Below are 55,407 nucleotides of genomic sequence, written 5' to 3' on the forward strand. Positions count from 1 at the left end.
GCCCGCGAACCGCCGCAGGAAGAGCGCCGCGGTGATCGACCCGGCAAAGCCCCCCTTGGGCGCATTGTCGAGATCGGCAATGCCGGGCTCGATCATCGCCTCATAGGGCTGATGAAAAGGCAGCCGCCAGACCGGATCGGCCATCGCACCTTGCAACTCTGCGAGGATCATCTGCCCCGAGACCCGCTGGTATTCCTGAAATTCAGCAGCCGACAATTGCCATTCGCCGACGCTGCGTTTAGGCGGGCCAATGGTAATCCCAAGCCGCCGCACTTCCGACATGACCGCTTCGTTGCGCGCAGTCCGTTGGAACAGCGGTGAGATCGCGTCGGGACCGAAAGCGCCTTCGTTGCGCAATTCCCGCCCCAGCACGTCATGACGGGCCGGGAGGGATTGCGAGAGGCCGGGGATTGCCGAACGGATCGTGTTGGCCATGCGCCCACCCAATATCGTCCCATCGCCCCGCGTTTCGCGCCGAACCGGATCGACCATAGAGCTATTCAGCTGGCGGACGATGGCGGGAACAGTAACCGAACTGGCCTGCCTTGAAACCCAATACGGCATGTTGCGCTCAGGATCGCGAAGCGTGCCGATGAAATCCGATAGGCCGCTGGTCCACGTTTGGTTCGTCAGGTTCTCCGCAACGCCGAGGATGGCATGCGGCACCATCTCCGCCCATTGTTCATCCGAATAGCTTTCCTGATTCTCGACAATGCTCGCTATCGAGCCTGCCGTGATTGCGAACGGATCGAGGCCCGAATAGGTGGTGTTGGTGTCGCCGACGCGGACGGAATTGCGCTGCCAGCCCGTCGCTTCGAGATCGGCCCGTTCGCGCCAGTCTTGCGGCCCGGCACCTGTCAGCAATCCTTCGCGCGCCATATGGAATAGCAGTGCCGTTACGCCCGTGCCTGCCGTCACACGGGCAATCGCCAGATCGCGGCGAGCGCCACCGGCCCGGAAATCAGCAATGTTGCGGCTGCTCGCCAGACCAAGCGGCGTTCGGCGTGCAGCGGTGCGCAGGAGATTGACCGGCGTGCGAATGAACGGGACGATGAACCGGAGGCCGGAGCGCGCCGCCATGGTGCCGATTGAATCGTCCGGGCGGATCGTCCGGGCGCGCTGGATGGATTCGGTGATGCCTTGCAGCGACTCCTGGAAGGTGAGTTCGCGCGCATAGTCGCCAGCCGCTTCCAGCATGTCCGTGGTCGGATTATCGACCAGCGCCGCCGCGCGTTCGGCCAGCGCCTCGCCAGTCAAGCCTTCATTGGCTGCGATACGAAACGCCTGCCCCCGAATTTCCGAAAGTCGGGCAATCGACTTGAACCACTCATCTTCAGCCAGCAGCGCCCGGCTTGGCGCTTCCAGAACATAGCTGGCCGGGCCTCGGAATGATGTGGTTTGATTGAGTTCGAGCTTCGAGGTGTAATCCGAAGCCTCGCCTGTCCTGAAGGCCCGAGCGCCATAGCCAACGCCGTCAATCACGCCCTGCATCGCGCCGTAAAGCCGCGCGGCGAGTTCGCCCGAGCTGATGCGATCGGTCGAACCTGTCACAAGGTTTCGCGCCTTCCCGATGCCGGTCGCAAGGCCATGCTCGGAGAAGTTCACCAGCATGTTGACCGAATTGCCGAGTATGTTTCGGAGGTGGGTGTATGGCCCCGACAAAATCGCATTATACCAAAGCGACCAGACCTTATCGCCGATGCTCGGATTGACGGCATCGCGAGAGAAACGGTTGAGCGCGGCAGGCCCGCGTTCCTCGTAGAGATCGAGAATATATTGCGCCGTGGCCTCTACCCGGTCGCGGCCGCCCCCGCCTTCGAGAATGGGATCGACGGCCCGTGCTCCACCTGGCAGACGACGCGGCGAACCATCAGGCCCGAGGCGTGGCAATCGAGCGTCAGCCCCTTCGGCGAGGATACGGAATTGTTGCAAGGCGCGCCCGGCCTCTGCTGTCATCCCTGTGACCTGCTCCTGAATGGCAGCGTGCCGGATGAGCGAGCGCCGGAAGGTCGTTAGCGCCTCTTCGCTACCCCCGGCAGCAGCCCGCGCCTTGTTTACGAGATCGTTGGCCGACGCAGCGAGAATGCGCCTTGCCCCCAAGGCTTGTTCGGCATTGAGCGCCTGCCCCGGCGTGCGCTTCAGGAGATCGTCAACCGTCAGACCGAGATCGTCAGCAAGCGCTCCCGTTTCGGCGTGACTAATCCGGCCCCGGCGTGCCGCATCGAATCCGCCCATTGCCTGTTCGGTTTGGCGGATTGCCTGCGTAATTTCCTGCGGCGTCCTAAGCCGCGAAACGTCGATATTGCCGACGCGCCCGGACGCCTCTGCCAGATCCTCGTATGCCGTGACAGGTGCCGCGTTGGCATCCAAATCGGCCATCGTCGCAGGTTGACCAATCTCCTCGAAAATCGGCCGGCCTTCGCTTGCCGCGTCTTCCATCGCATAGCGGGTAGTGCGCGCAGCCTCGAAACGTCCGACCTGTTCGTAATCTTCCGGGCGGAAAAGCCTGTTCGTCCCGCTGTAGGTATCGACGAGCGCTTCCAGAAATTCGCGGGGCGTCGGGCGCTCGTCGAAAAAGCCAGCTTCCCATGCAGCCTCCCCGGCCTCGTCTATCGTCATGCCCTCTTCATTGACGAGACGGCCAAGGAAATTCTCGTTCCGGGCAAAGTCGAGATCGCGGGGAGCGTTGCCGATACCGGCGTGCGACAGCTCCCCGGCTTCCTCCCTGACACCGCCCGAGGTTCGCAACCACGTCACAAGATCGAGCGGGCCGCGCCGACCTACCTCCATGGTCAATTCTGCCATCTCGTCAGGGATCGGGGCGGGACGTGAGAGGGGCGGGTTTGCCATCTCCCATTCGCCAAGATCGGTAATCCGATTGGCGGGACGTGGCAGGAAATCACCCGGCGCAGCTCCTTCCGCCATGTCGGCAATCTCGGAGGCGGAGGGCCGCGAGATCATCTGGCCTTCAAGCTGGAAGCCCTCGGGCAGCGTCGCGGACAATTGCGGATCGGGAATGTTGGCATCCATCGCCCTGGTGGCGGGAACCGAGACGGTCGGGACCGGCGTTTCATCGGCCATCGCCGCAATCGTTCCGCGTGTCGGAGTATCGAGGCGAGGCGCAATCAACGTGCCGCCAGCTTCAAGCTCGAAACCCGGTGGGAGATCGGTGGAAGCAGAGGGAGAACGAGGGGCGGAAAACTGTTCTCCCCCTGCCTCGGATCGCCTACGGGGCGAACGGTATGCCGGGACACCGGCAGCAAATCCGCCAAGCACAGCGCCGCCGGTTTCAGCAAGCGTCTGCACAAGCGGATTGTCGGGAAAATATCGGCGCGCAGTCTCACCCATGACGCCTTGGCCGAGAGACGCGCCAGCTTCCGTTGCGAGCGCGACACCGGGACGGCGGCCTGCTTCAGTCAGGAGCCTTGTTCCTGCCTCTCTTGTGGCCCCCATGGGCGCTAGGGCGCTGTTTCCCGTCCGAAGGGCCGTGGAGGTGCGCAGCGCGTTGAGCGATGCCAGAGCGCGGTTTGCGAGGCGTGAGCCTTGCCCGATGATACCGAGCGCGGGGACAGACGTTTGGCCACCGGCACGGGCAATCGAATGGATATAGCTTTCCAGCACCGAGCGCGGGGCCATGTCGGGCGTCTCTTGCGCCAGCCCCAAGGCATTAGCACCCTGTTGCAGACTGCGCGAGCCGCCAACAGGATTGTCGATATTGATACCGGGGATGAGGTTAAGCCCGGCGCTCATAAGATCGACCGGCGCGCCGATGCCTTCCGTCAGTCCAACGTTGAAAGCGTTGAGCGTTCGATTGGTCGCGTCGATGCCGGGGCCGAAACCTGCCTGCGTCGCTCGCGCATATTCGCCTTCGCGCTGCGCCAATTCCGTGAGAACGTCCGGGCCTAGTTCATCCTCGACAAACTGCCGCGCCTCGTTCTCGGGCAAACCGCGTTGCATGGCCAGTTCCAGCAGTCTGCCGCGGTCGCCGTTGGCTTGCTCGACGATGCCGCCGAGTAACACGGCCTCAAGCTGCACATTGCCGTCAGGAGCCGCTTGCGGTGCTTCTGTGGGGCCTTCCAGTTCAAACCCTTGGGGAAGGGCCGTGACGGGGTTTTCAACGCCGTAGGAGACGGCACCGCCAAGCGGGGGCGCGCTTTCATAGCCCGGAAACGCAACGTGCACGTGATCGAGATGGCCGGGGTCGCCATAGAGCACCCGCGCATCGGGATAGCGTTCACGCAGGTGCGAAGCCGCTTGCCCCAATGACATACCGGGGACGCTCCCAATGTCGAACGCGCCGCCAGTCAGGTGGTCGGAGTTGCGGGCAGGGTTATAGCCCCGGCGTCGCATGTCCGCCTGATAGTCGCGCGTCCGATAGCCGGAGGTGAAATTGGCACCGGGCAAAAGCTCCCCTACCTCGCCGAACATGTCGCGGGCGGAATAGGGCAGATCGTCCTCTAGCTCGAAACCGGCGGGAAGCATCTAGTTGATCGGCACCCAGCGGCCACCCGTAAACCGAATGCGCTGACCCGTTGTCGGATTGCGTGCGGTCTGGCCTTCACGCGGCTGTCCGCCCGTCCGCCTGCCACCAGACCCGCCATTGCGGGTGCGGCGCTCCTGCGATTGATTGGTGGCTCTATTGCGCTGGTTTGCTCCGGCGATGGTCGCCGCGTTGCGGTTGTTCGCCCCCGCGATTGTGGCGGACGTGCGCTCCATGGCCGCTGCGTCGCGCTGGCCTTGTATTGCCGAGCGATTGCCGGTCGCGGTCGGCCCCCAGGAAGGCAACTGGTGATCCTGCACGGCTTGATTGAATTCGGGTGTGCCGGGCAGGAAGCCCTGAGCCTGCGCATACCATTCTGCATCCGTCTGGCCTTCATGCACCATCTGCGCCCCGCCGTTCTGGCGGTCGAAAAGCATCTGGTTCGGGCCATCGGTGAAGGTTTCGGGGGCCATGTAGGATGTGCCGCCGCGCTGCGGACCACCGTCGAGAATATAGCTATCTCCCGCATCGACTTCGGTCGGGCGGAAGCGCTGGCTGAAATTCTCGAAGAAAGAATCAGGGTCGTTTTCGAGGGCAAACCGCTGTTCCTGCGACATGCCCATTTTTTCCGCTTGGCCGAGCATGTTGGTTCGGCGATTGGCCGCTTGCTCTGCCTCGCGCCGCTGTCGATACAGGCCGAGCATTTGCAAGGGCGACGGCCCGTTGTTCCCTCTCGCTTGACCAAGACCGGCAAGAACGAGTCCGATCACTTCGCGAGCGCTGAGGCCATTGCCGTCCGTTTCCTTTCGCTGATCGGTGCTCCCGGCCTGCCCCATAGCTTGTTCCTGTGGAGCCTGATTGGCGCGGGCCATGGCAAGCGCACGCGCCGCGTCCATCGGGGGCTGCGGACTCACCATCGGCGGAGCGGCCATGGCCAACATTCGCCGTTCCCACTCCATTCCCGGCTGGTAGCCACCGCGCCCGACACCAAACATTTATCGTCTCCTAATGAACAGTGACCGGCAGCATCATTTCGGGATGCGTGCCGAACAATCTTTGCGAAACCCAATCGCACAGCGCGATCCAGCCGCGCGGCGAGCCAAGATAATCCTCGACAAGTCGGGGCTGCTCTTCGTGCAGCAGCGTCAGTTCGACGATGACAGTATTGAAATCGAGATCGAGAAAGTCGGCTGTGGCCCGAAGAAAGCTGGCCGTGGAATAGCCCATTGCCAGTTCATCGGCGGTCGGATCACGCAGCCATTTGAGCTCGCCTGCCGCGAGCCGTTCCGCATCAACGAGCGGTGCGTAATCGTCCAGATTCTGTGAAACTCCGCCCATACTTGCCGCCTCGAAATAGGACAGCATTACTGCCATAAATGGGCGGTAATTGTCAAGCAGACAGACCTGGCAGCCACCCCATATGCGGACTGCAAAAAAGCGAATTCCTGCGGGCTTGCAAGTTGGCGGACTGCGCGGGATTATGCGTGCGATATATGCTAGATGCGAAGGGATATTTAAATTGGCTGACCAGCACGACGACGGGTTGGATGCCAAGCCTTCAGATCGCGCGATCAGTTTGGCGAAGCAGGTGGCTGGCGTTCTTCCTGGAATTGGACCGGCCCTGACTGAAATTCTGCTAGATGACATTCCCGGCCAAAGAATGGACCGATTTGCCGAATTTGCCCGTCAACTCGACAGGCGCATCACAGGACTCGAACTGGCCGAGGCAGCCAAAGACCCCAGGAATTTGGACCTTCTCGAGGAGGGGGCCTTCCAAAGTGCACGGGCGCTTTCAAACGAGCGTCTGGAGTACATCGCAAAGATTGTTGCTGACGGACTTGGCGATGACGAGGCGGCGCGCTTGGAATCCAAACGGCTGTTGAATTTGCTCGACCAAATAGACGATGACCAGATCATCATTATGACATCTCAGCTAAGACGTCATTGGCAAGACGACTTTCGCGAGAAACACGCCAACATTTTAACGCCGCCGCGTGCTCATATGGGCAGCAGCAGAGAAGACCACGACAAGGCTGAGGTATTTCAGCTGGCGCGCGACAATCTAATCCAACTGGGCTTATTGCGACCAAGGTTCGCTCAACCGAAGAAGGATGCGCTACCCGAGTTCGACAGCAAAACTGGCATGATCAAAGCGCAAGGTTTCGAATTGAGCCCCCGAGGGAGACTCCTGTTACGCAGGATCGGTCTTGCTGAGGATGACGAGTTTTGACGCGGCGGGACAGTGCCGTTTGCTTGTTCATGTCCCTCGTTGCTGCGTGTGGTAGCGAACTCAACCCCGGCCCCTATCTGTGTGGCTCGGATTGCACTGACTTTGAAGAGGGATGGAATTGGGCAGCGGATGCGGACAAATTCGATGCTCAGGATTGCGACCGCCTAACCGGCGATATGTTGGCAGGCTGCATCGCCTTCACGATAGAGGCCGATCCTAGTCGCGAATAGGTTCCGAAGTGTGGCGAAACACCACCGCCCCTGCCAGCTTCCCCTTATCGACGAAGCGCACGCCAGCAGCTTCCATAGCCTTGCGAATCTTGGCGACACTTTCGCCTTGCACGGGTTCACCCAATTCGAAACGGGCGACCGTAGCCCGACCAACGCTCGCGCATGTCGCCAGATCAGAGATTGTCCACTTTAGCGCAGCGCGGCCCATTCGTGACTGTGTCGCATTCATCCTGATAACAATATTATCATTTGAGGGTTGACGCAAGCCAATTGTGAGTGATAATGATGTTATCACTTAGCCGACGATGCTAAGCGGCCCGACCGGAAGTTGCACCTTCCGAACCGGGCCTGACCACAAACCGTCTTTTGGGAGACGAAACATGGCTACAGCCGATATATCACAGCCAGCGCAGAAATGTCAGCGCAGGCCTTCACTTCGCGAGCTTCGGGCAAACCGCCCGGAGAACGTTACGATCCTGCCGACCGCGCAGGCCCGACAGGAGCAGCGCAACTATCGTTTCCGCGAAGCCCGGATTGCAGGGAGAAAGCTCCGCAAGCAGCACGCCGCCTATTTCGACTATTCGGCCCCCTTCGAGCGCAAGCACGACAAGACGGCTGCCACGCTGTTGAGCATTGAGCCGACACCGGCTTTCGCTCTTGCCCGTGCCATCATCGCAGCGTTGACAGACGAGCAGCGGCAGTCCGTGCGAGACATTCTGGAGCGCGGTAGCGGAGAAACGAACAGACAAGCCCTGACGACGCTCGACACGGTCAAGCTATCCATCGGCGACGCGACGGCTCTTGAGGCGGCTCTAAAGCGCGGTGCGGACAAATGAGCGCCGTGCTACGCCAGCAGGAGCCGGGAGCCACCATACCCCCGGCCATCAGTGCCATCATCGCGATTGCGTCGCGCAGCGTCCTTGAGGCGGCCATAGAGCGCATGATCGATCGCCTCGACGCTATCGACGGCGACGCAGACCTTGAGGCATTTTGCGAGGACGATTTCGCCCATGCGACCGGCCACGGCCCCGGCTGTCCGATCAGCGATCCGGGCGGCGGCAATTGCGAGGACGAAGGCGAGCAGGTCAGCGAGGACGGGCTAAGCTGGCACGATCCAGACGACCAGCGCACCGTTCACAACGAATACCGATAGCTGCGCAAAACCTAGCCAAACTAGCCCCGCTTCGGCGGGGTCTTTTTTTGCCTCGCCATATGGACTGCAAAAAAGCCGATTCCTGCGGCTTTGCATCATCGACCACGCGCGCTCGCATTGCTCCGAGAATGGTCCTAGTAGGGCCTGACAAAATTCAGTCAGCGCACATCGGGATAGCCCCGGCGCGATGTCACCCAGCGCCGTAGCGACTTGGCCGTGCGCAACCGCCGGTTGAGCGTCGCCAGTTCCTTCCGGCTCAGCCCCTTCGCTTTTTTCTCCTGTTCTATGCTCGCGATGCAGTCCGTCAGATTGTCGGCCATCTCACCCAGCGAGCGAGGCTCCTTTCGCGGCTCGGATGACGACGCTGGCGAACCTTCGTGCTGCGATTGCTTCATTCGTCCATTCTCCGCTGACGTAGTTTCCATTCGCTTCACCCTTCGGCGCGCCCGTGTTTTTCCCGCCGTGCATCCGGCATCGCTGCCGCCCCTTCATCGCCGGGGATTGGCAGGCCGTCCCCTTGCGCGTTTTCGCTCCGCACCGAGGCGAGGCGTGGGCCGCTTCCATCGAGTTTTGGCATGCGCTCTTCGCTTCGTTGTGCATGGCTTTGACCTCCAAAATCTTGACCCTCCCCCTCAATGTGGACGTGCTGATGGTGGTGGACGTGCTTTTCCTGAACGACCTTGATCGTCTGTTTCGACTTTCGGCCCTTGCTCCGCATCTTCCGCAGCGTGTCCATCTGGATCGCATAGGTTTTGGAAAGGCGCGCGAGGGTTGCAGCATTGCGTTCTGCGCCCCTTATTGCCCACTCTGCGTTAGGGATCGTGGCGAAGTGGACGGCTACCATCTGCGCCGCCAATGCGGCCTCCATCGGATTGCGGGGCTTGATGGACTGAATAAAGGTGATCGCGAAAGAAAGCTGGTCGCTGTTCGGAACAAGCTTGCCCTCTTCCTCGTCCCAAAATTCCCGACAAAGCGCCTGCAATTGATCGAGGAAAACGTGCGCGGTCTGGCTGCTGTTCGTCCCGAACGCATCGGCGAGCATTGCCCACCATGTATCGTCATCGCTGTAAGGCGAACGCACGGCATGGCGCGAAGTGCTGCTGCTCCGTTCCATAATCGCGTCAAGCACAACCGGGCGCTTGCGATGGCGGCGCACAGCCTCCGCGATCTTCGGTCCGTCGCGCTCGTCAAATTCGCGGCCTTCGGGCGGCATCGACTTAAATTCGGGCTTTTCGGCCATTAGCCAACCATCCTCGTCCAGTGTGTCGGCGTGAAATTGAGCGGGTTTCCGCCGAGCGTGCGCCATTCACCATCCGTGAATTTCGCCGGGCGGTATTTGTCTGCCCGGTAATCATCCCCGGCATCGAGCACAGCCAACTCGCCTTCCTCTGGCACGACTGAGATCGGTTGCCGGTGAAACTTCATCCCAAGGGCTTCGGTGTGAACCAGTGGAATCCTCATTGTCCCAACTCCCACAGCAGGACCGCGCCAGCAGGGGGGCGGACGTTGAACACGCGGCGGATATCGCCCTGGGGAGCAAGCGCAGCGTCATCGAGAAGCACGAGCTTGCGGGAGCCATTGAGCCACACGGCGAGGCCGGGGCGCGCGTCCGACATGGGATCATCAACCGCGCCGAACAAATGCAGCGGCTTCCACCCCAGCGCCAAGGCTTGCGCGGCATAGCCCGAACCGGCGAGCCAGAGAGCATCGGCGACGACTTGCCGCCAGAGGCCGCCCCATCCCATCGCGGCACGCGGGGCGCTCATCTTTTCGAGACTGCGCAACCCTAGAACGAGATCGGGCGGAAGCGGGTCATTAGGGGCAATAGGGTCATTAGGGGGGCTATCTACCCTAACGACCCTATCGTCCCCGGCGTCGTCGAACGCCCTTGCCCTGTCGAGCCACTTACCCATCGGAATCCTCCAGCAGTTGCGCGCAGACCGTGAAATCCTTGGATTGCCGCCCCGAAGTGTCGCCAGATCGTTCCCCGTCGGAGAAGAAGATTCCGTTTTCGACGAGGTATGCGGCTGCGTCGTCCATGGCAGTTCCGGATCGCATCGGGGCCAAATGCGTCTTGTGCGGCGAGCGCTTCAATTCACGAAGGTTGACCCGCGAGCTCCCAAGGCTCCTGACATATTTTGCCAGCATGGCCGCGTTGCGTTCGACTTCGGGCAGAGCAGCGGCACCGAACACGCGCAGGGCGGACGGCTTTGCATAATCCTCTACAAAGTCGATTGCGGCCCCGACCGTTTCGCGTGAGATCGCTTGCGGCTCATCGCCACCACGGCTTGCCCATGCGAGATATTCGCTAACGAGAGCGAGCCGAGGGATCAGGCCGCGACACTTGCCGACAAACCCCTTGTAAAGCCCGTGCGCGGCGCGAGCGGCGCGCTGATTCTGTTTTCCCCAATCCTCGAAAAGATCGGCCCCGGCGTCGTCGAACGGGATCGTTCGCGGAGCAATCTCACCTTCACGGCCCATTCCCCATGGCATTTCGATAAGCGCGCGGTAGATCGAACCAACGCGCTCTAATCCATAGACAGGCCGCGACCGGGCGAAGTCTATTTCCGCAGGCCACGCATAGAGAAATCGCGCCGCCATCCCATCATCACTCGATTGCAATACTGTGTCGCGGAACTTGTCAGGCTGGATTGAGCCAAGCACCGATACGCCGTTGAAAGGAACGTGCGTCGTGCCGCCGCCCTTCCTGTCTGCCGTGTATTGCCCACCCCGGAAGGCTTCTAGCCAGAAGGGCTTGCCGCCAGAATTGTAGCGGTCGAACGATTCGAGCCAGCCGGTCAGCTCGTCCCGGTGGCACAGCACGCCATTGCGATTGCCTTGGAGAACGCCAACCAACGCCTCCACAGTGGTATCTTTGACCACGCACCGACGCCGAGCAGGCTCTTGTGGTTCGTCCGCCGTTTCGGGCTTTGCGGGCGTCTCCTTGCCTTCCTTCACAGCAGCCTTCACCGCCGCCTGCCAGTTGTCATATTCCGCCCTGGCTACGTCGCGCTCTACCTCGAACTTGCGCCGAATGTCGCCATGTTCTTTCGCAAAATCCGCTTCAATGTCGGAAAGAGGATCAACCATCGCGTCGATAGCGGGGCTTTTGTTGGAGGACGGATCGCCGACGCACGCGGCCCACAACACGGAAGGCTCAGACCAGTCCCCCCAAGGTGACACGCGGCGCTTTCCTCCGATGGCGGACGCCGCAGCCGCCAAGAACGCAAGGGCCGCGTTGTCGGGCGCCGAACCCTTCGCCTTCGCAATGTCGCAGATAAGGGGCCAGAGATCTCCGAACATTTCGCCCGGCATGACGGGGGAGGCTCCGCGCCCCTCGTCGAGAATTGCCATGTCAGGACCGAGCGACACCACTTCGGCCGTCGCCCGGATTTGTTCTGCCACCATATTCATGCCGCCACCCTCTGATTGTTGGTTAAATGTTGGTTCCAGTCTTTCGCGCCATCGGGAGGCCAGTAGATCGAGACGGCCCGCCCCTGATCCTTGAATGCTTCCGCCGCACCTTTTCTCGGCTTGGGCTTTTCCGCGCCCAGCACTGCCATGCGGCCCGCATCATCGTTGTCGGCTGCAATGCCGATCGAACGCACGCCGTCCGGCAGGATGAGCCGCGACATCATCGCTTCGCCGGTCACAGCAAGCGCCGGAGGGCCGAGCAGTTGGGACAGGCTCAACCCATCCTCGATACCGCCCGACACCAGCATTTCAGATTGCACGGGGCCGAGACGTACCGCGCCGCCTATGATCGAGCCGAGGCCGAGCTTGGGCTTCGGGACATTGGCTTTCTTCATGCCGGCGACGCTTTCGCCTTCGCCGAATTCGTCCAGAAACGTTCGTTGTATCCCAGTCGGATTGCCGTCCGCATCCTGCACCAGTGCTATCATGCATGGCAGGACTGGCAGCGGATCGGGAACCGCCCAGCCCGCCTCGACATATTGCGCACGCGGGTATGCAAGGCGCGAGAAGCGCAACGACGACGGAAGGGGTATGGTGATGGCCCGGCCCTTCAGATACGCCTCCACGGGACTCCCTGCGGCCTCCACGGCGTTGCGCCAGATGCGTTCGGCGGACGATATCGTCGCTTTTGGTCTTGTGGGTGGCAGCGCGTCGATATCGCGACATTTGGGTATCAGCCCGGCATCCAACCGCTCCGCCGCTTCCCGATAGCCGACACCCTCAGCGAGACGGACGTAATCGACGACATCGCCAGTCGCGCCGCACCCGTGACAGTAAAATCTCAGCCCGCCCGCGAAGATGGTGAAGGACGGCGTTTTTTCCCGGTGGAAGGGGCAGAGCGCCTTATATTCATTCCCGGCGCGTATGAGTTCCACTGACCGCCCGACGACGGCCGGGAGCGGGTTGGCTTCCCGGATCGCGTCGAAATCGATTGTGCCGGTCATTGCGCCACCACCCTGCCCGTGCAGAGAAGCATCACTGTCGGTCGGTTCGCCTGGGCGAGATATTCGCGTCCGGCGTCTTCTGCCTCGTCACGGTTCGACCAGTGCGACAATTGCTCGAAAGGACGCGACCAGCTGCCATCATGCCGGAGCAGCTTCAGGTTCCAGCCCGGACCCTGAGCAGGCAATGCCGTCACAACGTCAATGCCGAGCCGACGATAGATCGAGGGGCCTTTAGACATCGCGCGTCTCCCCGAACCACAGGCGGGCAAATTCACGAGACTGCCGCCGATCCATGCCGCGTTCGCTTAGCCAGTGCGCTTGATATTTCCGGGTGATGCGAGTATTAAATCCGGTGTTCCCGCCGTTAATGGAAACATCGGAAGAGCCGTCACACGCCCGTGGCGGCTTTTCTATTTGTGGCGTCATCGCCATTCTCCTTGTCGGTAATTTCCGCCGTGATGGCGGCTTCGGTGAGATCGTCCGCAAGCACCTGCGCCCAGGCAGCCAGCGCCTCGACATCTGTTGGTGCCGATGCCTTGAGCGCTGCCAGCGAGAGCCGGGCCGATGTGCGGAGATTGTCGGGAGAGGCCATCAGGCGGCTTCGCGTGCGTCGTCGAGGTCGAGCAGCGCGCGAACAGAGCGCGCCGTGATGAGCGTTACGCCATCAACCTTTCTGGTTTCGAGACGGCCCGCGCCGATCAATTCATAAGTTTTGGATTTGCCCCACGGAAGCTCGGCAATCCGGTATGCGAGAGGTTCGGCCATGTTCAGTCCTTCCAATGCAGTTCGCATGGGCATTATAGGACGAAACAGCCGTTAGAATATTGAATTCAAACGACAAAAGCCGACACTTCGGGGACGCTCCAAGGACACCCGCAGACACATTTAGGACACTTCGGGGACGCCTGCGGACAGGTTCAGGCGGAGGCCCACTCCCTCCACTTCGGATAGAGCCGCTCTAGCCGCTTGCACGCGCCTTCGGCGCCAATGTGCCAATTTTTGTCCAGTTGCTCTTTGGCAACGATGGAAAGCGCAGCGTCACTGACGCATTTTCCGGACACAATTAGTTCGTGCATTGCCTGCAAATAGGGCCACGCCTCTTTTTGCTTGGCCCCCAACTTCGGCAGCGGCTTGCCCGCGAGCGCCTTTGCGAGCCCATCCCTGTCAAGAAACAGAAAAGCAGTGTCACCCCAAATCTCTCTGAATCTGTCCGCCGACCGCTGGTGAACGAACAGGCCGGGATATGCGATTGTGCACGCCTCAAATCGGTCGGTCCAAAGATCCTCGGTATTCCACACGCCGGGGCGGGCCTGCACAAATTCGCCCAACTCATCACGCATGAAGGTCTGAAAGGATTGCCCCTCCCGTCCCATGGCAGTGAGCCAGCGCATTGCCACATCCATGCGGCGCTTACTTGATGCGCGACGCTTAAATTCCGCCACGGCAGCAAGCCTATCCTGAATATGGAGGAAATCGCGAACGTGCATATCCTGCTGCCTGGCAGGCAGAATGACCGGCGCTTGGGGCTTGTTCTTCAAGACATTGAAGCCGTAGCTGGGTCGGGAGCTAACCACCGAGACAGGCCGAACGGCTATCCGCCGTCGCGCCATTTCAAGATTCCTCGCAGCCACGATGGAGGGAATGTCCATCGTGATGATCTGATCGAGACTATGGGCATCCACGTCATACCCGCAATATTCGCGCGGTTCGTCGCCGGTCCATTTATCCCCGCACAGGTGGCCTCCGACTTGGTGCAGCGCTTCCCCGAGGAAAATAAACCGCCTTGGCGGTTCCGGCCAATCTGATTTGCGGCCCCAAAAATCTGTCTGATTTCGCCCTGGGGGGTGATGCTTCCGAAATCTCTCCATCATCATGCGCCCGCCTTCACAATAGAAACGACGTTCGATTGAACGCCGGTCACATAGTCAGCCCAGCGGTCCATCAACTCGCGCCGTTCGTCGAAATAGGTGGCGCGCAAATAGGCCGACACAACATCATCGCCCGGTAGATGGCCTAGAGCCGCCTCCCCTACTTCATGCCGGGCCTTCGCGACCTCAGCAGCCCAATCCCGGAAGCCGCTTCGAGACGTGCCGTGCGGTGTATATTCGCCGAACCCGGCCCGGCGCATAGCGGATTTCATCGTCGCGTCGGAAATAGGCTGCCCACGCTTCGTGCCGGGAAATACCAAATCATCAGGGCCAAGCCGGTCAAACCACGGCAGCGAACGGATTAACGCAATCGCCGGGGAAGATAGCGGCACCATATGCAGCTTGTTCGTCTTGTATCGCGCCTTCGGAATCACCCATCGGGCACTTGCAAAATCCAACTCGCGGAATGGCATCCAGCGGACTTCACCCGGACGAGCAGCCGTCAACAACTCGAACATGAGCGCAAACCGTCCGACCGATTGGCGCGTATCATTCGCGCCCCTCATCGCGTTCCACAACATAGGGATTTCCTCGTAGGGAACGGCGGGAAAGCTGCGAGTTTCCTTTCCCTGATCGCCCAGAAGCGTTCTGGTCGCCCGCATCGGGGCCTGTTCGTCTCGCCAGTCCTTGCTGCAAGCGTAGTCGAGGATGCGACCGATCCGCGACAGCACCCGCCTCGCAGCCTCTGGCTTCGTTTCCCAAATTGGTTCCATAGCAGCCGCGATGTCGCGTGGCCGGATTTCATCAACCTGTCGCTTTCCCAATTTCGGGAACGCGTGATGCTCCAGCATCGTCATCCATTGATTTTGATGTTTTCCGGCCCTCCACTTCTTTCGGAAAATCTCAAACGCTTCACGCGCGACGGCCTCGAATGTCGGGACCGTCTCGTTGAGCCTTTCCCATTCGATACGCGGATCGCGGCCATCCTTCGCCCATTTGCGCCATCGATTCGCCCGGTCGCGCGCTTCCGCGAGGGAAAGGTGGCCGCCTAACCCATAGTCCCTACGCTTGCCGTCAAACTGGACGCGCAGCACCCAACTCCGCGAACCTGACGGACGAACAAGCAGGTATAAGCCCTTCTCGTCGGCATGGCGGCCCGGTCCAGCCCGCTTAACCTTCAATGCTGTTAGAGCCACGGCATGCTCCTCATGAGGGACGCCCCTCAATTCGTCCCACACTATGCCACGGCTTCCATCGCACCGCAACGGACGCGAGCGGAAAAGAACGTGGATAGAACACGCGCAGATTTAAGCAGGGTAGCGGAGGGCTACGAACTCGCCCGGACAACATCGGAATTTAGGATTTGGATGCCCCGCGTGGATTCGAACCACGATTGACGGAGTCAGAGTCCGTAGTCTTGCCGTTAGACGACGGGGCAACCGGGAGGCGGCGACATAGGCAGCGGGTCGCGGCCTGTCAATGCGGCCATCTTGCTCTCGGGCCCCGCTTTCGTTAGCTTGAAGGCAAGTACCGGCGGCCCGTGCGGCCGTATCCGGAAAACAAAGATGTGAAGATATAATAGGTGGATGATTCTGGCGCCAATGCGAACCCGGAAACCGGATATTCTCCGGGCGCCGCACGATATCACGACAAATCGCGCCATCACCACACATCGTCCCGCCCGACAAACCGCAGAGCCTATGGCGCGCTCGATCTCGGCACCAACAATTGCCGCCTGCTCGTCGCGCGCCCGTCCGACGACGGGTTTACCGTTATCGACGCCTTTTCCCGGATCGTCCGGCTAGGCGAAGGGCTGTCGACGACCGGGCGGCTGAGCGACCGGGCGATCGACCGGGCGGTCGATGCGCTGGCCATCTGCGCCGATAAACTGCGGCGCCGCCATGTCAGCCTGTCACGCTCCGTCGCCACCGAGGCCTGCCGCCGCGCCGCGAACGCGCGCCAGTTCGTCAGCCGGGTGCAGCGCGAGACGGGCATTGCGCTCGACATCATCAGCCCGCAGGAAGAAGCGCGCCTCGCTGTCCTCGGCTGTCATATCCTTCTGGAACCCGGCGATGGCCCGGCGCTGATCTTCGATATTGGTGGCGGATCGACCGAATTGGTGCTGATCGAACCGGGCATGCCGGAACCCGAGATCCTGAGCTGGTACAGCGCGCCCTGGGGCGTGGTCAGCCTGGCGGAGAAGGAATTCAACGACCTCACCTCGCTCGAAGACCGGCTCGATACCTACGCCCGGATGCGCAAACGCGTCGCAGACAGTTTCGCCGATTTCGCCTCGACCCTGCCCACGATCGGCTACCAGCCGCGCCTGCTCGGCACGAGCGGGACGGTCACGACGCTGGCCAGTGTGCATCTCGATCTGCCGCATTACGACCGCAACAAGATCGACGGACTCAACCTGCCTTCGGTGGCGATGCGCGAGGTCAGCCAGAGCCTTTCCCATATGTCGGTGCCGGAACGCGCCGAAATACCCTGTATCGGGCGCGAACGGGCCGACCTGGTGGTGGCGGGGTGCGCTATCCTCGAGGCGATTCTCGATATCTGGCCGGCCGAACGGATCGGAATTGCCGATCGCGGCATTCGGGAAGGCATCCTGCGTTCGATCATGGCCAAGGATAGCGGACCGTCATGAAGAAGGTCCGATCGGCACGGAAGCGCACCGCCTCCTCCACGCGTTGGCTCGAACGCCAGCTCAACGACCCCTATGTCAAAAAGGCGCAGAGCGAAGGCTATCGGAGCCGCGCCGCCTACAAGCTCATCGAACTCGACCAGCGGTTCCACATCCTGGGCGGCAAGGCCCGCATCGTCGATCTCGGTATCGCGCCGGGAGGTTGGGCGCAGGTGGCGCGCAAGCGGTGTTCCAATGCGACCATTGTCGGGATCGACCTGTTGCCGACCGATCCCATCGAAGGCGTCGAAATCCTGGAAATGGATTTCATGGACGATGCGGCGCCGGACCGCATTTCGGAGCTACTGGGCGACGCGCCGGACCTTGTTCTGTCCGACATGGCGGCGAATACGATCGGCCACAAGCAGACCGATCACCTGCGGACGATGGCGCTCGTCGAGACGGCGGCACATTTCGCTGCGGAAACGCTCGCGCCGGGCGGCGATTTCGTCGCCAAGGTCCTCGCGGGCGGTGCAGATAACGATCTCGTCGCCGCGCTCAAACGAAATTTCTCGAGCGTCAAGCACGCCAAGCCGCCGGCAAGCCGCAAGGGATCGTCGGAATGGTATGTGGTGGCAAAGGGCTTCAAGGGCTGAAGCGCGGCAATCAGCTTTCGGCGCGCGCCTGTTCGATTGCCTCTTTCAAACGGTCGTAACCGACAGCACCCGTCAGGATTTCGTCGCCGATGACGAACACGGGCGTGCCGTTGATACCGAGCTGGCTGGCCAGCCGCATGTTCGACTGCAATTCCTGCGTCACCGCCTCTGAATCGCGTGCCTGCTGCACCGCCGCCTGATCGAGACCCGCAGCGCGAACCGCCTGCGAAATCGTCGCGTCGCTCGGCCGTCCCGCCTCGTACATCGCGCGATGGAAGGCGAAATATTCGCCCTGCTCGGCAGCGGCCAAACTCACGCGCGCCGCCTGCTCGCTACCGGGGCTCAGGATTGGCAGTTCGCGGAACACGAAGCGCACGCCGTCATCTTCGTCCAGCAGCCGCTCGATATCGCCCAGGCTACGCCGGCAATAACCGCAGGCATAGTCGAAGAATTGGACCACGGTCACATCCGGGTTGGCGGCGCCCGCCCATCCCTGCGCATAGGGCGTTTCTACCGAGGAGCGGACAGAACTGACCGCCGCCAGCATCTCGCGCTGCTGCAGCCGTTCCATCGCCTGCGGAATGATTTCGGGATGCTCGAGGATATAATCCTCGATAACCGCTTCCAGTTCAACACGGTCCAGCCCCGCCGGCAGACTCACCGGCTGGTCGCCGGCCACAAAGCTCCCGCCGCCGCGCAACGCAAAAAAGGCCGCTGCGGCGGCCAGAAGCGCGATCAGCGCGCCGGTTGCCCAAGTCTTCAATGTCATTGAGTTCCCAGTTCCTCCGGCTCCCGCCTGCGGCGCGGCTCTTCTCGATCGATCGCCGCTTCGGAGACGAGCGCGATATCCTGCGCACGCAGCCAATCGGCGGACCCCTCGTCGATATTCTGCATCGCCTGCCGCGCATTGCGCAACGCTTCCACATGCTGTCCGGCAAGGTTCGCATATTCGGCGGTGGCCAGATAGGCGCGCGCGCGGTCGCCCTCCTGCGAATAGATATAGCCGAGTTGGCGCCAGGCAAAGGGATTGCGATTATCTCGCTGGACAGCGATGCGCAGCACCTGCCGCGCCTCCTCCAGATTCGACTCGTCCTCCGTCGCGATCAGCGCGTGGCCGAGCAGCGCCGAAATCAGCGGATTGTTGCGCGATTGTTCGGTGGCGATGCGAAGATCGGGCAGCGCGTCCTGCGGCCGGCCGGACTCGAGAAGGATCTGTCCCCGCAATTCGCGAAAATAGGGATCGCGCGGTTCGGCCTCGATCAGCGACGTCGCCTCGGCAAGCGCGCGGTCGGGATAGGCGGCGCGATGCCAGGCATAGGCGCGGGCATAGCGCGCCGGAACGCTCACATTGCTTTCGGGAAATTCGACGAGAGTCTGTTGATAATCCTGAACATAGCCGAAAAGCTTGGCGCGGACCCGCTGGAAACGCGCTTCGAGTTCGGGATCGGTCGGCGTGTCCCATCCCGGATCGGCCTCATACAGTTCGCGCAGAATCGAGATTCGCTCGCCGCTGAGCGGGTGGGTGCGATCGTAACTGTCATCCTGTGGGATCGCGAGGCGATATTCCTGATTCTGCAGCCGACGGAAAAAGGCAAGGCTGCCCCGGCCGCTGATTCCGGCCTGCGAAAGATAGCGCGCGCCTGCGAGATCGGCGCTCGATTCCTGCACGCGGCTATAGGAGAGGAAGCGACCGATCGCGGCGCGCGACCCGGCCGAAAGAATGCCGATGCCCGCATCGCCCGCGCCCATTGCAATAGCCGCGGCGCCCACCAGAAGCGACAACAGGCTGATGCCCGTCGCTTCCTGCGCACCTTCACCCAGGCGGATGATATGGCCGCCTTCGACATGGCCCAGTTCGTGCGCGATGACGCCCTGAACCTCGTTGGCATTGTCCGCCGCCAGTATCAGCCCCGAATGCATGAAGACGCGTTGGCCACCCGCCACAAATGCGTTGATAGACCCGTCACTGAGCAGGACGATCTCGACATTTTCGGGCTGCAGGCCCGCCGCCTCGATCAGCGGCCGGGACATATCGGCCAACAGCGCTTCGGTCTCGGCATCGCGCAGCACGGTTTGCGCGGCAACGGGGCGTAGCGCGAGACCGAGGCTGAACAGCAGGAAGATCGACAGACGCAGAACGACTGGCCCGAACGACAGGCGGGGAGCGGGAATACTCATTGCACCCGCTCTTCGCCCGCCCGCCTTAACGCCAGATGAAACATGCGCGCCGTCACCCGATTATTCGCCGAACGTGCGCTGCCACCAGCCGCGCCGCGGTTTGGCGTCCGAGTCGGCTGTGGCGTTGTCTTCGCTTTTCGGCGCAGCACCTTCATCCGCAGCTTCAGCCTTGCCGTCATCGGATTTGGCCGGTGCCTTGGACCCGTTCGCGGCCTTGGGCGGGCGGCCACGCCGCTTGGGCTTGGCTTCGGCGTCATCGGCTTTGGCGTCGTCGGATTTGGCATCGTCCTTCGCCGCGGCTTCCGGCTCTTCGGCCTTATCGCTTGTGCCGTCCTTGGCCTCGGCTTCGGGCTGCTCGTCCTTCTTGGTCCGGCGCGAACGCTGTCGCTTCGGCTTTTCCTCAGCCGCTTCGGTCGCTTCGGCCGACTCGTCACCGTCCGAGGCCTTATCGCCAGATGCCGTCTGCTCGGTCTCGTTGCTGTCGGTCTTCCTGCTCCGGCGACGGCGACGCGGCTTCTTTTCCCCACTGTCGGCATCGCCGTTCTCGGCGTCCGCTTCGGATTTTTGACTGTCGCCCGCGTCGTCGGATTCGTCCGACTTGGCAGAGGCAGCTTTGTCCTCGGCACCGTCACTCTGTTCCTTGTCCCGGCGACGGTTGCGGCCGCCCCGACGACCGCGGCGGCGCCGCGAACGGGACCGCGAACGCGACTCTTCTTCGTCGGTGTCGGTGTCGGTTTCGTCCTGATCTTCGTCGTCCTCGACCTCGATCTCGATGTCGTCATCTTCGTCGAGTTCGATCGGCCGCATTTCGACCTTTTTCGTCGGCGGCGGTCCGCCGACTTCGATATTCATCGCCGCGCCTTCAAGCTCGCGATCGGGCACGACCGAAATGGTCACGCCGTACATCTCCTCGATCTCGCCGAGTTCGCGCCGCTTGGTGTTGAGGACGTAAACCGCGGCATCGCGCGAACAGGCGAGCGTCAGCTGGCTGCCCTTTCCCTTGGCGGCTTCCTCTTCCAGCATCCGCAGCGCCGAGAGCCCGGCCGAAGACACCGTCCGCATCAGGCCGGTGCCTCCGCAATGCGGACATTCCTGCGTCGAGGCTTCGAGCACACCGGTGCGCAGCCGCTGGCGGCTCATTTCCAGCAGCCCGAAGGACGAGATCCGCCCCACCTGGATACGTGCGCGGTCGTTCTTTAGTGCATCCTTGAGCGCCTTCTCGACCTTCCGGTTGTTCGAATTGTGATCCATGTCGATGAAATCGATCACGACCAGACCAGCCATATCGCGCAGACGTAGCTGCCGCGCGATTTCGCGCGCCGCCTCTATATTCGTCTTGAGCGCGGTCTGCTCGATATTGTGTTCGCGCGTCGACCTCCCTGAGTTGATGTCGATCGACACCAAAGCCTCGGTCGGGTTGATGACGAGATAGCCGCCCGATTTGAGCTGTACGAGCGGCTGGTACATCGCGCCGAGTTGGTCTTCGACCTGATAGCGCTGGAACAGCGGTGTGGGATCGGCATAATGCTTCACGCGCCGGGCATGGCTCGGCATCAACAGCTTCATGAAGTCCTTGGCCGCCTTGTAACCCTCGTCGCCTTCGACGAAGACTTCCTCGATATCGCGATTGTAGATGTCGCGGATCGCGCGCTTTATCAGGTCGCTGTCGGTGTAGATCTTCTCCGGCGCCGTCGCCTTCAGCGTCGCTTCGCGGATCTCGTCCCAGAGGCGCGCGAGATAGGTGAAGTCGCGCTTGATCTCGGTCTTGGTGCGGCTCATGCCGGCCGTCCGGACGATGCAACCCATGGTCTCGGGCAGCTTCATCTCGTCGACGATCGATTTCAGCCGCTTGCGGTCCGACGCATTCGAAATCTTCCGGCTGATCCCGCCGCCATGCGACGTGTTCGGCATCAGCACGCAATAGCGGCCGGCAAGCGACAGATAGGTGGTCAGCGCAGCACCCTTGTTGCCGCGCTCTTCCTTCACGACCTGGACGAGCAGCACCTGACGGCGATGGATGACGTCCTGAATCTTGTAGCGGCGGCGCAGGTCCATCCGGCGCTTGCGGATATTCTTGACCGACGGCTCCTCGTGATGCTCCTCATCGGCATCGCTGTCGCCGGTCTCCTCGACCTCGGCGTCCTCTTCTTTCGAAGCGGCCTCGGCGGCCTGCTCGTCATCTTCTTCCTCGCGAAGTTCGGCCTCTTCCTTCGCCTGCTCCACCTCTTCGGCGAGCAGCTTGTCGCGATCTTCCTTCGGAATCTGATAATAGTCGGGATGGATTTCGCTGAAGGCGAGGAAGCCGTGGCGGTTTCCGCCATAATCGACGAACGCCGCCTGGAGCGACGGTTCGACGCGGGTTACCTTGGCGAGATAGATATTTCCCTTGAGCTGCTTGTGCTCTTCGGATTCGAAGTCAAACTCCTCGATCCGGTTGTTCTGGACGACGGCCACACGGGTCTCTTCCCGGTGGCGCGCATCGATCAGCATACGCGTAGGCATTGATTGGTCTCCGAACATGCCCGGTAGGTCGCGAGACCCCCCACGGCATGCGAATGTTTAAGAACGGCTGTCGCGCGAGCGCCCTGGGCGCCGCGGCCGTTCGAGGTGAAGGATAAGGATTTGCGTCTGCTGCCAAGATGGAACCGGCATGGATCGCCGATAACCCCGCCGCGAACCGAGGCCGGCGCGGATCGCGCCTGGCGTCATGTTCGTCGAGCAAGTGCCTCATGCAGCATCAACCTGGTGGGCCGACCGGGTCAATCGCGGCCCGGCGGAATTCATCAATATAGGGGCCGTCCCGAACGGACGCGATACCCTGCGGGTCGGATTGCTAACAGCGCATTCGGTTTACAGCAAGAAAAAGCATGCCGAACGTGACGGACAAAATCGCAACCAACATGCTGAAAACGGCGTTAACCTAAGCGCTTCACGCTGCTTTGAGGCGGCTGGCCTAGTTCCTCGTCCAACGACACAAGACGAGGGTAACCTTAATGTTGGCTTTAGGCTGGACCGCAAGGGGGGCGGCGCGGCACAATAGGACGATGTCCGTCGTGCTGGCCATGATCGCATTTCTGATCGGATCGCCGTCCGCCTGGGCGGCAGCGATCGAGCGCGTGGACGTGACGCCGAACCGCGTGACGATCGCCTTCGACGATTATGTCGAAGACGCCTCCGCGTTCATTCTGGACAATCCGAGGCGCCTCGCCATCGATATCGCCGGTGCACGCGCGGGATCGAGCGGCCGTAGCTCGGGCCCGGTGACGCAAGTGCGCCAAGGCCAGTATAACGACAACACCGCCAGGATCGTTCTGGATCTTGCCCGGCCCGTGACCTTTGCCAATGGACAGTTCGGCAACGACGGTCGCAGCTTTTCTCTTGAATATCGCCCGGCCAGCCACCTGGCCTTCGCCTCTGCCGCGGCCGCGGGGCGCGCGCGCTTCCTGCCGCCCGTCGCATTTCGCGCACGCCCGCCGCGGGCTCGGGGCGGCCTGACCGTGCCGCTGCCTCCGGCACGCCGCATCGACGAAGCACCGCTGCCCCGCGTGCAGGGCCCGCGCGGCCGTCCGCTCGTCGTCATCGATGCCGGCCATGGCGGCCACGATCCGGGTGCTGTCTCGCCCTTCGGCAACCGCCGCGAAAAGGATGCGACGCTCGCCATTGCCTTGGCGATCCGTGACCAGCTGATCGCGTCGGGCCGGGTGCGCGTCGCACTGACCCGCGAAGACGACCGCTTCATCATATTGAACGAGCGCTATGAGATTGCGCGCCGGTTGAATGCCGACCTCTTCATCTCGGTGCATGTCGATTCCGCGGAGAACCCGCAGGCCAATGGCGCGACGATCTACACACTGTCCGAGGTCGCGTCGGACCGCGAGGCCGCCCGGCTCGCCCGCCGCGAGAACGCGGCCAACATCATCAATGGCATCAACCTGGGCGGCGAGGACGAGGATGTTCGCTCGATCCTCCTCGACCTCACCCGCCGCGAGACGATGAACGTTTCGACGCGCTTCGCCGACGTGCTGTATCGCCAGGGCCGTACGACGATGAGCTTCCGCAACGACTATCATCGCTTTGCCGGTTTCGTCGTCCTGAAGGCGCCCGATACGCCGTCGGTTTTGCTCGAAGTCGGCTATCTGACCAACGAAGAGGATGTGGCGCGCGTCTTCGGTCAGGCCGGGCAGCGAGAGATCGCGCGCGGCGTGGCCGGAGCGATCGAGACCCATTTCGCACGGCGCGTAGCGGATCGGCGCTAGGGAGGCGCTGCCGCCGGCGGAGAGCGTCATCGCCTCCGCCGGTGGCCACATTCTGTCGAATGCCGCTGGCATCAAACCCAAAAGCTGGTAAATGGCCGCCATGGCGGAGGAGCAGGCAGAGACAAGCTTCAGCGTGAAGCTGAGGCGGGAAGCAACCGGATTTGCCGGTGCGATCCGCCGTGCGCTTTCCAAGCGGCGTTTCCGCTGGCCGCTCTATTTCCTCGGCCTGATGCTCGCCGCGATCATCGCCTTCTGGTTCATCTTCCTGCGCGACCTGCCCTCGGCCGAAAGCCTGCTCGATTATGAACCGGCGCTGCCGACTTTCGTGCGCGACGTGAACGGCGAGCCCGTGCAGAGCTTCGCGCGCGAACAGCGCGTCGAGCTGGCGTTCGAGGAATATCCGCCGGTCCTGATCCGCGCCTTCCTCGCCGCCGAGGACCGGACCTTCTTCACCCATGGCGGCCTCGATTATACCGGCCTCGCGGGAGCGGTGATCGACTATATTTCCAAGATGGGATCGGGCGAGCGCGCACGTGGTGGTTCGACGATCACCCAGCAGGTGGCGAAGAACCTGCTGCTCGACGATGAATATTCGGTCACGCGCAAGATTCGCGAGGCCGTGCTTGCCTATCGTATCGAAAGCGTGCTGACCAAGGAACAGATTCTCGAGCTCTATCTCAATCAGATATTCCTCGGCCGGAATGCCTATGGTGTGCAGGCAGCTTCCCGTGCCTATTTCGATAAGGACGTATCCGAGCTCGAAGCGCACGAAGCCGCCTTTCTCGCGGCCCTCCCCCGCGCACCGGCGAACTACAACCCGAACCGCTTCCCTGAACGCGCGCTCGCCCGCCGCAATTGGGTGCTCGACCAGATGCTGTCGAACGATTGGCTGACAACGGAACAACATCGCGCCGCACACGCGCAGCCGCTCGGCACGACGCGCGCCGGACGTCCGATCACCGACAATGTGAACGGCTATTACATGGAGGAGGTCCGGCGGATCCTGATCGACCGGTTCGGCGAGGACGCCGAGGACGGGCCGTTCGGCATTTATTCGGGCGGCCTGTGGGTCCGCACCTCCTATGATCCGCAAATGCAGGCGAGCGCCGAGGAATCCTTCCGCAACGGCCTGATGCGCGTCGATGCCGGCCGGGCCTGGGAAGGCCCCATCGCAACCATCCCGATGGACGATGGCGAATGGCAGTCGCATCTTGCCAGCGCCAATTTGTGGGTTGGCTATGAAGACTGGCGGGTGGCTGTCGTGCTGTCGAAAGACGGTGGCAGCGCACGGATCGGCTTTGCCGATGGCGAAACAGGCACCATGCCATCGGGAACCGCCGGAATTGCGCGTCGCGGCGGCGGCACGGCATGGAGCACGATGCAGCCCGGCGACATCATCACGGTGCGGCCGATCGGCGGCGACAGCTATGCCTTTGCCAAACAGCCCTCGATGTCGGGCGGTATGGTCGTCGAGGCGGTGCAGACGGGCCGGGTCTACGCAATGCAGGGCGGTTTCAGCCAAGGCCTCGAAGCATTCAACCGCGCCACGCAGGCCGAACGCCAGCCGGGATCGAGCATCAAGCCGTTCGTTTATGCGGCCGCACTCGAAAACGGGATGACACCGGCCTCGATCGTCGTCGACGGGCCGTTCTGCGTCTACCAGTCCGCCTCGCTCGGCACAAAATGCTTCCGCAATTCGGGCGGCGGTGCGGCGGGGCCGCAGACGCTGCGCTGGGGTCTCGAAAATTCGCGCAACCTCATGACGGTGCGCACCGCGTCGGAAACCGGCATGGACAATGTGATCGAGATGATCAGCCGGGCCAATATCGGCGATTACGAACCCTATCTCGCCTTTTCGCTCGGCGCCGGCGACACGACGGTGCTGCGCATGACGAACGCCTTCGGGATGCTCGCCAATCATGGCCGCGATGTCGGCCCGTCGCTGATCGACTATGTCCAGGACCGGCATGGCGATGTGATCTATCCCGCGAACTGGGAAGCCTGCGAAGGCTGCAACGCCGACGATTGGGACGGCGGCCCGATGCCGCGTCCGCCGGTTCCCGGCCGCCGCGTCATGGAAGCGGTCACCGCCTTCCAGATCGTCCATATCCTCGAAGGCGTGATCCAGCGCGGCACGGCGACGATCCTGCGCGATCTCGACCGGCCGATGTTCGGCAAGACCGGGACGACCACCGGCCCGACCAATGTCTGGTTCGTCGGCGGCACGCCGGACATCGTCGCCGGTGTCTATCTGGGCTACGACGAACAGAATCGCAGCATCGGTGGCGGCGCGGGCGGCACGCTCGCCGCGCCGATCTGGAAACAGTTCATGCGCGAGACGATGGAGGGCCGCCCGGTCCTCCCGTTCCGCGCACCCGAAGGCGTCCGCATGGTTCGCGTCGACCGCCGGACGGGCCGCCGCGTCTTCGGCGCCTGGCCGTCGGACAGCCCGCAAACCGCCATCATCTGGGAAGCCTTCCGCGCCGAAAGCGAACCCACCCGGACGATCCGCCGCGACGTCATGGCCCGCCGCCCGGTCCGCCGCGAGCGTCAGGTGTCGCAGGAACAGCAGACGGTGGAAACGACCGTGCCGTCGAATGACAGCGAGTTCTTGCAATCCGAGGGCGGTATCTACTAGCCATGTTTTCCCGTCATTCCCGCGAAAGCGGGAATCCCGCTTTTTTCTGATCCGTTTTCGTTGCACGCGACCGAGCGGAGAAGGTAGCGGGATTCCCGCTTTCGCGGAAATGACGAACAAAACCGAGTGAGACATCAATCATGCGCGCCGAAGCGCAAGCCCATATCGATCAGATCAACGACGCGCTCGACCTCCTTCGACGCTTTCTCGACTGGGATGTCGCCAAGAAGCGGCTCGATGAATTGAACGCACAGGTCGAGGATCCCACGCTCTGGGACGATCCCAAGGGCGCGCGCGACCTGATGCGCGAACGCCAGCGGCTCGACGCCGCGATCGAGGCCGTGCGCGCCATCAGCCAGGAACGCGACGACGCGGCCGAAATGATCGAGCTTGCCGAGGCGGAGGGCGATGACGGCCTCGTCACGGACGCCGAAAAGGCCCTGGCCAAGCTGGCCGACCGCGCCGAGAGCGACAAGATCGAGGCGCTGCTTGCTGGCGAGGCGGACGGCAACGATACCTATCTCGAAATCCATGCCGGTGCGGGCGGGACCGAGAGCCAGGACTGGGCCGAGATGCTGCAACGCATGTACCAGCGCTGGGCCGAACGTCGCGGCTACAAGGTCGAGATCGTCGACTATCAGGCCGGCGAACAGGCGGGCGTCAAATCGGTGACTTTGCTGTTCAAGGGCGAGAATGCCTATGGCTATGCAAAGACGGAAAGCGGCGTGCACCGGCTCGTCCGCATCTCGCCCTATGACAGCTCGGCGCGGCGCCATACGAGCTTTTCGAGCGTCTGGGTCTATCCGGTAATCGACGACGATATCGCCATCGAGGTCAATGACAGCGACCTGCGCATCGACACCTTCCGTGCCTCCGGCGCGGGCGGGCAGCACGTGAATACGACCGACAGCGCGGTTCGCATCACCCATGTGCCGACAGGGATCGTCGTTGCCTCGCAATCCCAGCGTTCGCAGCACAAGAACAAGGCCGAGGCGATGAGCATGCTCAAGGCGCGTCTCTACGAGGCCGAGCTGCGCCGCCGCGAGGAAGAGGCTAACGCGGTCGAAGCCTCCAAGACCGATATCGGCTGGGGCAACCAGATCCGCTCCTATGTCCTCCAGCCCTATCAGATGGTGAAAGACTTGCGGACGGGCGTGACCTCGACATCGCCGAACGATGTGCTCGACGGCGATCTCGACAAGTTCATGGCCGCGGCGCTATCGCAACGCGTGACGGGAGAAAGCGTCGAGGTCGAAGACATCGAATGATGCGCGTTGAAGCATTGATGGTCGCGCTGCTCTTCGGCGGCTGCACCGGATCGGGCGAAGATACGAACCGGTCGGGCTTTCCGCCTGCCGACCGCCCCGTCTCCGATATCATCTCGTCGCAATTTTCCGACGAGGAAACACGCGACCGGCTCAACGAGGCCGAAACCGTCATGGACATGGCCGACATCGAAGAGGGCATGACCGTCGCCGATATCGGCGCGGGCAATGGCTATTACACCGTCCGGCTTGCGCGGCGGGTCGGCGATTCGGGACGAGTCTTGGCAGAAGATGTGATCGCGGAGACGCGCGACCGGCTGGCCGAGCGTGTGACGCGCGAGCGGCTCGACAATGTGAGCGTACGGCTCGGCGAATTCGCCGATCCCAAACTGCCCGAAAACAGCTTCGACCGCATCTTCATGGTGCACATGTATCACGAGATCGAAAGCCCGTACGAATTCCTCTGGAACATGCGCCCCTCGCTGCGGCCCGAGGGTCTGGTCGTCGTCGTCGACGCCGACCGGCCCACCAACCGCCACGGCACCCCGCCGGACCTGCTGCGCTGCGAGTTCGAGGCGGTCGGCTATCACCTTGTCGCCTTTCGCGAGATGCCGGACGCCGGCGGCTATTTCTCGATGTTCGCCGCTCGCGGCGAACGGCCCGAGCCGCAATCGATCGAAGCCTGCGGGCAAGACTGAGTGTCAGAGCAGGTCCAGGGCGCGAAAGCTGCTTGCTTCGTGTCCGGCTGCGACGACGACATGATCGACGAGTTCGATATCGATCGCACAAAGAAGGGCGGCCAGCCGCCGTGTCGCTTGGATATCGGCATCGCTCGGATCGGAGCCGCCGGCCGGGTGGCGATGCGCCATCAGCAATTTGCGCGCGTCGAGCCTCATCGCATCGCCGACGATACGGCGAACGGGAAGCGTGAGCCTGTCCGCGCTTTGCGAGATGCCCGCCGTGCGGCCGATCACCTGACCCGCGATATCGAAATGGATCGCGACAAAACTTTCGCAATCCCCGCGCGGACGCAGGCTCGCCGAGGCTAGCGCGATCCCTTCGCCGATGGTTGCGAGCTGCCCGGCCATGCTGCGGAGAAAAGCGGGCGGCGTCCTTGCCCGCCAGCGCAACACGATCCGGTTTCGCGCGATCGCGGCGGCAATTTGCTCCACATCGGATGAAAATTGCCCGCTTGGCCGTTCCCCGGTCCTTCGCCATAAGCGCTCGGACCATGCGGCAATATCTCGATCTCATGCAGCGCATCCTCGACGACGGCGCACGGCAGGACGACCGCACGGGCGTCGGCACGCTTTCGGTCTTCGGCGCCCAGATGCGGTTCGATCTCAGCAAGGGCTTCCCGCTGCTGACAACGAAGAAGCTGCATATCCGATCGATCATCGTAGAGCTGCTCTGGTTCCTGCGCGGCGATACCAACATCGATTGGCTCAAGGATCGCAAGGTCAGCATCTGGGACGAATGGGCTGATGAGAATGGCGATCTCGGGCCGGTCTACGGCAAGCAATGGCGCGACTGGGAGAACCCCCATGGCGCGAATATCGATCAGATCGCCGGGCTGATCGAGCAGATCAATTCCAATCCCGCCTCGCGCCGCCAGATCGTCTCCGCCTGGAACCCCGCCGACTTGCCGGAGATGGCACTCGCGCCCTGCCACTGCCTGTTCCAGACGCATGTCGCCGACGGCAAGCTCTCGCTTCAGCTGTATCAGCGCAGTTGCGATGTGTTCCTCGGCGTGCCGTTCAACATCGCGAGCTACGCGCTGCTGACGCACATGCTGGCCCAGCAATGCGATCTCGAGGTCGGCGATTTCGTCTGGACCGGCGGCGACTGCCATCTCTACGCCAACCATCTCGATCAGGCACGCGAACAGCTGACGCGGACGCCGGGACCCCTGCCCTCTCTCTCGATCCTTCGGCGTCCGGACGCCATCGATGGCTATGAATATGAGGATTTCGAAATCATGGGCTATGAGGCCGCGCCGCATATTGCAGCGCCGGTGGCCGTCTGAGGGAACGAATCCAACTTCCGGGCGTCATGAAATTGCCGTAACCAGCGGCGAGCGAGTGGAAGTGCCATGAAAGACAGACCGGAAATCGTCTTCTACCTTGCCCGCGCCGACAACGGCGTGATCGGCAGCGCCAAGGATCTCCCCTGGCGGCTGCCGCCCGACCTGAAAAGGTTCAAGAAGCTGACCATGGGCAAGGCGATGGTCATGGGCCGCAAGACCTTCGAAAGTTTCGGTGGGCCGCTGCCCGGCCGGCGTCACATCGTCATCACTCGGTCGCGCGAATGGGAGGCGGACGGCGCAGAGGTTGTGCACGACCCGGAGGAAGCGCTGATCCATGCCGAAGACGCGCCGGAGATCGCCATCGTCGGCGGCGGCGAAATCTATTCGCTTCTCCTTCCCCGTGCCGACAGGATCGAGCTGACCGAAGTCCACATCGAACCCGACGGCGATACGTTGGCGCCGGAATTTCCGGACAGCGACTGGCGCGAGATCGAGCGGGAAGACTTTCCGGCAACGGACGACCTGCCGACCTACAGCTTCGTCACACTGGTGCGGCGCTGACAGCCCGGCCCCGTTGCCGCATTGCGGCGCCCCCATGTCGACCTTATAGCCCCTCCCATGGAGCGGGTTTTCCATCGCGATCGGCTGCCCGATCATCTGCGCGGCGGCGTGATTGCGCTGGGCAATTTCGACGGCTTTCACAAAGGACATCAAGCGGTCGCCGGGCGGGCCGTTCATCATGCCAAGGACGATAGCCGTCCCGTCCTCATCGCGACGTTCGATCCCCATCCCGTCCGCCATTTCAAACCGGACGTCCCGCCCTTTCGCCTGACGACGCTCGACCAGCGCGAGCGTCTGTTCGGCGCGGCCGGAGCCGATGCCATGATGGTGTTCGAATTCGGCGACGAACTGGCACAGACGCCGGCGCGCTCCTTCGTCGAGGATATCCTGCTCGATCGTTTCGGCGTTGCGGGCGTCGTCACCGGCAACGATTTTGTCTTCGGCAAGGGGCGCGAGGGCGATGTCGTGATGCTGGCCGAGCTGGCGCAGCGGCACGGCTTCTTCACCGAAATCGTCGCGCCGGTCGACGATGGCGAGGAGATCGTCTCGTCGAGCCGGATCCGCGACGCCCTGCAGAGGGGCGATTGTGCCACCGCAACGCGGCTGCTCACCCGGCCCTTCACGATCGAAGGCATCGTCCAGCACGGCGCGAAACAGGGCCGCGACCTGGGCTATCCCACCGCGAATATCGAACTGGGCAGCTATCTTCGGCCGAAATACGGGATTTACGCGGTTCGCGGGCAGCTTCCGGACGGCACGATACTCGACGGCGCCGCCAATCTCGGCATTCGCCCCAGCTTCGATCCGCCTGTAGAGCTGCTCGAACCCCATTTCTTCGACTTTTCCGGCGATCTCTATGGGCAGACGATTACCGTCGAACTGATTGATTATATCCGTGAAGAGGTTAAGTTCGACGACCTGGAAGCGCTCAAGGGACAGATGCGCAAAGATTGTGAAGACGCGGGGCGAATACTTTCGGCGTGAAAATCTGGTTCTTGCGGTTCGGTATGGTCATCGGATTGGCCATTCTTTTCTTATCGTTCGTAAACGCCTCATGGCTTGCGCCCGCACCACAAGGTCAACTCAAGCTCATCGCCAATCGCGCAGCCCATCCGCTGCCCGATTTGGGCGCGGATGCGAACGGATGTCCGGGCGCCCGCATTGCAGGAACGCGCCACAGCTTTATCGCCAATACGCAGCCCTCTATCGCCCAGGCATTCGCAAAAAGTGCATCAATGGTCAGCGTCGATGTTCGTCGAACCGGCGACGACAGGCTCGTCCTTTTCGAAGATTCGACGCTCGATTGCCGGACAGACGGAAGCGGAACGATCGCCGATACCGAAATGGATCGCATGCGCGCGCTCGATGCGGGCTATGGGTACACACCCGATAACGGTCGCACTTTTCCGCTGCGCGGCATGGGCAATGGCCTGATCATGGCCGTCGATGATCTCTTCATCCAGAATTACGACGCCCCCTTCCTGTTCATCATGCATGGAGAGGCGCGCGACGCAGATCTGCTCCATGCAGCGTTTGAACGGGCCGGGATCGAAATCGAAGACCGCTATGGTTTTTTTGGTTCCGAGGCAGCGGTGCGCCGGATGCGCGAGCTCGCGCCGGACGCGTGGACGATTACCGAAACCGAGATCCGACGCTGCACCTCGGACTATCTGCGCACGGGCTGGACGAGCTTTGTTCCAGAGAGCTGTCGCAACGGAACGATCGCGGTTCCGCTGAACTATCAATGGTATATGTGGGGGTGGCCCAACCGGCTGATCGCACGCATGGAATCGGTCGGCGCGCGTATCATCGTCATCGGAGACTATGAAGAGGGCGAGCCGTTTCGCGGTGTGACCGATGCGCAAAGGCTGACCAGCGTACCGGAGAGCTTCAACGGCTATATTCTCGTCGACGACATCATGACGATCGGCCCGGCACTGCGCAATTAAGGCCTCCGGCTTCGCGCTTGCCAATCCCGCGCAACGCCCCTATACGCGCGCCTTCCCGGCATGTGCCCCCTGGAGGCGTGCCGGGTTTTTGATGAACCACCAGCGAATTGGAGACATGCGATGAGCGACAAGCTGACGCTGTCGGCCGAACCGCGCGAACGAGCAGGCAAGGGAGCCTCTCGTGCAATGCGTCGCGAAGGCCGCGTACCCGCCGTGATTTACGGCGACAAGAAAGATCCCGAAGCGATCCACATCGAAGAACGGGCGTTGATGAAGCTGCTGCACACCGGCCACTTCATGAACAGCCTCGTCGAAGTCGAGGTCGGCGGTAACAACAACCGCACGCTTCCCAAGGATGTCCAGTTTCACCCGGTCACCAGCCGGCCGCTTCATGTCGATTTCATGCGAATCGGCAAGGGCGCGACCGTGACCGTCGACGTGCCCGTGCACTTCGTCAACGAGGAAGCCTCGCCGGGTCTCAAGCGCGGCGGCGTGCTCAACGTCGTGCGGCACGAGCTCGAACTCAACTGCCCGGCCGATTCGATTCCCGACGAGATCGTGGTCAAGCTCGACGGTCTCGAGGTTGGCGATTCGATCCATATTTCGCAGGTCGAACTGCCCGAGGGCGTCACCAGCGCGATCGACGATCGCGACTTCACCATCGCCGGCGTCGTCGCCCCGTCTGCGCTCAAGCGCGAAGAGAGCGAAGCCGAAGAGGGCGAAGAAGTCGCAGCCGACGAAGTTCCCACCACGGAACAGGGCGGCGACGAGGAAGAGGGCGAAGGGTCCGAGGACTGATCGCAGCTTCACTCGCAAGAACAAGGGAAACCGGCCCGCCGCAAGGTTGGCCGGTTTTCTTTTGTTTGGGGCTTGTTTGTCAGACTCGACCTATCGGTCGAGCGCCGCACCGGCCCGCACCCCCACCCGGCCTCCCACTTAGGGTATTCTCATGGGAGGCCGGGTGGGGGTGCGGGCCGGTGCGGCGATTTTCCGCCAGGAAAATTCTGACCATCAAAAAGCCCATCTGCTTCCAAGCCATGTTCGACCACAGTAGGAACACCGCATGCAAATTTGGGCAGGCCTTGGAAATCCCGGCGCGGAATATTCGATGAACCGGCACAATGTCGGCTTCATGGCCGTCGATGCTATTGCCGAGGTGCATGGCTTCGGCCCGGTACAGCGCAAGTTCCAGGGCTGGGTGCAGGACGGGCGGATCGGCGGCGAGAAGGTCCTGCTGCTGAAGCCCGCCACCTTTATGAACAAATCGGGCCAGGCGATCGGCGAAGCGATGCGCTTCTACAAGCTGGAGCCCGAAGACGTGACCGTCTTCTACGACGAGCTCGACCTCGATCCCTTCAAGATCAAGGTCCGGCGCGGCGGCGGGACGGCAGGCCATAACGGCATCCGATCGACCGACCAGCATATCGGCCCCGGTTTCCGCCGCATTCGCATCGGCATCGGCCATCCCGGCAACAAGGCGCGCGTGAACAAACATGTGCTCGGCAACTACAAGAAGGACGAGATCGAGCCGCTGACCGACCTGCTCGGCGCCCTCGCGGCGGAAGCGGACTGGCTGGCGAAGGGCGACGATGCGCGCTTCCTGAACGAGGTGGCGTTGCGGCTGCAGGGCTGAGCGGAGCGTGCTATGCCGGTGTCGGAAGGAGCCTGACCGATGACCGACTTTTCCCGCCGCCAGTTGCTTGCCGGATCCGCCGCTGTGGCTGCGCTTGCCGCTATGCCTGCACGCGCCCAGACCGGCGATGCGCAATCCGATGTCACGCCCGATCTCTCGGGCAAAGCGATCCTCATCACCGGCTGCTCCTCCGGCTTCGGCTATCTCGGCGCGCTCCATTATGCACGGCTCGGGGCCAAGGTCTTCGCCACCATGCGCAACCTGCCCCGGCCCGAGGGCGAGGAGCTGGAGCAAATTGCGCGCGACGAAGGTCTCGACATCCGGGTCATCGGCATCGATGTGCTCGACAATGAGCAGGTTCTACGCGGCGTCTCGGCGGCGGAGCGCGAGCTTCGCGGCGGGCTCGACGTGCTCATCAACAACGCCGGAATCGGCATCTCCGGCCCCGTTGAGGTGCAGGACCCGCGCGCGACCGAGCTGATCTTCGACACCAATGTCCATGGCTATCACCGCATGGCCCGCGCCGTGCTGCCCGGCATGCGCGAAAAGGGATCGGGCCAGATTTTCGCGATCTCCTCGCAGCTCGGCCGCGTGATCGTGCCGGGCGCGGGACATTATTCGGCTACCAAGTTCGCGGTCGAGGCGATGTTCGAACAGCTCGCCTATGAACTCGTGCCGCACAATATCGAGGTGACGATCATCCAGCCGGGCGGCTATCCGACCGAGGTCTGGGTCAATCGCAATATCTATACCGGCCAACTGGCCGAGCGGACGCCCGAACGCCTGCTCGCCGCCTATCCGCAGCTGACCGGCGGCATGGGGACCGAGGACGGTTCGGGCCGCACCGCCGATCCACTCGACGTGCCCCGCGCGATCGCGGAGATCATCGCCATGGAGCCGGGCACGCGTCCGCTCCGCCGCGCGGTGAGCGGGGGATCGATCCCGCAGGAGGCGATCAACCGGGTCATGCGCGAAACGCAAATCGGCTGGCTCGGAGAGAGCGGCTACGGCCCGTGGATCCGGGCCGCGCAGGATTAGCTGATTGTCAGACTCGACCTGTCGGTCGAGCGCCGCACCGGCCCGCACCCCCTCCCGGCCTCCCATGAGCATACACTGAGTGGGAGGCCGGGAGGGGGTGCGGGCCGGTGCGGCGATTTCGCGCTAAGCGAAATTCTGACAAAAACTACCCGATCGGCATTCCCGGCGGGACGCGCGGGAGCCTGCCTTCATCCGCAATCGCCGCGTCGAGCGCTTCGCGGTCACGCAGCAACCGGGCGAGCCCCCTGCCCCATTGGCTCTGCACATCCGAACCGCGGCCGTCGAGATCGTCGGCGAGGTCGTGCAGCCGCTCGTCCAACGCCAACGCCACCGTCGGCGACAATGCGTAGTCCCGCTGCGCCCGGGCCAGCGCCAGCGCGGTCGTCGTCGCGATGCGGCGGCGAACCCCTGCATCGCTTTCACGCCCGCTAAAGCCAAACGTCCGGTCGATCAGCGCATCTATCGTTTCGTGCGCGCCGATCAGGGCCGGGTCGGCCTGGTTCTGGATTTCAAGCCGGTTGAGCCGCCCGGGCGCGAGCAGGTCCGTCAGCGTCACGACGGCGCCGACCTCGGTCGCGGCCAGCGGATCGAAAATCGGCTCGCCCGCCATATCCATCAGTTCGATGCTCGTCTGGCGATCGCTATTTCCCGAATAGCCGGACGACAGATAGGGCGTGACATTGGCTGGCACCGAAAGCGCTTGCGGCGAAAGTGTATCGAGCAACGCATCGAGCGCATCGCGCTGTGCGCCGGCGGACACCGGCTCGGCGCGCTCCGTCCCGTCGCCATTCAGTGCATAGGCGAACTGGACGCCGCCCAGCAGCTTCGCCGCCGCCTCGACCTGATAGCGGTGAAGCAGCCAGATCGGCACGAAGGACCGGCGCAGCTGCGACAGCGGCTGCCCTGCCCCAATTGCCGCCGGGCCGAAACGGCTCACGGCGACGCGGCGGACATCCATCATTCTTTCGAGTTCGGCCACGGGATCGGCATAGTCGTCCCAAAGGCTTCCGGCGGGATGGGCCGCATCGGCTGGTCGCGCCTCGCCGTCGCCGACGAAGATCAGGCCATCGGCCAGTCCCTGCTCCATCGTCGCCCGCGCTTCGGATTCGTTACGCGCACCGTAGAGCCAGCGAATCGCGAAATTGTCCCACGACCCGACGCCGACGCCATAGGCATCGCTGATGTCGGGCAGGCCGTCGACGAGCGTGATGCGGGGCGCGGGATAGTCCATCACTGAATAGCGCCCCTGAATGCTGCCGGCGAAATTGTGCGCGAGGCCGATGGCGTGGCCGACCTCATGCGCGCCAAGCTGGCGAATACGGGCGAGCGCGGCGGTGATGGGATCGTTGGGATCGCCTGTGCCGGTAAGGCCCGCGCCGACAAGCGCTTCGAAGATCATGATGTCCTGACGCACGCGCAGCGAACCGAGCAGCACATTGCCCCTGATGATCTCGCCCGTCCGCGGATCGTCGACCGCCTGCCCGTACGACCAGCCCCGCGTCGCCCGGTTCACCCAGTTGACGACATTGTAGCGGATATCGAGCGGATCGGCGGATTCCGGCAGGATTGCGACGCGGAAGGCATCGACGAACCCCGCTGCCTCGAACGCGTCGTTCCACCAGGCAACGCCTTCGGCGAGCGCGGTGCGAATCGGCTCGGGCGCGCCCGGATCGATATGGAAGACGATGGGCTCGACGACCGGCGAGCGGTCGGCCGAGGGATCGGTACGCTCCAGCCGGAAGCGGTTGGCGAGCTCGTAGACGATCGGCTGCCCCAGCGGTTGCGAATAGTCGACCACCTGTGTCCCGAACGATCCGGCGCGCGGATCGAAGCGGCGCGGATGATAGCCGGGTTCGGGCAAGGCGATGAGCGAATGGCGCACGACCATGCTCACATTGCCGCGCACGGGCGTGATATTGCTGACCTCGTCCTGCGGATCGCCGGCGGTGAAGGTCAGCCGCGCGCGCATCTCGATATTGCGCGGAAAGACGCGGACGAAATTTGTGTCGGCCAGCGACAGGTCTGGTTTGAACTCAAAATCGCCGCCATTTTCGCCGGCGATCGCCTGCGCTATGCCCGGATCGTCGCGGACAAGGAAAGGCGCGATATCCAGCAGCGTCCCGCCACCCGCCGTGTCGGCCGCGACCTCGCCGCGCCAGATGGTCGAATAGCCAAAGGATTCGCGCACGGCGCGTTGTTCGGTGGGGGTTCCCGCCGATGCCCGGAACCGGCTGTTCTCGATCTCTGCAAGAACGTGGTTGCCGATCCGCCGGAAAACGAGAATGCGCGAACCGGCAAACGCACCTCTGTCGAGCCCGATCGTTGCCGAGCCCAATCCGGTTTCGAGCGCGCTCATATAGATGAACCGCCCGGCGATGCCGTCCGCATCAGCCGGCGGCAGTTCGAGCAGGATACGCCCGTCTGCCCGGTCGACATGCACGGGGAGGAGACCGGTTTGCGCCTCGGTCCCGCGAAGCGCCTGCTGCGGCGTCGCCAGCGCCTGCGCCGCGACCGGCATGCAAAGCATCGCCAACAGCCCGATCACGAACGACACCATCCGGTTCATATCCGTCTCCCCGTTTCGCCCTGTGCCTAGGCAGCCCGAGGGGAGCTGTCGAGCGGTTCGCGCTGGCAATTCGCCCCTTCAGCCTCTATCTGACTGCCGATATCGCCGCCATGCGGCTCCCCTGATCGATGGACATAAAATGGGTTTCAAATGCGGCATCGTCGGCCTGCCCAATGTCGGCAAGTCGACGCTCTTCAACGCGCTCACCGAGACGCAGGCGGCGCAGGCGGCCAACTATCCTTTCTGCACGATCGAGCCCAATGTCGGGAAGGTCGCCGTGCCCGATCCGCGCATCCGCAAGATCGCCGAAATCGCCCAATCGGCGCAGGTGATCGAGACGCAGCTCGAATTCGTCGACATAGCGGGCTTGGTGCGCGGGGCGTCGCAAGGCGAAGGGCTGGGCAACCAGTTCCTCGCCAATATCCGCGAGGTCGACGCGATCGTCCACGTGCTGCGCTGTTTCGAGGATGACGACATCCAGCATGTCGACCAGCGGATCGACCCGATTGCGGACGCCGAGACGGTCGAGACCGAGCTGCTGCTGGCCGATATGGAATCGCTGGAACGCCGGGTCGAAAACGCCAAGCGGCGGGCGACGAGCGGTGACAAGGAGGCCAAGGCCACCGCTGCTGTGCTCGGCCAGGCGCTCAAACTGCTCAAGGACGGCAAGCCGGCGCGGCTGACCGAACCGAATGACGACGAAGAAGCAAGGCTATTCCGCGAGGCGCAACTGCTGACCGCCAAGCCCGTCCTCTATGTCTGCAATGTCGATGAAGGATCGGCGGCGGAGGGCAACGAACACAGCGCGCGCGTGTTCGAAAAGGCGGCGGCCGAAGGCGCCGAAGCAGTCGTCATCTCGGCAGCGATCGAAGCCGAAATCGTGACGATGGATCCCGCCGACCGCCCCGAATTCCTCGCCGATCTGGGGCTGGAGGAAACCGGCCTCGCCCGCGTCATCCGCGCCGGATACCAGCTGCTCGACCTCATCACCTTCTTCACCGCCGGGCCGAAGGAATCGCGCGCCTGGACCGTCTCGCGCCACGCCCGCGCACCGCAAGCCGCCGGCGTCATCCATACCGATTTCGAACGCGGATTCATCCGCGCCGAAACGATCGCCTATGACGACTACATCGCCTGCGGCGGCGAGGCGGGCGCGCGCGATGCGGGCAAGCTGCGCCAGGAAGGCAAGGGTTATGAGGTCGCGGATGGCGACGTGATGCTGTTCAAATTCAATGTCTGACGCCGGCGGCCCGCTATATTTCGAGGACCTCGAACCCGGGTCGAAGCAATCCTTCGGCTCCTATAAGGTCACCCGCGAAGAGGTGATCGAGTTCGCCTCCAAATACGATCCGCAGCCCTTTCACCTAAGCGACGAGGCGGCGAAGCAGACCTATTTCGGTCGGCTATCGGCTTCGGGGTGGCATACCGGTTCGATGGTGATGCGGATGCTCGTCGACAATATGGAGAACAACCGGCAGGCCGGGCTCGGATCGCCCGGTATCGACGAATTGCGGTGGCTGAAGCCCGTTTATCCGGGCGATACGCTGCGCGTCGAGACCGAGATCGTCGACAAGACGCCGTCGAAGAGCCGGCCCGATATGGGATCGTTCCGCAGCCGGCTGACGGTGTTCAACCAGGATGACGTGGCGGTGATGACGATGAAGTCGATCGGCCTGATCCGGCGGCGGCCGACCGACGATTAGTCGCCTTCGAAGGCGATGAGGCTGTGTGTTTCGACGCCGGTCTCGCGCACGGCGGCAGCACCGCCCAGATCGGGCAAGTCGATCACGAACGATGCGGCGGCAACCTCGGCACCTTTCATCCGCAAAAGCTCGATCGCGGCGAGCGCCGTTCCGCCGGTCGCGATCAGATCGTCGACCAACAGGACGCGCGCACGGTCGAGCACCGCATCTTCATGCATCTCGAGCCGGTCGCTGCCATATTCGAGCGCATAGTCGACGCCGATGGTCGCGCCGGGAAGCTTGCCCTGCTTGCGAAGCGGCACGAGTCCCGCGCCGAGCCTTGGCGCGAGCGCACCCCCGAAGAGGAACCCCCTCGCCTCGATCGCTGCGATGGCCTCGATCCCTGGAGGACATTGCTCTGCCATCCGCTCCACGACCAGCGCAAAACCGTCCGCATCGTTGAGCAGCGTCGTGATGTCGCGAAACTGGATACCCGCCTTGGGATAGTCGGGAATCGTCCGGACCAGCGCCTTGAGATCGCTATTGTCCGCCAACTCCCGCCCTTTCCCGGCGCCCCGCGATCAATGCTTCTGGTCGCGCCAGACGTTCTGATAGGCGAGCCATGCGAGCACGGTCGCGAAGACGAGGAAGATGAGCACGGCCCAGCCGGTGGACTTGCGCGCCTCCAGCTTCGGTTCCGCCGTCCAGATCAGGAACGCGGTCACATCCTCCGCCATCTGGTCGATCGTCGCCTCGGTGCCGTCGGCATAGGTCACCTGACCATCGGCCGTCAGCGGCGGCGGCATGGCGAGATTGAGATTGGCGAAATAGGGGTTGTAATAGAGCCCCGTTCCCGGCCGGTTCGCTTCGGGAAGGTCCTCGGGCGGATCCTGATAACCGGTGAGCAGCGAATAGGTATAGGCTGCCCCACCCTCGCGCGCCTTGGTGATCAGCGAGAGATCGGGCGGATAGGCGTTGTTGTTCGCCGCGCGCCCGGCCGTCTCGTTCGGATAGACATGCGGGAAACGATCCGCGGCAACCGCATTGCGCGTCGTTTCCTCGCCCGTTTCCGGATCGACGGTGGGCACCTGGATCTGCCACTGATCGGCGATCGCATCGACCTCGGGCTCGGTAAAGCCGAGATCGGTCAGGTTGCGGAAGGCGACATATTGCAGCGAGTGGCAGGCGGCGCAGACTTCCTTGAACACCTGGAACCCGCGCTGGAGCTGCTGCCGATCGAAGCGGCCGAAAGGCCCATCGCTCGCAAAACCGCCTTCGGGCGCATGGGCATGGCGGTGGAATTCATGCTCCACCGTTTCTGCGGGCGGGTTGCTGACATAGTTGATCGCGCCCGTGATCAGCGAAAAGCCGAGCACGAAGACGAAGCCGAGGCCGACGAGAAAACCGATTACGCGTACCATCTGTACGTATCCCCTAGCTTGCAGCGGCGGGCTGGGCCGCGCTCTCGTCGGTGCCGAGCACCGCTTCGGTAATGGAGTTGGGCATGGGCCGCGGCCGTTCCGTGCGCGAAATGATCGGCAGGATGATCAGGAAGTGCGCGAAATAATACATCGACGCGAGCTGGCTGATCATGACGTAGGGCTCTTCCGCCGGTGCGCCGCCGCACCAGCCGAGAATGAGCACGTCGACGACAAGAACCCAGAACCAGATCTTGAACTGCGGCCGATATTTGCCCGAACGCACAGGCGACTTGTCGAGCCAGGGCAGGAAGAACAGCAGCAGGATCGAGCCGAACATCGCGACCACGCCCCACAGCTTGGCCGGCAGGATGAAATCGACGGTGAAGGCACGCAGGATCGCGTAGAACGGCCAGAAATACCATTCGGGCACGATGTGCGCCGGCGTCGAAAGCGGGTTCGCCTCGATATAATTGTCCGCATGGCCGAGATAGTTCGGCAGGAAGAACACCATGATCGCGAACAGGATCAGGATCACGCCGACGCCGAAACCGTCCTTCGCCGTATAATAGGGGTGGAAGGGCACGGTATCCTGCGGCCCCTTCACATCGACGCCGGTCGGGTTGCTCGAACCCGGCAGGTGCAGCGCCCAGATGTGCAGGATGATGACGCCCGCGATCACGAAGGGCAGCAGATAGTGCAGCGAGAAGAAGCGGTTGAGCGCGGCATTGTCCGGCGCAAAGCCACCGAGCAGCCATTCCTTGATCGTGGTGCCGACGAGCGGGATGGCTTCGAACAGGCCGGTGATGACCTGCGCGCCCCAATAGCTCATCTGGCCCCAGGGCAGGACATAACCCATGAACGCCGTCGCCATCATCAGCAGGAAGATGACGAGGCCGAGCAGCCACACCATTTCGCGCGGCGGCTTGTACGAGCCGTAATAGAGCCCGCGGAAAATGTGGATGTAGACCACTATGAAGAAGAAGCTCGCGCCGTTCGCATGGACATAGCGCATCAGCCAGCCCGAATTGACGTCGCGCATGATATGCTCGACCGACGCGAAGGCGATGCTGGAATTGGCCGCATAATGCATGGCCAGCACGATGCCGGTAACGATCTGGATGACCAGGAACAGCCCGGCAAGCACGCCGAAATTCCAGAAATAGTTCAGGTTGCGCGGAACCGGATAGCCCTTGCCGACCGCATTGTAGACGAGCCGCGGCAAGGGCAGCCGATCGTCCATCCAGCGCATGAACGGATTGGTGGGTTTATATTGTTCAGCCCAGGGAAAACTCATTGTCTATCTGCCTCAGCCGATGGTCACGGTTGTATCGGACGTGAATTCATATTCCGGCACCACAAGGTTGGTCGGCGCCGGGCCTTTGCGGATGCGCGCGGCGGTATCGTAATGCGAACCGTGGCACGGACAGAAATAGCCGCCATATTCGCCGCGATTCTCGCCCTGCGCCGCGCCAAGGGGAATGCAGCCGAGATGGGTGCAGACCGCAAGCGTGATCAGCCATTCCTTATGGCCTTCCGCCGTGCGTTCGGCGAGCGTTTGCGGGTCGCGCAGTTCGGAAAGCGATACGGCATCGGCCTCCGCGATCTCGTCCGCCGTCAGGTGACGGACGAACAGCGGCTGCTTGCGCCACGTCGTCTTGATCGCCTGGCCGGCCTCGATCGCCGACAGATCGACATCGATCGAAGAGAGCGCGAGCACATCGGCCGACGGGCTCATCTGGTTGATCAGCGGCAGCAATACGACCGCGCCGCCGACACCGGCGACGCTGACCGCGGCGATATTCAGAAAGTCCCGGCGGCGAACGCCGTCTTCCTCCGGCTCCGTACCCGGCGCCTGATCATTTGTGTCGACTGTGGCCATTCGTGTCAGCCCTTAGATTTGGATCGTGCGGAGGCGAACAGGCGAACGCCCACCTGCCCCCGGCGGCGTGTTGGGGCGCCTGATAGCCGCCCCGGGGGGCATTTGCCAACAGCGTTTTTGACATGCTTGTGACGGGGTGGCCCGGCTGGCAGGAATGGCGCGATGCGTATCGCCCTGTTCCAGCCCGATATCGCCGGCAATGTCGGCACGATTCTGCGGATGGCCGCGTGTTTCGGCCTACCTGTCGACATCATCGAACCGTGCGGATTTCCCTTTTCCGACCGCAGGTTGAAGCGCGCGGGAATGGATTATGCGGCGGCGGCTGAGGTTGCCCGGCATGCGGACTGGAACGCTTTTCTCGATTCGTCGCCCGGACGGCTGGTGCTGCTGACAGTGAGCGGCGGGACCGCGCTTCCCGACGCCGCCTTCACGCCGGACGATGTGATCCTCGCCGGATCGGAAACATCGGGCGTGACGCGGGAGGTTCATGACGCCGCCGCAATGCAAATCCGGATTCCGATGCGCGAGGGATTTCGCTCCTTGAATGTCGCAATCGCTTTGGGCATCGCGCTCGGCGAAGCGATGCGGCAAACCGGAGAATGGCCCGAATGATGGAACTCGATCCGCAGCAACAGGCGGCGCGTACGACGTTCGAAGCTCTGCGCGACCGGATCTGCGCCGAATTCGAAGCAATCGAACGCGAAGCCGGAAGCGACGCGGCGTTCGACTATATCCCTTGGGATCGGGCCGACGACAGCGGCGCCGAAGGCGGCGGCGGGGTTCGCGGGGTGATCAAGGGCAAGGTTTTCGAAAAGGCAGGCGTCAACGTCTCAACGGTGGGCGGCGCCTTCAACCCGGACTTCGCCCAGACGATCCATGGCGCGGCCGAAGATCCGAGCTTCTTCGCCACCGGGATCAGCCTTGTCGCGCATATGGCCAATCCACACGTGCCCGCCGTGCATATGAACCTGCGCTTCCTCAATACGACGAAACGGTGGTTCGGTGGCGGGGCGGACCTCAACCCGCCGATCCCCTACAAGGAAGACACCGACGCCTTCCATGCCGCGCTATTCAAAGCCTGCGACGCGCACGATCCCGGCGATTACGAGCGCTTTTCCAAATGGGCCGACGATTATTTCTGGATTCCGCACCGCGATGTTGCGCGCGGCGTCGGCGGCATCTTCTTCGATCATCTCGAGATCGAGGGTGAGGATGCGTTTGCCAAGCATCTCGCCTTTGCCAGCCATGTCGGCGACGCGTTTCTCGAGGTCTTTCCCGCCATCGTGCGCAAACGGATGGGGCAGGATTTTACCGATGAGGAGAAGGCGCGCCAGCTGGCCTGGCGCGGCCGCTATGCCGAATTCAACCTCGTCTACGATCGCGGGACGCTGTTCGGGCTGAAGACCGGTGGCAATATCGAAGCGATCCTGATGAGCCTGCCGCCGCTCGCCACATGGGAATAGGCCGGTGGAACTGACCGTCGTCGAACCGGGGTACATCGCCGAGATCGTCACCTATCTCGACATGCGCGAGCGGCCGAAGCCGCAGCCGCACACGCCTTCGCCGTTACGGTTGAAGCAATGGCAGCCCGTCGATCTCGTCAAATATCGCACGCTGTTCGATCGCGTCGGCCGTCACTGGCTCTGGTATTCGCGGCTCGAAATGGACGATGCGGCGCTCGATGCCGTCGTCAACGACGACGCCGTGGCGGTCTATGCCGTCGAGGACCGCAGCGGGATCGAGCTCGGCATGGTTGAGCTCGACTGGCGCGTCGCCGGGGATTGCGAAATCCAGTTCTTCGGCCTGGTCCCCGAACTGGCCGGCAAGGGTCATGGCCGCTGGCTGATGGGCGAGACGCTCCGCCGCGCCTGGCGCAAGGATGTGACGCGCGTGCATCTCCACACCTGCACGATCGACCATCCCGGCGCTCTCGCCTTCTATCGCAAAATCGGCTTCGTCCCCCGCGGCCGCGCCGTCGAGATCAATCGCGATCCGAGGGTGGCCGGAATCTTCCCGCGCGGCTGTGCGCCGCACGTCCCGATCATCGAATAGGCGCTTAGCTGAACACCTGCGGTGTGGCCCGCGATCCGGCCAATTGGCGCCAGATCGCCACCGGCAGCAGCGAATAGACGGTGAGCGCAGCCGCCGCGATCGCGCTCAGCCCGACCGTCGACAGTGCCACGCCGGTTTCGCCGAGCATCAGTCCGAGCAACCCGAGGACCAGGCTGGCCACGACCAAGAGGATGAAGGCGACGATTCCTATCAGGAGATAGAAGAGGAATATCCGTCCGGCATTGCCGGCGGTCAGTTCCCAGCTCCGCCGGATCATCGGCCAGGGCCATTTCGCCCCGTCGCCCATCAGGGCTGGCGCCAGCAACGTCAACCGCATCGAAATCCAGATAAAAGCGACCAGGAAGGCCAAGTTTAAGATGAAAGCCAGCGGCCCGAGAGCCAGCAAGACGAAGCCGATCGCAAATGAGACGATATTCGCGGCGATATTGATCAGTAGCTGAGCCAGAAGATAGAAACCCAGCGCGACGAAACCGAGCTTCACCGCTTCACCAACGCCGATTCCGCGCTCTTCCACCGCAATCGCCACGATCGCCAACTGGCCGACGCACATCACCAGCGCCATGGCGAGGATCCAGGGGACCAGCGGGGCAATCGCCGCATAGACTTCCGCCTGCCAGACGTCCGGATCGGTGGTTTCCGGATCGAGCGCCGGCAGGACGATATCCGGGCCGAGAAACGCGACCACGAGGATCGGGAGCATGAAAAATGCCCCCGCAATCGGGACGAAATAGGTGCGATGCTGCTCGAGCCAAAGGCGTGTCTGGTCCCAGCCCTTGCTCGGTGAAAATCGGTTTGACCCTGCCATAGCCCGTCAATGCGTCCTCGTGGCGGAGGGTGCAAGCCCTTGATCAGCCACGCGGCCGGGCGCATCTGACAGGCCATGGACGATGCCGCAGACATCGAATGGCGCGTGTCGCCGGGACTGACGCCCTATCCCGACGCGTTGGACGAGATGGAAACGCGCGCACGCGCCGTCCGCGAGGGCAAGGCACACGAGCTTGTGTGGCTGGTCGAACACCCGCCGCTCTACACCGCCGGCACCAGTGCGGCCCGCGAAGAACTGCTCGAGCCCGATCGCTTCCCCGTGTTCGAAGCCGGTCGCGGCGGGCGCTACACGTATCACGGGCCGGGCCAGCGGATCGTCTATCTCGTCCTCGATCTGGCGAAACGCGGGCGCGACGTGCGCTGCTTCGTCCATGCCGTCGAGGGCTGGATCATCGAGTCGCTGGCCGATATCGGCGTCGACTCGCGGCGTGAGGAAGGGCGAATCGGCATCTGGACCGGCCGAGGCGCGGAGGAAGCGAAGATCGCCGCGATCGGCATCCGCATCCGCAAATGGGTGAGTTTCCATGGGCTCGCGATCAATGTTGCGCCCGATCTTTCGCATTTCGGCGGCATCGTTCCGTGCGGCATCGGCGACTATCCGGTGACGAGTTTGGAAAAACTGGGTGCTGGAAGCGACTTCGGACCGGTCGATGCAGCTTTGCGCGCAAAATTTCCCGGATTTCTGCGGTCTCTGGGGGCAAGTAAAATTATTGCTTGAGTGTGGCAAATTTGCCGATATGTTGTGACATGAACCGCTTGTCTCATGTGAGGCACGGTTCGACGCAACAAAGGGAGTACAATTGATGCGTAAATTGACCAAGATTTCGACCGGTGGCCTTGCTGCCGCAGCCGCGCTGGCGCTTGCGGCGTGCGGTGGCGGCGAGGAAACGACGACCGACGAGGACACCACGGTGACCGACGTCGATCCGGGCGAAACCGACGGTACGATCGACGACACCACGGCGATCGACGCCACGGCGGGATCGGAAGCCGATATGGGCATGGAGAACATGCCCGAGGATTCCGACATGCCCGAAGGCGAAGAGCCTGCGGCCGACGCCGAAGGCGATGCCGAGGAGGAAGCGGCCGAATAAGCCGCCTGTCTTCGACACAATCGGGGCCGCCGGAGAAATCCGGCGGCCCTTTTGATTCCGCACGGCTTTTTGCGCCCTGCCCTTTGCGCCGATGCGCCGAACGGCTATCCGTCAGCGCCAAAATGAGGGCGCCGCGCTGGCGCTGCGGATTCATCCTGGCGTAACATCGCGCCGCGTAGGAGGGCGAGCATGAGGGCATTGTTTAAAAAGGCGGCCGGCGCCGCGATTTCCGTTTCGGCCCTCGGCCTGATGGCCGCGCCGGCATCGGCGCAGGTCTTTTTCTATCCGCCGGACCATCGCGGTCCGCCCGTGACCGGTGCCGAACCGGGACTGTTCGTCCCGTCCATGCCCGACGCACAACCGGCCGATACCCGCGCCAATTTGATCTGGAACCTGCGATCGGCGCTCAACGTCGCCGCGCTCAACTGCCAGTTCTGGCCGACGATCGACGCGGTCGACAATTACAACAACATCCTGCTCCACCATGCCGACGAGCTCGCCGCCGCCTATGAAGGCCTGAAGGCCTATTTCCGCCGGGTTTCCGGCAACCAGTGGCAATCGCGCATGGATGAATACACGACGTCGATGTACCAGAGCTACGTCCTGGTCGGCGCTCAGCGCAGCTTCTGCCATGCCGCCGCCGAAACGGCCCGCGACGCCCTGTCACAGCCCAAGGGGCAGCTTTACGTGACCGCACAGAACCGGATGCGCCAAATGCGCAACAGCCTGACCAGCTATGCCGATGCGACGCTGCCGCCCAACCAGCCGGTGCCGCTGCCCGCCCTGCCCCGGCTAGACGACGCCTGCTGGCGCGGGGACAGTTACAACACACGGCGTTGCTGACCTTGCATATTGAGGCGGGCACTTCCATCCCGCCCGCATGACCGGACCCGTCCACCACCGGCTCGATGTCTCGCGCCTTCTCGTGCCCGGGCGCGGCGTGGCGCGTATTCCGCATCTCGAGGCGTTCCTGCCCGAGATCGAGGAGGTACGCCGCGCGGCCGCCCCCGCGGATGACACCGACGCCATCGCCGGATGGGGGTTCAAACCGACAGCGAAACGCGCGCGTGCAATGGCCGCCGAAAAGGACCTGCCCTATATCGCGCTGGAGGACGGTTTCCTCCGCTCGATCGGGCTCGGCGAAGCGGGAACGCCCAGCCTCTCGCTCGTCGCAGACGATCTCGGCATCTATTATGACGCACGCCAGCCGTCGCGGCTGGAAGCGCTGCTCGAACTGGGCGGCTGGCAAACGGACGAATTGCTGGCGCGCGCCAAGGCCGCGATGCAGCGGATCGCCGAGACGGGCCTCGGCAAGACCAATGCCTCCCCGCCCCTACCGACCGATGCGCTACCGCCAAGCGACATGCGACGTATCCTGGTCGTCGATCAGACCGATGGCGATGCGTCGATCGTTGGCGGCCTTGCGGACGCCGACAGCTACCGCCGGATGATCGAAGCGGCGCGGCGCGACGAGCCCGATGCCGAAATTATTGTGCGTCGCCATCCCGTCGTCGCGGCAGGTATCAAGAAAGGCTGCATCGCCGATGACGCGTTGGAGAGTTGCACATTGCTCGACATCGATGCTCGTGCCTCAGACATCATCGATCACGTCGACGCCGTCTATTGCGTGACGAGCCTGATGGGGTTCGAGGCGTTGATGGCGGGCAAACCCGTCCGCTGCTTCGGCATGCCCTTTTATGCCGGCTGGGGCGCGACGCATGACGAGATCAGGTGCGAGCGGCGCACCGCAAAACGCTCGGTCGGCGAGATTTTTGCCGCCGCCTATCTCCTCTACACGCGCTATATCGATCCGATCACAGGGCGGCCGAGCGATCTCGAATCGACGATCGAGCGGCTGCTGCACTGGCGCGAGATTGCGGACGCCAATGCCGGGCACAGCGCCGCCATCGGCTTTCGCCCCTGGAAGCGCGCCGCCGTCCGCAACGCGCTGTCGGGGCCGCGCAGTTCGATCCGCTTTCACGGCAGCGTCCACAGCGCGGCACGCGATGCCGAAGCAAAGAACGGCCGTGTCGTCATCTGGGCGGGCAAGGAAACCGAGCAGGTGCGGCAGGATCTGGGGCGGTCGGGCACGCCGGTGTGGCGTATGGAGGACGGGTTCGTCCGCTCCCGCGGCCTCGGTTCGGATTTCCACCTGCCTGCTTCGATCGTTCTCGACAACGAAGGCATCTATTTCGACCGGCATCAGCCTTCGCGGCTCGAAACGATCCTCGAAACGCACGATTTTACGACCGAAGAGCGCGAACGCGCCGCCGCGCTGCGCAAGGCGCTCGTCGCGGCAAAGGTCAGCAAATACAATGTCGGCCGCGACCCCGAGCTGCAAAAACCCGAAGGCAAGACGATGCTGCTCGTCGTCGGGCAGGTCGAGGACGACCGGTCGATCGAACGCGGCACGTCCGACATCGCGACGAACCGGGCGTTGCTGGAAGCCGCCCGCGCCGACAATCCCGACGCGCATATCGTGTACAAGCCGCATCCCGATGTCGAGAGCGGCAACCGGCGCGGGATCGTCGAGGCCGATGTCATCGCGCGCCATGCCGATGCTGCCGCGCACCATGCCGATATCGCCGCCTGTCTGGACGCCGCCGATGAACTGGCGACGATGACGTCGCTCGCGGGGTTCGAGGCGCTGATGCGAGGCAAAGGGGTGCACGTCTATGGCGGCCCCTTCTATGCCGGATGGGGGCTGACCCAGGACCGGTTGCAGTTCGACCGCCGTACACGGCGCCTGACGCTCGACGAACTCGTTGCCGGGACGCTGATCCACTATCCGCGCTATATCCACCCGCCGACGGGCCTGCCCTGCACGCCCGAAGAGGTCGTCGCCTGGCTGACCGGTGATGCGCCCGCTCCCGGCCATCGCCGCTGGCGCTGGGCCCGGGCGCTTTGGTCGAGCGTCAGTGGGGCGCGGCCGGCGCGATACTAAGCCCCTCTCCCATCGGGAGAGGGTTGCGCAGACTTGGCAGCTTGCTGCCTGGTCGAAGCTGGGTGAGGGGATCGCACCTGTCGATAGCGCGTAGCCCCTCATCCAATTGCGCCTAGTTCGCAGCGCTCAAAGGCTTCATATCCTTCTCCCGATAGGAGAAGGCTTCAGGGAATCCCCAGCAGCTTGTGCGTCTGCAGGCTGAGCCGCCATTGCGGATGCGCCTCGACATAGGCGATTGCGGCGGCGCGCGCCTTGTCGCCTTCGGCGCAATCCATCGGCTGGATCAGGAAATGACTGAAATTCCAGCCCAGAAAGCCGGTCGGATCGATGCCGACCTGCGGCCAGACCAGTTTGAGCTCGTCGCCGGATCGCAGAACGACCTCGCTCCCTGCCTTCGGGCTGATGCAGAGCCAATCGATGCCTTTGGGCGCCTCGATCGTGCCGTTCGATTCCACCGCGATCTCGAACCCCTCGCCATGCAAGGCTTCGATCAGTGGCGCATCGAGCTGGAGCAGCGGTTCGCCGCCTGTGCAAACGACATAAGCGCGCTCGCGATCCTCGCCCCATAGAGCCGCCACCTTCGCGGCCAGCGCCCGAGCGTCGTAACGCCCGCCATTCTCGCCATCCATGCCGACGAAATCGGTATCGCAGAACCGGCAGACGGCCGTGGCCCGGTCCTCCTCGCGCCCCGTCCACAGATTGCACCCGGCAAAGCGCAGGAACACCGCGCGCCGCCCCGCCTGCATGCCTTCGCCCTGCAGGGTCGGGAAGATTTCCTTGACCGCGTAGCTCATGGGCTTGCCGCGTAGTCGGTAGGATCGGCCAGCCCGGCCTCGGCGAACCCCTTGCACCGCAATCGACAGCTGTCGCACAGGCCGCAATGTTGCCCCGACGGCGCGGGATCGTAGCAGGACCAGCTCATCCCCGCATCGAGACCGAGCCGATCGGCCTCGCGCGCGATATCGGCCTTCGTCATGTCGATCAGCGGCGTGTGCACGGTGAACCGGTCGCCCTCGACGCCCGCCTTGGTCGCGAGGTTCGCCATGTCCTCGAAGGCATAGATGAAATCCGGCCGGCAGTCGGGATAGCCCGAATAGTCGAGCGCATTGACGCCGATGAACAGGTCGCGCGCGCCCACCGCTTCAGCCCAACCAAGGCACAGCGACAGAAAGATCGTGTTGCGCGCGGGGACATAGGTGATCGGAATCGCGCCCTTTTCGACCCCATCCTTCGGCACATCGATATCGGCGGTCAGCGCCGAACCGCCGAATTGCGACAGGTCTAGCGGCAGGACGACATGGCGCTCGGCCTCCAGCGCTTCGGCCACGCGCGCCGCCGCCTGCAGTTCGATCCTATGCCGCTGGTTGTAATCCACGGTCAGCGCGAAGAGCCGATAGCCCGCCTCGCGCGCCAGCCCGCCGACGACCATCGAGTCGAGCCCGCCCGAAAGCAGCACCACCGCCATTTTATCGCCGTTCGTCGTCATGCGCGCCGAGCTATGGCCGAACGGGCGGCCGCGCAAGGACGGCCCAAACAAAAAGGCCGCTCCGAAGAGCGGCCCAGTAGAGGCCTTACGGCCTGCTAGGGAGGAAAGCGTGCCCAAGTCCGGCACGCACCCCTTCTAGCGATACCATGGTAAAGATCGCGTTAACCGGTTTACGCTTTTTTAGCCGCAAGCGCCGGTCCGGCGCGCTTCGTAATAATTGTGGAACGGCGCGCCGCCGCTGATTCCCTGCGTATCGATGCGGGCGAGCCGCGGCGTTTCGACATTGAGTTGGGTCTGGCCCCAGACGCCCCCGCCGCATTCGTAGCGCACGGTCACGCTGTTGCTCGTGCTGCCGAGCGTACGGCGCTGGCAGTTTCGCGTCTGGTGCTGGATCTGGAGCAATTGCTCGGCCGTGCGGATACAGATGCTGCGGCCCGCGCCCGATCCGCCGGTCGAGCGCAGCTGCCACATGCCAAGCTGGAGCGACGACAGCGCGGACGGCGCCTGCGCAACGGCGGGAGCGGCCAGCGCCGCCGCGCCAATCGCGCTCCAGAGCATCTTTCGCACCAGGTTCATCATATTCTCCCCGGGACACAGCCCCCGCCAGTTCGTCCACATTTGTAGCCGAAACAAGGTGAACCGGTGGTGAAAGGGCCGATCAGGCTTCGATTTCAGACAGTTCGATAGGGAAGGCTTTCGAGCAGAATTCGCAACTCACGCGAATCACCCCGTCATCATCGGCCATTTCGGCGCGTTCCTCGGCACCGAATTTGCCGATCACGTCGCGAATATGCGCGTCGTCGCACCGGCACCCCTTGGAAAAGGCGATCCGCGGCAGGACGCGCACCTCTTCCTCGTCATGATAGAGGCGCCAGACCAGTGCCTCCAGTTCGATTGCCGGATCGATAAGCTCCTGCCCGGTCACGGTCTCGGCCAATGTGCGGACATGGCCCCATTCGGGGTGATCGAGGCGCACGTGCAGCCGCTCGCGTCCCTCCTCGCCATCGGGCAAGTGCTGGAGCAGCAGCCCGCCGGCCAGATAGCGCCCATCGGCTTCGGCCACCTCGACGCGAACGAGGCTCGGAATCTGCTCCGACTGGACGAAATAATGTTCGAGCGCATCGGCCAGCGAATCGCCTTCGAGCGGCACGATGCCCTGATAGCGCTCGCCGGTTGCCGCCTGGTCGAAGGTGATGGCGAGATAGCCCTTGCCGAACAATGCGAAGAGCGATGGGTCCGCTGGCGCTTCGGCCAGCTTGTCCGGATCATGGCGGACATAGCCGCGCATCTCGCCGCCATGATAATCGGCGACGAGCAGGTCGACGAGGCCGTTCTCGGTCTGCGCCTGCATCGTCAGCTGCCCGCCCGCTTCCTTCAACGTCGTGCCGAGCAATGCGGCCGTCACCAGCGCTTCGGCGAGCAATTTCGCGATGGCGGGCGGATAGGCGTGGCTGGACAGGATTTCGTCGAGCGCCGGGCCGAGCCGGACGACGCGCCCGCGCGCGTTGAGCGACGGTATGGTGAATACCAGCGCGCTATCGAGTTGGTCGGCTTCGCTCATGGTCGCTCGCTCAGCCGATCTGCCCAAAGCACCAGCGCAGGATCGCCTTTTGCGCGTGGAGCCGGTTTTCGGCTTCATCCCAGATCACCGATTGCGGGCCGTCGATGACTTCGGCGGACACTTCCTCGCCGCGATGCGCTGGCAGGCAATGGAGGAACAGCGCATCGGGCTTGGCACGGCCCATCAGATCGGGCGTCACGCGATAGGGCTCGAGCGCCGCAAGCTTCGCCTCGCCGCCCTCCTGGCCCATCGAGATCCAGGTATCGGTCACGACAACATCGGCATCCGCCACCGCCTCTTCGGCGCTGCGATGGATCGACACCTCGCCACCGCGATCCCGGGCCGCATCGACAATATCGGCAGGCGGTTCAAGCGCTTCGGGACAGCCCACGGCAACCGAAAATTTCAGCAGACTTCCCGCCTCGATGATCGAGGTCAGAACATTGTTTCCGTCGCCGAGCCAGGCCCATTTTGTGCCCGCCAGCCGGCTGCGATGTTCAAGCACGGTCAGCATATCCGCCATGATCTGGCAGGGATGCGACCGGTCGGTCAGCCCGTTGACCACCGGGACATCGGCATATTCCGCGAGCTCGACGATCTTCGCATGATCGTCGGTCCGCAGCATGATCGCATCGACATAGCGCGAAAGGACGCGCGCCGTATCGGCCACCGTCTCGCCGCGGCCGAGCTGCATCGAACCGGAATCCATCACCATGGATGTGCCGCCAAGCTGGCGGATCGCCATGTCGAAGCTGGTGCGCGTACGCGTCGAATTCTTCTCGAACACCATCGCCAGCACATGATCGGCCAGCGGCGCGCCTTCGTCGACCGCACCCCGGGGCTGGCCCGCACGCGCCTGCTTCGCGACCAGCGCATCGTCGAGGATCGCGGCGAGCGTATTGCCGTCGAGATCGGCAAGATCGAGGAAATGCCGGGTCATGACTCGGGCACCTCATATTCGTCCGCCGCCGCCGACAGCCGCTGGATGAATTCGGAGACATGCTCCTCGGTAATGTTGAGCGGCGGCAGCACGCGGAAGACATTGTCGGCCGCAGCCACGGTCAGCAGCCCCTTGGTGCGCAGATAGGTCACGAAGGGACGGCTATCGACCTTCATCTTGACGCCGAGCATCAGCCCCATGCCGCGCACGCTCTCGAAAAGCTCGTCGTGATTGGGGATCATCTGTTCGAGACCCTGCCGCAGCCGGTCGCCCATCGCCTTGACGTTGTCGAGGAACCCAGCCTCGAGAATGACGTCGAGCACGGCCTCGCCCGCCGCCATCGCCAGCGGCCCGCCGCCATAGGTCGATCCGTGCGTGCCGATGACCATGCCGGCCGCCGCTTCCTCGGTCGCGAGGCACGCGCCGAGCGGGAAGCCGCCGCCGATGCCCTTGGCCGAAGCCAGGATATCCGGCTCGATGCCATATTGCTCATAGGCGAAATAGGTGCCGGTCCGGCCATAGCCGCACTGGACCTCGTCGAGCACCAGCAGCATGCCGTTGGCATCGGCGAGTTCGCGCAGGCCGCGCAGGAATTCGAGGCTCGCCGGGCGGATGCCGCCCTCGCCCTGAATCGGCTCGACGAGGAAGCCGGCCGTAGCGTCGTCAATCGCCGCCTCGGCGGCCTCCAGATTGTCGAACTCGACCGTCTGAAAGCCCGGTAGCACCGGCTCGAACCCGTCGATCATCTTTTCCGACCCGGCAGCGCTGATCGTCGCCATGGTGCGGCCGTGAAAGGACGCCGAAAAGGTGATGAGCTTCTTGCGCTTCGGATTGCCCTTGGCGACATGGTAGCGGCGCGCCGTCTTGATCGCGCATTCGACAGCCTCGGCGCCCGAATTGGTGAAGAATACGGTATCGGCAAAGCTGTTGTCGACGATCCGTTGAGCAAGATGCTCGCCCTGCGGCGAACCGTACATGTTCGACACATGCATCAGCGTCGCCGCCTGGTCCTGGATCGCCTTGGTCAGGTGCGGATGGTTGTGGCCCAGAATGTTGACCGCGATGCCGCTCGCGAAATCGAGATACTTCTCGCCCTCCTCGCCATAGAGATAGACGCCCTCGCCTCGCACCGGCCGCACCGGACCTCTGGGATAGACGGGCATGAGCGGCGTGATCGACATCGAACGGATCCTTCTTTTCGCAATCGGCAGAAACGCAAAAAGGCGGCCCGATTGGCCGCCCTCAGCTAAAAACCGGTTATACCGGCGTGCCCGGTGCCGCGTCAATCCGCGGCCGGGGCGATGTCGGGCTCTTCCGGCACCTGTCGCAGCACAACGAACCAGACGATCGCCAGCGCGGCGAAGGCCAGTACCGCAGCCAGCGCCCAGGACGCGCCGGGAAAGCCTGCCTCGGCACCGCTCGCCAGCGTCTGCGTCAGGATCAGCGGGCCGAGGATCGCCGCAAGGCTTCCCATCGCCGCGACGCCCCCTTGTAGCGCACCCTGTTCGGACGGGCCGACAAGCTGCGTAAGCACGGCGTTCATCGACGGAAAGACGAGACCCTGCAGCGCCACCGCGACGATGATCGCAAACACCATCCATCCCGGCGGGCCGAAGGCATAGGCGGCAAAGCCGATCGCGCCCGATGCGAGACCCCAGACGATCGTCCGTTGCTCGCCTATCCTTCTGATGAAGCGGCCCGTGAGGAAGACCTGTACGAATGCCATGCTGA

The 55,407-nt window shown here is 63.2% G+C and carries 57 protein-coding genes, 1 tRNA gene and 1 pseudogene (1 of these 59 only partly in view); 26 read left to right on the forward strand and 33 right to left on the reverse strand.

Going from position 1 to position 55,407, the window contains the following annotated elements; genetic code table 11:
* The 3 genes and pseudogenes from Q0139_RS09530 to Q0139_RS09540 all read right to left on the reverse strand — a co-directional run.
* Positions 1-4,482: pseudogene (locus Q0139_RS09530) on the reverse strand (hypothetical protein); the annotation flags it as partial.
* Positions 4,483-5,475, reverse strand: coding sequence for a hypothetical protein (locus tag Q0139_RS09535; protein WP_298020729.1), 993 nt, complete (start codon positions 5,473-5,475; stop codon positions 4,483-4,485). It lies immediately after the preceding pseudogene.
* Between the two features lie 10 nt (positions 5,476-5,485).
* Positions 5,486-5,818, reverse strand: coding sequence for a hypothetical protein (locus Q0139_RS09540; protein ID WP_298020732.1), 333 nt, complete (start codon positions 5,816-5,818; stop codon positions 5,486-5,488).
* 181 nt (positions 5,819-5,999) lie between these two features.
* On the opposite strand from Q0139_RS09540, the gene Q0139_RS09545 reads away from it, so the two are divergent.
* The 3 genes from Q0139_RS09545 (at position 6,000) to Q0139_RS09555 (ending at position 8,093) form a co-directional block, all read left to right on the forward strand.
* Positions 6,000-6,710, forward strand: a complete 711-nt coding sequence (locus Q0139_RS09545) for a hypothetical protein (RefSeq protein WP_298020736.1) — start codon at positions 6,000-6,002, stop codon at positions 6,708-6,710.
* Positions 6,711-7,320: 610 nt separating this feature from the next.
* Positions 7,321-7,776 carry a hypothetical protein gene (locus tag Q0139_RS09550; RefSeq protein WP_298020738.1) on the forward strand — a complete coding sequence of 152 codons (456 nt, stop codon included), beginning with the start codon at positions 7,321-7,323 and terminating at the stop codon, positions 7,774-7,776.
* Positions 7,773-8,093 carry a hypothetical protein gene (locus Q0139_RS09555; protein ID WP_298020740.1) on the forward strand — a complete coding sequence of 107 codons (321 nt, stop codon included), beginning with the start codon at positions 7,773-7,775 and terminating at the stop codon, positions 8,091-8,093. Before Q0139_RS09550 ends, Q0139_RS09555 begins: the two co-directional genes overlap by 4 nt.
* Positions 8,094-8,251: 158 nt before the next feature.
* On the opposite strand, the gene Q0139_RS09560 is transcribed toward Q0139_RS09555, so the two are convergent.
* The 13 genes from Q0139_RS09560 to Q0139_RS09615 all read right to left on the reverse strand — a co-directional run bounded on the left by Q0139_RS09560 (position 8,252) and on the right by Q0139_RS09615 (position 15,817).
* Complete coding sequence (locus tag Q0139_RS09560; RefSeq protein ID WP_298020742.1) at positions 8,252-8,413, reverse strand: hypothetical protein; 162 nt, start codon at positions 8,411-8,413, stop codon at positions 8,252-8,254.
* 1 nt (position 8,414) lies between these two features.
* The gene (locus tag Q0139_RS15530; protein ID WP_367180739.1) at positions 8,415-8,585 is read right to left on the reverse strand and encodes a hypothetical protein; all 171 of its coding nucleotides are present in this window, start codon (positions 8,583-8,585) and stop codon (positions 8,415-8,417) included.
* Entirely contained in the window at positions 8,524-9,333 is an 810-nt protein-coding gene (locus Q0139_RS09565; protein ID WP_298020744.1) for a hypothetical protein, read from the reverse strand. Before Q0139_RS09565 ends, Q0139_RS15530 begins: the two co-directional genes overlap by 62 nt.
* Positions 9,333-9,554 (reverse strand): hypothetical protein, encoded by a 222-nt coding sequence (locus Q0139_RS09570; RefSeq protein ID WP_298020747.1) that lies wholly within the window; start codon positions 9,552-9,554, stop codon positions 9,333-9,335. Before Q0139_RS09570 ends, Q0139_RS09565 begins: the two co-directional genes overlap by 1 nt.
* A complete protein-coding gene (locus Q0139_RS09575; RefSeq protein ID WP_298020750.1) occupies positions 9,551-9,859 on the reverse strand; it encodes a hypothetical protein in 309 nt (102 codons plus the stop codon). The genes Q0139_RS09570 and Q0139_RS09575 overlap by 4 nt, the downstream gene beginning before the upstream one ends.
* Before the next feature lie 139 nt (positions 9,860-9,998).
* The gene (locus Q0139_RS09580; protein ID WP_298020753.1) at positions 9,999-11,507 is read right to left on the reverse strand and encodes a YfjI family protein; all 1,509 of its coding nucleotides are present in this window, start codon (positions 11,505-11,507) and stop codon (positions 9,999-10,001) included.
* Complete coding sequence (locus tag Q0139_RS09585) at positions 11,504-12,511, reverse strand: CHC2 zinc finger domain-containing protein (protein WP_298020755.1); 1,008 nt, start codon at positions 12,509-12,511, stop codon at positions 11,504-11,506. The genes Q0139_RS09580 and Q0139_RS09585 overlap by 4 nt, the downstream gene beginning before the upstream one ends.
* The gene (locus Q0139_RS09590) at positions 12,508-12,750 is read right to left on the reverse strand and encodes a hypothetical protein (protein ID WP_298020758.1); all 243 of its coding nucleotides are present in this window, start codon (positions 12,748-12,750) and stop codon (positions 12,508-12,510) included. The genes Q0139_RS09585 and Q0139_RS09590 overlap by 4 nt, the downstream gene beginning before the upstream one ends.
* Before the next feature lie 149 nt (positions 12,751-12,899).
* Complete coding sequence (locus tag Q0139_RS09595) at positions 12,900-13,103, reverse strand: hypothetical protein (RefSeq protein ID WP_298020760.1); 204 nt, start codon at positions 13,101-13,103, stop codon at positions 12,900-12,902.
* On the reverse strand, positions 13,103-13,276 hold the full coding sequence (locus Q0139_RS09600) for an excisionase (protein ID WP_298020763.1): 174 nt from the start codon (positions 13,274-13,276) through the stop codon (positions 13,103-13,105). Before Q0139_RS09600 ends, Q0139_RS09595 begins: the two co-directional genes overlap by 1 nt.
* A 152-nt stretch (positions 13,277-13,428) precedes the next feature.
* On the reverse strand, positions 13,429-14,385 hold the full coding sequence (locus Q0139_RS09605) for a hypothetical protein (RefSeq protein WP_298020766.1): 957 nt from the start codon (positions 14,383-14,385) through the stop codon (positions 13,429-13,431).
* Entirely contained in the window at positions 14,382-15,575 is a 1,194-nt protein-coding gene (locus Q0139_RS09610) for a site-specific integrase (RefSeq protein ID WP_298020768.1), read from the reverse strand. The genes Q0139_RS09605 and Q0139_RS09610 overlap by 4 nt, the downstream gene beginning before the upstream one ends.
* A gap of 168 nt (positions 15,576-15,743) precedes the next feature.
* Positions 15,744-15,817, reverse strand: a tRNA-Gln gene (locus Q0139_RS09615).
* Between the two features lie 144 nt (positions 15,818-15,961).
* On the opposite strand from Q0139_RS09615, the gene Q0139_RS09620 reads away from it, so the two are divergent.
* Positions 15,962-17,029 (forward strand): Ppx/GppA phosphatase family protein, encoded by a 1,068-nt coding sequence (locus tag Q0139_RS09620; RefSeq protein ID WP_298020771.1) that lies wholly within the window; start codon positions 15,962-15,964, stop codon positions 17,027-17,029.
* Complete coding sequence (locus Q0139_RS09625) at positions 17,026-17,661, forward strand: RlmE family RNA methyltransferase (protein ID WP_298020775.1); 636 nt, start codon at positions 17,026-17,028, stop codon at positions 17,659-17,661. The genes Q0139_RS09620 and Q0139_RS09625 overlap by 4 nt, the downstream gene beginning before the upstream one ends.
* A gap of 10 nt (positions 17,662-17,671) precedes the next feature.
* On the opposite strand, the gene Q0139_RS09630 is transcribed toward Q0139_RS09625, so the two are convergent.
* From Q0139_RS09630 to Q0139_RS09640, 3 genes are read right to left on the reverse strand one after another with little or no spacing between them, the layout of a single operon-like run.
* The gene (locus tag Q0139_RS09630) at positions 17,672-18,430 is read right to left on the reverse strand and encodes a DsbA family protein (protein ID WP_298020778.1); all 759 of its coding nucleotides are present in this window, start codon (positions 18,428-18,430) and stop codon (positions 17,672-17,674) included.
* A complete protein-coding gene (locus tag Q0139_RS09635) occupies positions 18,427-19,839 on the reverse strand; it encodes a M48 family metalloprotease (protein WP_298020780.1) in 1,413 nt (470 codons plus the stop codon). The genes Q0139_RS09630 and Q0139_RS09635 overlap by 4 nt, the downstream gene beginning before the upstream one ends.
* A gap of 60 nt (positions 19,840-19,899) precedes the next feature.
* Positions 19,900-22,341, reverse strand: coding sequence for a ribonuclease E/G (locus tag Q0139_RS09640; protein ID WP_298020783.1), 2,442 nt, complete (start codon positions 22,339-22,341; stop codon positions 19,900-19,902).
* 205 nt (positions 22,342-22,546) lie between these two features.
* Here Q0139_RS09640 and Q0139_RS09645 point away from each other — a divergent pair, with 205 nt between their 5' ends.
* The 5 genes from Q0139_RS09645 to Q0139_RS09665 all read left to right on the forward strand — a co-directional run bounded on the left by Q0139_RS09645 (position 22,547) and on the right by Q0139_RS09665 (position 28,696).
* Positions 22,547-22,879 (forward strand): hypothetical protein, encoded by a 333-nt coding sequence (locus Q0139_RS09645; protein ID WP_298020786.1) that lies wholly within the window; start codon positions 22,547-22,549, stop codon positions 22,877-22,879.
* Between the two features lie 4 nt (positions 22,880-22,883).
* A complete protein-coding gene (locus Q0139_RS09650) occupies positions 22,884-24,095 on the forward strand; it encodes an N-acetylmuramoyl-L-alanine amidase (RefSeq protein ID WP_298020789.1) in 1,212 nt (403 codons plus the stop codon).
* Between the two features lie 100 nt (positions 24,096-24,195).
* On the forward strand, positions 24,196-26,733 hold the full coding sequence (locus Q0139_RS09655) for a transglycosylase domain-containing protein (protein WP_298020969.1): 2,538 nt from the start codon (positions 24,196-24,198) through the stop codon (positions 26,731-26,733).
* A 140-nt stretch (positions 26,734-26,873) separates the two neighbouring features.
* The gene (gene prfB, locus Q0139_RS09660; RefSeq protein ID WP_298020792.1) at positions 26,874-28,001 is read left to right on the forward strand and encodes a peptide chain release factor 2; all 1,128 of its coding nucleotides are present in this window, start codon (positions 26,874-26,876) and stop codon (positions 27,999-28,001) included.
* Complete coding sequence (locus Q0139_RS09665; RefSeq protein ID WP_298020972.1) at positions 28,001-28,696, forward strand: class I SAM-dependent methyltransferase; 696 nt, start codon at positions 28,001-28,003, stop codon at positions 28,694-28,696. The genes prfB and Q0139_RS09665 overlap by 1 nt, the downstream gene beginning before the upstream one ends.
* Before the next feature lie 3 nt (positions 28,697-28,699).
* Here the strand turns inward: Q0139_RS09665 and Q0139_RS09670 are convergent, their stop codons facing one another.
* Positions 28,700-29,170, reverse strand: coding sequence for a JAB domain-containing protein (locus tag Q0139_RS09670; protein WP_298020795.1), 471 nt, complete (start codon positions 29,168-29,170; stop codon positions 28,700-28,702).
* Positions 29,171-29,229: 59 nt separating this feature from the next.
* Between Q0139_RS09670 and Q0139_RS09675 the strand changes: the two genes are divergently transcribed.
* The 7 genes from Q0139_RS09675 to Q0139_RS09705 all read left to right on the forward strand — a co-directional run bounded on the left by Q0139_RS09675 (position 29,230) and on the right by Q0139_RS09705 (position 35,205).
* Positions 29,230-30,024: a thymidylate synthase gene (locus Q0139_RS09675; protein WP_298020798.1), complete on the forward strand. Its 795-nt coding sequence runs from the start codon at positions 29,230-29,232 to the stop codon at positions 30,022-30,024.
* 66 nt (positions 30,025-30,090) lie between these two features.
* The gene (locus tag Q0139_RS09680; RefSeq protein ID WP_298020801.1) at positions 30,091-30,585 is read left to right on the forward strand and encodes a dihydrofolate reductase; all 495 of its coding nucleotides are present in this window, start codon (positions 30,091-30,093) and stop codon (positions 30,583-30,585) included.
* Positions 30,586-30,642: 57 nt separating this feature from the next.
* Entirely contained in the window at positions 30,643-31,569 is a 927-nt protein-coding gene (locus tag Q0139_RS09685; RefSeq protein ID WP_298020804.1) for a bifunctional riboflavin kinase/FAD synthetase, read from the forward strand.
* Between the two features lie 23 nt (positions 31,570-31,592).
* Positions 31,593-32,534: a glycerophosphodiester phosphodiesterase family protein gene (locus Q0139_RS09690; protein ID WP_298020974.1), complete on the forward strand. Its 942-nt coding sequence runs from the start codon at positions 31,593-31,595 to the stop codon at positions 32,532-32,534.
* Positions 32,535-32,654: 120 nt separating this feature from the next.
* Complete coding sequence (locus Q0139_RS09695; RefSeq protein WP_298020807.1) at positions 32,655-33,332, forward strand: 50S ribosomal protein L25/general stress protein Ctc; 678 nt, start codon at positions 32,655-32,657, stop codon at positions 33,330-33,332.
* A 265-nt stretch (positions 33,333-33,597) separates the two neighbouring features.
* Positions 33,598-34,167: an aminoacyl-tRNA hydrolase gene (gene pth, locus Q0139_RS09700; RefSeq protein WP_298020810.1), complete on the forward strand. Its 570-nt coding sequence runs from the start codon at positions 33,598-33,600 to the stop codon at positions 34,165-34,167.
* 39 nt (positions 34,168-34,206) lie between these two features.
* Positions 34,207-35,205 carry an SDR family NAD(P)-dependent oxidoreductase gene (locus Q0139_RS09705; protein WP_298020813.1) on the forward strand — a complete coding sequence of 333 codons (999 nt, stop codon included), beginning with the start codon at positions 34,207-34,209 and terminating at the stop codon, positions 35,203-35,205.
* Positions 35,206-35,350: 145 nt separating this feature from the next.
* Here Q0139_RS09705 and Q0139_RS09710 read toward each other — a convergent pair whose 3' ends face one another.
* Positions 35,351-37,771 (reverse strand): zinc-dependent metalloprotease, encoded by a 2,421-nt coding sequence (locus tag Q0139_RS09710; protein ID WP_298020816.1) that lies wholly within the window; start codon positions 37,769-37,771, stop codon positions 35,351-35,353.
* Between the two features lie 139 nt (positions 37,772-37,910).
* Between Q0139_RS09710 and ychF the strand changes: the two genes are divergently transcribed.
* Positions 37,911-39,011: a redox-regulated ATPase YchF gene (gene ychF / locus Q0139_RS09715; RefSeq protein WP_298020819.1), complete on the forward strand. Its 1,101-nt coding sequence runs from the start codon at positions 37,911-37,913 to the stop codon at positions 39,009-39,011.
* Entirely contained in the window at positions 39,004-39,474 is a 471-nt protein-coding gene (locus Q0139_RS09720; RefSeq protein WP_298020822.1) for a MaoC family dehydratase, read from the forward strand. The genes ychF and Q0139_RS09720 overlap by 8 nt, the downstream gene beginning before the upstream one ends.
* On the opposite strand, the gene Q0139_RS09725 is transcribed toward Q0139_RS09720, so the two are convergent.
* The 4 genes from Q0139_RS09725 to petA are packed head-to-tail and all read right to left on the reverse strand — an operon-like array spanning position 39,471 to position 42,753.
* A complete protein-coding gene (locus tag Q0139_RS09725) occupies positions 39,471-40,007 on the reverse strand; it encodes an adenine phosphoribosyltransferase (RefSeq protein WP_298020825.1) in 537 nt (178 codons plus the stop codon). The two genes, Q0139_RS09720 and Q0139_RS09725, sit on opposite strands and share 4 nt — an antisense overlap.
* A gap of 27 nt (positions 40,008-40,034) precedes the next feature.
* Positions 40,035-40,874, reverse strand: coding sequence for a cytochrome c1 (locus Q0139_RS09730; RefSeq protein ID WP_298020828.1), 840 nt, complete (start codon positions 40,872-40,874; stop codon positions 40,035-40,037).
* 13 nt (positions 40,875-40,887) lie between these two features.
* On the reverse strand, positions 40,888-42,168 hold the full coding sequence (locus Q0139_RS09735; protein ID WP_298020831.1) for a cytochrome b/b6: 1,281 nt from the start codon (positions 42,166-42,168) through the stop codon (positions 40,888-40,890).
* Between the two features lie 12 nt (positions 42,169-42,180).
* Positions 42,181-42,753, reverse strand: a complete 573-nt coding sequence (petA, locus tag Q0139_RS09740; protein ID WP_298020833.1) for a ubiquinol-cytochrome c reductase iron-sulfur subunit — start codon at positions 42,751-42,753, stop codon at positions 42,181-42,183.
* 162 nt (positions 42,754-42,915) lie between these two features.
* On the opposite strand from petA, the gene Q0139_RS09745 reads away from it, so the two are divergent.
* The 3 genes from Q0139_RS09745 to Q0139_RS09755 are packed head-to-tail and all read left to right on the forward strand — an operon-like array spanning position 42,916 to position 44,805.
* On the forward strand, positions 42,916-43,365 hold the full coding sequence (locus tag Q0139_RS09745) for a tRNA (cytidine(34)-2'-O)-methyltransferase (protein ID WP_298020836.1): 450 nt from the start codon (positions 42,916-42,918) through the stop codon (positions 43,363-43,365).
* Positions 43,362-44,216 (forward strand): oxygen-dependent coproporphyrinogen oxidase, encoded by an 855-nt coding sequence (gene hemF, locus Q0139_RS09750; RefSeq protein ID WP_298020838.1) that lies wholly within the window; start codon positions 43,362-43,364, stop codon positions 44,214-44,216. Before Q0139_RS09745 ends, hemF begins: the two co-directional genes overlap by 4 nt.
* A gap of 4 nt (positions 44,217-44,220) precedes the next feature.
* Positions 44,221-44,805 carry a GNAT family N-acetyltransferase gene (locus tag Q0139_RS09755; protein WP_298020841.1) on the forward strand — a complete coding sequence of 195 codons (585 nt, stop codon included), beginning with the start codon at positions 44,221-44,223 and terminating at the stop codon, positions 44,803-44,805.
* A gap of 4 nt (positions 44,806-44,809) precedes the next feature.
* Here the strand turns inward: Q0139_RS09755 and Q0139_RS09760 are convergent, their stop codons facing one another.
* On the reverse strand, positions 44,810-45,631 hold the full coding sequence (locus Q0139_RS09760; protein ID WP_298020845.1) for a hypothetical protein: 822 nt from the start codon (positions 45,629-45,631) through the stop codon (positions 44,810-44,812).
* A 75-nt stretch (positions 45,632-45,706) separates the two neighbouring features.
* On the opposite strand from Q0139_RS09760, the gene lipB reads away from it, so the two are divergent.
* From lipB to Q0139_RS09780, 4 genes are all read left to right on the forward strand, one after another.
* Entirely contained in the window at positions 45,707-46,369 is a 663-nt protein-coding gene (gene lipB, locus Q0139_RS09765; protein WP_298020848.1) for a lipoyl(octanoyl) transferase LipB, read from the forward strand.
* 85 nt (positions 46,370-46,454) lie between these two features.
* Positions 46,455-46,745, forward strand: a complete 291-nt coding sequence (locus tag Q0139_RS09770; RefSeq protein WP_298020851.1) for a hypothetical protein — start codon at positions 46,455-46,457, stop codon at positions 46,743-46,745.
* A gap of 189 nt (positions 46,746-46,934) precedes the next feature.
* The gene (locus Q0139_RS09775; RefSeq protein ID WP_298020854.1) at positions 46,935-47,588 is read left to right on the forward strand and encodes a hypothetical protein; all 654 of its coding nucleotides are present in this window, start codon (positions 46,935-46,937) and stop codon (positions 47,586-47,588) included.
* Positions 47,589-47,625: 37 nt separating this feature from the next.
* Positions 47,626-49,689, forward strand: a complete 2,064-nt coding sequence (locus Q0139_RS09780) for a hypothetical protein (RefSeq protein WP_298020857.1) — start codon at positions 47,626-47,628, stop codon at positions 49,687-49,689.
* Between the two features lie 164 nt (positions 49,690-49,853).
* On the opposite strand, the gene queE is transcribed toward Q0139_RS09780, so the two are convergent.
* From queE to Q0139_RS09815, 7 genes are all read right to left on the reverse strand, one after another.
* Positions 49,854-50,483, reverse strand: coding sequence for a 7-carboxy-7-deazaguanine synthase (gene queE / locus Q0139_RS09785; protein WP_298020860.1), 630 nt, complete (start codon positions 50,481-50,483; stop codon positions 49,854-49,856).
* A complete protein-coding gene (gene queC, locus Q0139_RS09790) occupies positions 50,480-51,175 on the reverse strand; it encodes a 7-cyano-7-deazaguanine synthase QueC (RefSeq protein ID WP_298020862.1) in 696 nt (231 codons plus the stop codon). Before queC ends, queE begins: the two co-directional genes overlap by 4 nt.
* A 180-nt stretch (positions 51,176-51,355) precedes the next feature.
* On the reverse strand, positions 51,356-51,751 hold the full coding sequence (locus Q0139_RS09795; RefSeq protein WP_298020865.1) for a hypothetical protein: 396 nt from the start codon (positions 51,749-51,751) through the stop codon (positions 51,356-51,358).
* Between the two features lie 82 nt (positions 51,752-51,833).
* Entirely contained in the window at positions 51,834-52,736 is a 903-nt protein-coding gene (locus Q0139_RS09800; protein WP_298020867.1) for an Hsp33 family molecular chaperone HslO, read from the reverse strand.
* Positions 52,737-52,746: 10 nt separating this feature from the next.
* Positions 52,747-53,676 (reverse strand): ornithine carbamoyltransferase, encoded by a 930-nt coding sequence (gene argF / locus Q0139_RS09805; protein WP_298020870.1) that lies wholly within the window; start codon positions 53,674-53,676, stop codon positions 52,747-52,749.
* Positions 53,673-54,857: an aspartate aminotransferase family protein gene (locus Q0139_RS09810; protein ID WP_298020873.1), complete on the reverse strand. Its 1,185-nt coding sequence runs from the start codon at positions 54,855-54,857 to the stop codon at positions 53,673-53,675. Before Q0139_RS09810 ends, argF begins: the two co-directional genes overlap by 4 nt.
* 101 nt (positions 54,858-54,958) lie before the next feature.
* On the reverse strand, positions 54,959-55,407 hold the 3' end of the coding sequence (locus Q0139_RS09815; protein WP_298020876.1) for a TCR/Tet family MFS transporter. The gene runs 781 nt beyond the window's last position; 449 of the gene's 1,230 nt are visible here — the last part of the coding sequence; its start codon lies off the right edge, out of view; it ends in the stop codon at positions 54,959-54,961.

Source organism: uncultured Parasphingopyxis sp. (genome assembly GCF_937129435.1).
In the GTDB taxonomy this organism is placed as follows: domain Bacteria; phylum Pseudomonadota; class Alphaproteobacteria; order Sphingomonadales; family Sphingomonadaceae; genus Parasphingopyxis.

Excerpts from the sequence above, each read along its gene's own strand:
- Q0139_RS09720 (WP_298020822.1), top strand. The coding sequence starts at position 39,004 with ATGTCTGACGCCGGCGGCCCGCTATATTTCGAGGACCTCGAACCCGGG.
- queC (WP_298020862.1), bottom strand. The coding sequence starts at position 51,175 with ATGACGACGAACGGCGATAAAATGGCGGTGGTGCTGCTTTCGGGCGGG.
- Q0139_RS09555 (WP_298020740.1), top strand. The coding sequence starts at position 7,773 with ATGAGCGCCGTGCTACGCCAGCAGGAGCCGGGAGCCACCATACCCCCG.
- Q0139_RS09675 (WP_298020798.1), top strand. The coding sequence starts at position 29,230 with ATGCGGCAATATCTCGATCTCATGCAGCGCATCCTCGACGACGGCGCA.
- Q0139_RS09770 (WP_298020851.1), top strand. The coding sequence starts at position 46,455 with ATGCGTAAATTGACCAAGATTTCGACCGGTGGCCTTGCTGCCGCAGCC.
- Q0139_RS09655 (WP_298020969.1), top strand. The coding sequence starts at position 24,196 with ATGGCGGAGGAGCAGGCAGAGACAAGCTTCAGCGTGAAGCTGAGGCGG.
- Q0139_RS09705 (WP_298020813.1), top strand. The coding sequence starts at position 34,207 with ATGACCGACTTTTCCCGCCGCCAGTTGCTTGCCGGATCCGCCGCTGTG.
- Q0139_RS09550 (WP_298020738.1), top strand. The coding sequence starts at position 7,321 with ATGGCTACAGCCGATATATCACAGCCAGCGCAGAAATGTCAGCGCAGG.
- Q0139_RS09605 (WP_298020766.1), bottom strand. The coding sequence starts at position 14,385 with ATGATGATGGAGAGATTTCGGAAGCATCACCCCCCAGGGCGAAATCAG.
- hemF (WP_298020838.1), top strand. The coding sequence starts at position 43,362 with ATGATGGAACTCGATCCGCAGCAACAGGCGGCGCGTACGACGTTCGAA.
- Q0139_RS09760 (WP_298020845.1), bottom strand. The coding sequence starts at position 45,631 with ATGGCAGGGTCAAACCGATTTTCACCGAGCAAGGGCTGGGACCAGACA.
- Q0139_RS09730 (WP_298020828.1), bottom strand. The coding sequence starts at position 40,874 with ATGGTACGCGTAATCGGTTTTCTCGTCGGCCTCGGCTTCGTCTTCGTG.
- Q0139_RS09775 (WP_298020854.1), top strand. The coding sequence starts at position 46,935 with ATGAGGGCATTGTTTAAAAAGGCGGCCGGCGCCGCGATTTCCGTTTCG.
- Q0139_RS09585 (WP_298020755.1), bottom strand. The coding sequence starts at position 12,511 with ATGACCGGCACAATCGATTTCGACGCGATCCGGGAAGCCAACCCGCTC.
- Q0139_RS09590 (WP_298020758.1), bottom strand. The coding sequence starts at position 12,750 with ATGTCTAAAGGCCCCTCGATCTATCGTCGGCTCGGCATTGACGTTGTG.
- Q0139_RS09780 (WP_298020857.1), top strand. The coding sequence starts at position 47,626 with ATGACCGGACCCGTCCACCACCGGCTCGATGTCTCGCGCCTTCTCGTG.
- Q0139_RS09640 (WP_298020783.1), bottom strand. The coding sequence starts at position 22,341 with ATGCCTACGCGTATGCTGATCGATGCGCGCCACCGGGAAGAGACCCGT.
- Q0139_RS09540 (WP_298020732.1), bottom strand. The coding sequence starts at position 5,818 with ATGGGCGGAGTTTCACAGAATCTGGACGATTACGCACCGCTCGTTGAT.
- queE (WP_298020860.1), bottom strand. The coding sequence starts at position 50,483 with ATGAGCTACGCGGTCAAGGAAATCTTCCCGACCCTGCAGGGCGAAGGC.
- Q0139_RS09580 (WP_298020753.1), bottom strand. The coding sequence starts at position 11,507 with ATGAATATGGTGGCAGAACAAATCCGGGCGACGGCCGAAGTGGTGTCG.
- Q0139_RS09625 (WP_298020775.1), top strand. The coding sequence starts at position 17,026 with ATGAAGAAGGTCCGATCGGCACGGAAGCGCACCGCCTCCTCCACGCGT.
- Q0139_RS09685 (WP_298020804.1), top strand. The coding sequence starts at position 30,643 with ATGGAGCGGGTTTTCCATCGCGATCGGCTGCCCGATCATCTGCGCGGC.
- Q0139_RS09665 (WP_298020972.1), top strand. The coding sequence starts at position 28,001 with ATGCGCGTTGAAGCATTGATGGTCGCGCTGCTCTTCGGCGGCTGCACC.
- Q0139_RS15530 (WP_367180739.1), bottom strand. The coding sequence starts at position 8,585 with ATGAAGGGGCGGCAGCGATGCCGGATGCACGGCGGGAAAAACACGGGC.
- Q0139_RS09735 (WP_298020831.1), bottom strand. The coding sequence starts at position 42,168 with ATGAGTTTTCCCTGGGCTGAACAATATAAACCCACCAATCCGTTCATG.
- Q0139_RS09535 (WP_298020729.1), bottom strand. The coding sequence starts at position 5,475 with ATGTTTGGTGTCGGGCGCGGTGGCTACCAGCCGGGAATGGAGTGGGAA.
- Q0139_RS09560 (WP_298020742.1), bottom strand. The coding sequence starts at position 8,413 with ATGGCCGACAATCTGACGGACTGCATCGCGAGCATAGAACAGGAGAAA.
- Q0139_RS09600 (WP_298020763.1), bottom strand. The coding sequence starts at position 13,276 with ATGGCCGAACCTCTCGCATACCGGATTGCCGAGCTTCCGTGGGGCAAA.
- Q0139_RS09635 (WP_298020780.1), bottom strand. The coding sequence starts at position 19,839 with ATGAGTATTCCCGCTCCCCGCCTGTCGTTCGGGCCAGTCGTTCTGCGT.
- Q0139_RS09745 (WP_298020836.1), top strand. The coding sequence starts at position 42,916 with ATGCGTATCGCCCTGTTCCAGCCCGATATCGCCGGCAATGTCGGCACG.
- Q0139_RS09595 (WP_298020760.1), bottom strand. The coding sequence starts at position 13,103 with ATGGCCTCTCCCGACAATCTCCGCACATCGGCCCGGCTCTCGCTGGCA.
- Q0139_RS09645 (WP_298020786.1), top strand. The coding sequence starts at position 22,547 with ATGTTCGTCGAGCAAGTGCCTCATGCAGCATCAACCTGGTGGGCCGAC.
- Q0139_RS09650 (WP_298020789.1), top strand. The coding sequence starts at position 22,884 with ATGTCCGTCGTGCTGGCCATGATCGCATTTCTGATCGGATCGCCGTCC.
- Q0139_RS09710 (WP_298020816.1), bottom strand. The coding sequence starts at position 37,771 with ATGAACCGGATGGTGTCGTTCGTGATCGGGCTGTTGGCGATGCTTTGC.
- ychF (WP_298020819.1), top strand. The coding sequence starts at position 37,911 with ATGGGTTTCAAATGCGGCATCGTCGGCCTGCCCAATGTCGGCAAGTCG.
- Q0139_RS09570 (WP_298020747.1), bottom strand. The coding sequence starts at position 9,554 with ATGAGGATTCCACTGGTTCACACCGAAGCCCTTGGGATGAAGTTTCAC.
- pth (WP_298020810.1), top strand. The coding sequence starts at position 33,598 with ATGCAAATTTGGGCAGGCCTTGGAAATCCCGGCGCGGAATATTCGATG.
- Q0139_RS09630 (WP_298020778.1), bottom strand. The coding sequence starts at position 18,430 with ATGACATTGAAGACTTGGGCAACCGGCGCGCTGATCGCGCTTCTGGCC.
- Q0139_RS09795 (WP_298020865.1), bottom strand. The coding sequence starts at position 51,751 with ATGAACCTGGTGCGAAAGATGCTCTGGAGCGCGATTGGCGCGGCGGCG.
- prfB (WP_298020792.1), top strand. The coding sequence starts at position 26,874 with ATGCGCGCCGAAGCGCAAGCCCATATCGATCAGATCAACGACGCGCTC.
- Q0139_RS09695 (WP_298020807.1), top strand. The coding sequence starts at position 32,655 with ATGAGCGACAAGCTGACGCTGTCGGCCGAACCGCGCGAACGAGCAGGC.
- petA (WP_298020833.1), bottom strand. The coding sequence starts at position 42,753 with ATGGCCACAGTCGACACAAATGATCAGGCGCCGGGTACGGAGCCGGAG.
- Q0139_RS09690 (WP_298020974.1), top strand. The coding sequence starts at position 31,593 with ATGGTCATCGGATTGGCCATTCTTTTCTTATCGTTCGTAAACGCCTCA.
- argF (WP_298020870.1), bottom strand. The coding sequence starts at position 53,676 with ATGACCCGGCATTTCCTCGATCTTGCCGATCTCGACGGCAATACGCTC.
- Q0139_RS09800 (WP_298020867.1), bottom strand. The coding sequence starts at position 52,736 with ATGAGCGAAGCCGACCAACTCGATAGCGCGCTGGTATTCACCATACCG.
- Q0139_RS09575 (WP_298020750.1), bottom strand. The coding sequence starts at position 9,859 with ATGAGCGCCCCGCGTGCCGCGATGGGATGGGGCGGCCTCTGGCGGCAA.
- Q0139_RS09565 (WP_298020744.1), bottom strand. The coding sequence starts at position 9,333 with ATGGCCGAAAAGCCCGAATTTAAGTCGATGCCGCCCGAAGGCCGCGAA.
- Q0139_RS09810 (WP_298020873.1), bottom strand. The coding sequence starts at position 54,857 with ATGTCGATCACGCCGCTCATGCCCGTCTATCCCAGAGGTCCGGTGCGG.
- lipB (WP_298020848.1), top strand. The coding sequence starts at position 45,707 with ATGGACGATGCCGCAGACATCGAATGGCGCGTGTCGCCGGGACTGACG.
- Q0139_RS09680 (WP_298020801.1), top strand. The coding sequence starts at position 30,091 with ATGAAAGACAGACCGGAAATCGTCTTCTACCTTGCCCGCGCCGACAAC.